The organism is Mycobacterium sp. Soil_C_30, assembly GCF_057656995.1.
The window spans coordinates 1-44,252 of record NZ_JBDGJH010000035.1 but is presented as its reverse complement, the minus strand read 5'-3'; the positions used below and the strand labels follow the sequence as shown (position 1 = coordinate 44,252).

39 protein-coding genes and 1 pseudogene are annotated in these 44,252 nt (G+C 67.8%); 17 read left to right on the top strand and 23 right to left on the bottom strand.

From position 1 onward, the window contains the following. The 8 genes from AC3A6P_RS34840 to AC3A6P_RS34805 form a co-directional block, all read right to left on the bottom strand. Positions 1-1,679 (bottom strand): malate synthase G (locus AC3A6P_RS34840; RefSeq protein ID WP_487697030.1); only part of this gene is annotated, 1,679 nt, incomplete at its 3' end. Positions 1,680-1,704: 25 nt separating this feature from the next. After that, positions 1,705-2,604 (bottom strand): 3-methyladenine DNA glycosylase, encoded by a 900-nt coding sequence (locus AC3A6P_RS34835; RefSeq protein ID WP_487697028.1) that lies wholly within the window; start codon positions 2,602-2,604, stop codon positions 1,705-1,707. Beyond that, a complete protein-coding gene (locus tag AC3A6P_RS34830; RefSeq protein WP_487697026.1) occupies positions 2,597-3,664 on the bottom strand; it encodes a hemolysin family protein in 1,068 nt (355 codons plus the stop codon). The genes AC3A6P_RS34835 and AC3A6P_RS34830 overlap by 8 nt, the downstream gene beginning before the upstream one ends. Continuing rightward, on the bottom strand, positions 3,664-5,025 hold the full coding sequence (locus AC3A6P_RS34825) for a hemolysin family protein (RefSeq protein ID WP_487697024.1): 1,362 nt from the start codon (positions 5,023-5,025) through the stop codon (positions 3,664-3,666). Before AC3A6P_RS34825 ends, AC3A6P_RS34830 begins: the two co-directional genes overlap by 1 nt. A gap of 202 nt (positions 5,026-5,227) precedes the next feature. Continuing rightward, complete coding sequence (locus AC3A6P_RS34820) at positions 5,228-6,664, bottom strand: GuaB1 family IMP dehydrogenase-related protein (protein WP_487697022.1); 1,437 nt, start codon at positions 6,662-6,664, stop codon at positions 5,228-5,230. Between the two features lie 87 nt (positions 6,665-6,751). Beyond that, entirely contained in the window at positions 6,752-8,206 is a 1,455-nt protein-coding gene (gndA, locus tag AC3A6P_RS34815) for an NADP-dependent phosphogluconate dehydrogenase (protein WP_487697020.1), read from the bottom strand. Positions 8,207-8,334: 128 nt separating this feature from the next. Next, positions 8,335-9,282, bottom strand: coding sequence for a M56 family metallopeptidase (locus AC3A6P_RS34810; RefSeq protein WP_487697018.1), 948 nt, complete (start codon positions 9,280-9,282; stop codon positions 8,335-8,337). 14 nt (positions 9,283-9,296) lie between these two features. After that, a complete protein-coding gene (locus tag AC3A6P_RS34805; RefSeq protein WP_487697016.1) occupies positions 9,297-9,713 on the bottom strand; it encodes a BlaI/MecI/CopY family transcriptional regulator in 417 nt (138 codons plus the stop codon). Positions 9,714-9,919: 206 nt separating this feature from the next. On the opposite strand from AC3A6P_RS34805, the gene AC3A6P_RS34800 reads away from it, so the two are divergent. The 8 genes from AC3A6P_RS34800 to AC3A6P_RS34765 all read left to right on the top strand — a co-directional run bounded on the left by AC3A6P_RS34800 (position 9,920) and on the right by AC3A6P_RS34765 (position 15,762). Further along, the gene (locus AC3A6P_RS34800) at positions 9,920-10,729 is read left to right on the top strand and encodes an iron reductase (RefSeq protein ID WP_487697015.1); all 810 of its coding nucleotides are present in this window, start codon (positions 9,920-9,922) and stop codon (positions 10,727-10,729) included. A 153-nt stretch (positions 10,730-10,882) separates the two neighbouring features. Continuing rightward, positions 10,883-11,299 (top strand): PaaI family thioesterase, encoded by a 417-nt coding sequence (locus AC3A6P_RS34795; RefSeq protein WP_487697014.1) that lies wholly within the window; start codon positions 10,883-10,885, stop codon positions 11,297-11,299. Positions 11,300-11,422: 123 nt separating this feature from the next. Continuing rightward, the gene (locus tag AC3A6P_RS34790) at positions 11,423-11,725 is read left to right on the top strand and encodes an urease subunit gamma (RefSeq protein ID WP_487697012.1); all 303 of its coding nucleotides are present in this window, start codon (positions 11,423-11,425) and stop codon (positions 11,723-11,725) included. Between the two features lie 9 nt (positions 11,726-11,734). Continuing rightward, a complete protein-coding gene (locus AC3A6P_RS34785; protein ID WP_487697032.1) occupies positions 11,735-12,046 on the top strand; it encodes an urease subunit beta in 312 nt (103 codons plus the stop codon). Next, positions 12,046-13,767 carry an urease subunit alpha gene (locus tag AC3A6P_RS34780; protein WP_487697011.1) on the top strand — a complete coding sequence of 574 codons (1,722 nt, stop codon included), beginning with the start codon at positions 12,046-12,048 and terminating at the stop codon, positions 13,765-13,767. Before AC3A6P_RS34785 ends, AC3A6P_RS34780 begins: the two co-directional genes overlap by 1 nt. Before the next feature lie 19 nt (positions 13,768-13,786). Next, on the top strand, positions 13,787-14,419 hold the full coding sequence (locus tag AC3A6P_RS34775) for an urease accessory protein UreF (RefSeq protein ID WP_487697010.1): 633 nt from the start codon (positions 13,787-13,789) through the stop codon (positions 14,417-14,419). Between the two features lie 18 nt (positions 14,420-14,437). Beyond that, positions 14,438-15,118 (top strand): urease accessory protein UreG, encoded by a 681-nt coding sequence (gene ureG / locus AC3A6P_RS34770; protein WP_487697008.1) that lies wholly within the window; start codon positions 14,438-14,440, stop codon positions 15,116-15,118. Further along, positions 15,118-15,762, top strand: a complete 645-nt coding sequence (locus AC3A6P_RS34765) for an urease accessory protein UreD (RefSeq protein WP_487697007.1) — start codon at positions 15,118-15,120, stop codon at positions 15,760-15,762. The genes ureG and AC3A6P_RS34765 overlap by 1 nt, the downstream gene beginning before the upstream one ends. Positions 15,763-15,779: 17 nt before the next feature. On the opposite strand, the gene AC3A6P_RS34760 is transcribed toward AC3A6P_RS34765, so the two are convergent. From AC3A6P_RS34760 to AC3A6P_RS34745, 4 genes are all read right to left on the bottom strand, one after another. Then, entirely contained in the window at positions 15,780-17,162 is a 1,383-nt protein-coding gene (locus tag AC3A6P_RS34760) for an NAD(P)/FAD-dependent oxidoreductase (protein ID WP_487697005.1), read from the bottom strand. A gap of 90 nt (positions 17,163-17,252) precedes the next feature. Further along, a complete protein-coding gene (locus AC3A6P_RS34755) occupies positions 17,253-18,170 on the bottom strand; it encodes an LLM class F420-dependent oxidoreductase (protein ID WP_487697004.1) in 918 nt (305 codons plus the stop codon). Positions 18,171-18,180: 10 nt separating this feature from the next. Next, a complete protein-coding gene (locus tag AC3A6P_RS34750; protein WP_487697002.1) occupies positions 18,181-19,113 on the bottom strand; it encodes an LLM class F420-dependent oxidoreductase in 933 nt (310 codons plus the stop codon). A gap of 95 nt (positions 19,114-19,208) precedes the next feature. Beyond that, positions 19,209-19,880 carry an SDR family oxidoreductase gene (locus AC3A6P_RS34745; RefSeq protein WP_487697000.1) on the bottom strand — a complete coding sequence of 224 codons (672 nt, stop codon included), beginning with the start codon at positions 19,878-19,880 and terminating at the stop codon, positions 19,209-19,211. A gap of 287 nt (positions 19,881-20,167) precedes the next feature. On the opposite strand from AC3A6P_RS34745, the gene AC3A6P_RS34740 reads away from it, so the two are divergent. Together AC3A6P_RS34740 and AC3A6P_RS34735 are read left to right on the top strand one after the other, a co-directional pair. After that, positions 20,168-21,220, top strand: a complete 1,053-nt coding sequence (locus tag AC3A6P_RS34740; RefSeq protein ID WP_487696999.1) for an alanine and proline-rich secreted protein Apa — start codon at positions 20,168-20,170, stop codon at positions 21,218-21,220. Positions 21,221-21,334: 114 nt separating this feature from the next. Further along, positions 21,335-21,642, top strand: a pseudogene (locus tag AC3A6P_RS34735) (GlsB/YeaQ/YmgE family stress response membrane protein). On the opposite strand, the gene AC3A6P_RS34730 reads toward AC3A6P_RS34735, so the two are convergent. Further along, positions 21,639-22,634: an Acg family FMN-binding oxidoreductase gene (locus tag AC3A6P_RS34730; protein WP_487696997.1), complete on the bottom strand. Its 996-nt coding sequence runs from the start codon at positions 22,632-22,634 to the stop codon at positions 21,639-21,641. The pseudogene AC3A6P_RS34735 and the gene AC3A6P_RS34730 sit on opposite strands and share 4 nt — an antisense overlap. Positions 22,635-22,719: 85 nt before the next feature. Next, positions 22,720-23,190, bottom strand: a complete 471-nt coding sequence (locus tag AC3A6P_RS34725; RefSeq protein ID WP_487696995.1) for a hypothetical protein — start codon at positions 23,188-23,190, stop codon at positions 22,720-22,722. A gap of 92 nt (positions 23,191-23,282) precedes the next feature. Here AC3A6P_RS34725 and AC3A6P_RS34720 point away from each other — a divergent pair, with 92 nt between their 5' ends. Next, a complete protein-coding gene (locus tag AC3A6P_RS34720) occupies positions 23,283-23,906 on the top strand; it encodes a CGNR zinc finger domain-containing protein (RefSeq protein ID WP_487696993.1) in 624 nt (207 codons plus the stop codon). Here AC3A6P_RS34720 and AC3A6P_RS34715 read toward each other — a convergent pair. Beyond that, positions 23,850-24,614 carry a CPBP family intramembrane glutamic endopeptidase gene (locus tag AC3A6P_RS34715; RefSeq protein ID WP_487696991.1) on the bottom strand — a complete coding sequence of 255 codons (765 nt, stop codon included), beginning with the start codon at positions 24,612-24,614 and terminating at the stop codon, positions 23,850-23,852. The two genes, AC3A6P_RS34720 and AC3A6P_RS34715, sit on opposite strands and share 57 nt — an antisense overlap. A 121-nt stretch (positions 24,615-24,735) precedes the next feature. On the opposite strand from AC3A6P_RS34715, the gene AC3A6P_RS34710 reads away from it, so the two are divergent. The 6 genes from AC3A6P_RS34710 (at position 24,736) to AC3A6P_RS34685 (ending at position 34,306) form a co-directional block, all read left to right on the top strand. After that, positions 24,736-27,192: a phosphoketolase family protein gene (locus AC3A6P_RS34710; protein ID WP_487696990.1), complete on the top strand. Its 2,457-nt coding sequence runs from the start codon at positions 24,736-24,738 to the stop codon at positions 27,190-27,192. Between the two features lie 38 nt (positions 27,193-27,230). After that, positions 27,231-29,579 carry a CoA transferase gene (locus AC3A6P_RS34705; RefSeq protein WP_487696988.1) on the top strand — a complete coding sequence of 783 codons (2,349 nt, stop codon included), beginning with the start codon at positions 27,231-27,233 and terminating at the stop codon, positions 29,577-29,579. Then, positions 29,576-30,997 (top strand): aldehyde dehydrogenase, encoded by a 1,422-nt coding sequence (locus tag AC3A6P_RS34700; RefSeq protein WP_487696987.1) that lies wholly within the window; start codon positions 29,576-29,578, stop codon positions 30,995-30,997. The genes AC3A6P_RS34705 and AC3A6P_RS34700 overlap by 4 nt, the downstream gene beginning before the upstream one ends. Before the next feature lie 30 nt (positions 30,998-31,027). Further along, on the top strand, positions 31,028-32,491 hold the full coding sequence (locus AC3A6P_RS34695) for an acetyl-CoA acetyltransferase (RefSeq protein ID WP_487696986.1): 1,464 nt from the start codon (positions 31,028-31,030) through the stop codon (positions 32,489-32,491). 29 nt (positions 32,492-32,520) lie between these two features. Then, complete coding sequence (locus tag AC3A6P_RS34690; RefSeq protein WP_487696984.1) at positions 32,521-32,943, top strand: nitroreductase family deazaflavin-dependent oxidoreductase; 423 nt, start codon at positions 32,521-32,523, stop codon at positions 32,941-32,943. Positions 32,944-33,007: 64 nt separating this feature from the next. Continuing rightward, entirely contained in the window at positions 33,008-34,306 is a 1,299-nt protein-coding gene (locus AC3A6P_RS34685) for a dicarboxylate/amino acid:cation symporter (RefSeq protein ID WP_487696983.1), read from the top strand. Between the two features lie 24 nt (positions 34,307-34,330). Here AC3A6P_RS34685 and AC3A6P_RS34680 read toward each other — a convergent pair whose 3' ends face one another. From AC3A6P_RS34680 to AC3A6P_RS34645, 8 genes are all read right to left on the bottom strand, one after another. After that, complete coding sequence (locus AC3A6P_RS34680) at positions 34,331-36,250, bottom strand: HNH endonuclease signature motif containing protein (RefSeq protein ID WP_487696981.1); 1,920 nt, start codon at positions 36,248-36,250, stop codon at positions 34,331-34,333. A gap of 113 nt (positions 36,251-36,363) precedes the next feature. Further along, a complete protein-coding gene (locus AC3A6P_RS34675) occupies positions 36,364-39,492 on the bottom strand; it encodes a helicase HerA domain-containing protein (protein ID WP_487696980.1) in 3,129 nt (1,042 codons plus the stop codon). Continuing rightward, positions 39,492-40,148 carry a hypothetical protein gene (locus AC3A6P_RS34670; protein ID WP_487696978.1) on the bottom strand — a complete coding sequence of 219 codons (657 nt, stop codon included), beginning with the start codon at positions 40,146-40,148 and terminating at the stop codon, positions 39,492-39,494. The genes AC3A6P_RS34675 and AC3A6P_RS34670 overlap by 1 nt, the downstream gene beginning before the upstream one ends. Further along, positions 40,129-41,163 (bottom strand): endonuclease domain-containing protein, encoded by a 1,035-nt coding sequence (locus AC3A6P_RS34665; protein ID WP_487696976.1) that lies wholly within the window; start codon positions 41,161-41,163, stop codon positions 40,129-40,131. The genes AC3A6P_RS34670 and AC3A6P_RS34665 overlap by 20 nt, the downstream gene beginning before the upstream one ends. Positions 41,164-41,207: 44 nt before the next feature. Next, a complete protein-coding gene (locus tag AC3A6P_RS34660) occupies positions 41,208-42,422 on the bottom strand; it encodes an NAD(P)/FAD-dependent oxidoreductase (protein ID WP_487696974.1) in 1,215 nt (404 codons plus the stop codon). 38 nt (positions 42,423-42,460) lie between these two features. Then, the gene (locus tag AC3A6P_RS34655) at positions 42,461-43,186 is read right to left on the bottom strand and encodes a DUF72 domain-containing protein (RefSeq protein WP_487696973.1); all 726 of its coding nucleotides are present in this window, start codon (positions 43,184-43,186) and stop codon (positions 42,461-42,463) included. Further along, complete coding sequence (locus tag AC3A6P_RS34650; protein WP_487696971.1) at positions 43,183-43,794, bottom strand: HhH-GDP family DNA glycosylase; 612 nt, start codon at positions 43,792-43,794, stop codon at positions 43,183-43,185. The genes AC3A6P_RS34655 and AC3A6P_RS34650 overlap by 4 nt, the downstream gene beginning before the upstream one ends. Positions 43,795-43,830: 36 nt before the next feature. Further along, positions 43,831-44,163 carry a TfoX/Sxy family protein gene (locus AC3A6P_RS34645; protein ID WP_487696969.1) on the bottom strand — a complete coding sequence of 111 codons (333 nt, stop codon included), beginning with the start codon at positions 44,161-44,163 and terminating at the stop codon, positions 43,831-43,833. Between the last annotated feature and the right edge of the window lie 89 nt (positions 44,164-44,252).

Here is a 44,252-nt window from a genome sequence, read left to right as displayed (position 1 = left end):
TAGTGCAGGGCGTGCAGGGTGGCCGCGGTGGGGGAGGGCACCCAGGCCGTGGTCGCACCGGACTTGGGCTGGCCGATCTTCTGCTCGAGCATGTCGGCCATCAGATCCGGCATGGCCCACATGCCTTTGCCGATTTGGGCTTTGCCGGACAGGCCGGCGGCCAGGCCGGTGTCGACGTTGGCGTCTTCGTAGGCTTTGATCCAGGGCTGGGCCTTCATGGTGCCTTTGCGGACCATGGGGCCGGCTTCCATGGAGGTGTGGATTTCGTCGCCGGTGCGGTCGAGGAAGCCGGTGTTGATGAACACCACGCGGTCGGCGGCGGCTTTGATGCAGGCTTTGAGGTTGGCGCTGGTGCGGCGTTCTTCGTCCATGATGCCGACCTTGAGGGTGCCTTGGGGCAGGTTGAGGACGTCTTCGACGCGGGAGAACAGTTCGCAGGTGAACGCCACTTCGTCGGGGCCGTGCATTTTGGGTTTGACGATGTAGATCGAGCCGGTGCGGGAGTTGAGCAGGGGGCCGTTGGCTTCGGTGTTCTTCAGGCCGTGGATGGCAATCAAGCTGGTGAGCAGCGCATCCAGAATGCCTTCGGGGACCTCGAGGTCTTCGTCGGCGCTGCCGCGGAAGGTGATGGCGTCGTTGGTCATCAGGTGGCCGACGTTGCGGACGAACAGCAGGCTGCGCCCGGGCAGGGTGAGTTCTTCGCCGTCGGGTCGGGTGTAGACCCGGTCCTGGTTGAGCACGCGGGTGAAGGTGGTGCCGGCTTTGGTGACGTCTTCGGCCAGGTCGCCGCGGTTGAGGCCCAGCCAGTTGCGGTAGCCGAGCACCTTGTCCTCGGCGTCGACGGCGGCGACCGAGTCTTCGAAGTCCATGATGGTGGTGACCGCCGATTCCAGCACCACGTCTTTGATGCCGGCGGTGTCGGTGGCACCGATGGGGGAGTCGGCGTCGATGAGGATTTCGATGTGCAGTCCATGATTGACCAGCAACACCGAGGTCGGCGCATCGGGTTCGCCCAGATACCCGGCGAACTGGTCGGCGGTGATGAGCTCGGTGTCGAGATCGTCACCCAACGCGACCACCAGTTTGCCGTCCTCGACGGTCAGTGCGGTGGCTTCGGTCCAGGATCCGGCGTCCAGTGGGGTGGTGTCGTCGAGGAACTTGCGGGCGTAGGCGATGACCTTGTCGCCGCGCACCTTGTTGTAGGAGGTTCCCTTTTCGGCGCCGTCGTCTTCGGGGATCACGTCGGTGCCGTAGAGGGCGTCATACAGGGAACCCCAGCGGGCGTTGGAGGCGTTCAGGGCGAAGCGGGCGTTGAGCACCGGCACCACCAGCTGCGGGCCGGCGGTGGAGGTGATCTCCGGGTCCACCCCCGAGGTGGTGATGGTGAAATCGTCGGGAACCGGTAGCAGATAACCGATTTCACGCAGGAAGGCCTGGTAGGCCGCCGCGTCGTGGGGCTCCAGGACATGGTGGCGATGCCATTCGTCGATCTGGGCCTGCAGTTCATCGCGGCGGGCCAACAACTCCGCGTTGCGCGGGGCCAGGTCGGTGACCACCTTGTCGGCCCCGGCCCAGAAACTGTCCGGATCCAGATCAGTGCCCGGCAACGCCTCGTTGTTCACGAAGTCATGCAGCACCTTGGCGACCCGCAAGTTACCCACGGTCACACGCTCAGTCATTGGTCCTCCTCGGCCGGCAATCGAATCATCCTACCCGTCGGTAACCGGCGGCTTGGTCAGTTATGGCCATCAACAGCAGGTCACAGCGTTCTCGCAATGCAGAGCGCAGAGCGGCCGCGCGTAGCGACAGCTCACGCTGGCAACGCACATACTCGGCGCGGCCCGTCGCGTCCTCGATCCGAATCGGTGCGAAACCGTACTCGGTCAGGTCATACGGGCTGGCCCGCATGTCCAGCTCACGGGCGTCGGCGGCCAGATCAAGACAATCCAGCAGCAAAGTCGACTCGATGAGCGGGCCGAGTTTGCCTGCGAACTTGTACAGGTCCATCCCCGCGTGCAAACAGCCAGGTTGTTCCCGGTCCACTTGCGTTTCCCGGCGGAGTGCGACGGTGTTGCGAGGCGCGGCGGCGTCGGTGAAGAAGCGGAACGCGTCGTAGTGAGTGCACCGCAGCGGCATCGATTCCACCACGGCATCGGTGCCCGCCGCGCCGAGCCGCAACGGAACCGCGCCGTGGCGGACCTCGGAACTGCGGTACACCATGGCCCATTCGTGCAACCCGAAACAGTTCCACTGGGCCGGGCGTGCCTCGGTCGCGGACAGCAGGTCGGCGATGAACTGCACCGTATCCTGACGGCCCTGCAGGTAATCGGTTCCGACGGTCACCCCACAGGGGTGTTGGACGTATCCGGTGCGGCCCAGATACTCCGTGCCCTGGGTCAGGATCAGGCCGTACCCGGGGTGCCAGCGCACCAACTGCCGGGGCCGCAAGCTGTAGTAGGTGAACAGGAAATCCCACACCGGATGCGGCACGCCGGCCGCAGCCCGGCGCCGATGTGGGGCCAGGAACGCCTCGGCCCGGTCGCGGTGCGCCGCGGCGCGTGCCCGCCAAGCCGATTCGGGGAGCACCTCGACCTGGTCAGACACGGTGCGTCCCGTCGCGCACGGTGCCCACCAAGTCCTCCACCAGGTCCTCGAGCGCCACCATCGCCACCACCGGTACCGTCGGCCCGCCCTCGCCCTGGGTGACCAACGCCAAGTGGCTGTTGCTGCGCCGTAGCCGCGACAGCGCGTCGGGCAGGGGCAACCGCTCGGGGACGTGAGGCAGCGGCCGGATCACCGACAGATCGACCACGGCGTCGGGATCATCGCCCAGGGCCAGGACGTCCTTGATGTGCAGGTAGCCGATGTAGATCCCGTCGACCCCGGTGACCGGGAACCGGGAGTAGCCGGTTTCGACCAGGGCTTGCTCCACCGCCGCGATGGTGGGGCCGGAGCCGGCGGCTGCCACGGGCACGGCGCGGATCTCCGGCAGGCGCACCGCAACATCGGAGACGACCCGGTTGCGGATCTGCAGGGCCCGGGTCAGCCGGGTGTGCTCTTCCGGGTCCAACAGGCCTTCGGATACCGATTCGGCGATCATCTCCGAAAGCTCGACGGTGGACACGGTGACATCGAGTTCGTCCCTGGGTTCCACCCGCACCGCGCGCAGCGTGATGTTGGCGCACCAGTTGTAGAACGCGATGAACGGCTTGGCCGCCCGCACGTACACCAGGTACGCCGGAATGAGCAGCATGGCCGTGGATTCCGGCCCGGCGATCGCGATGTTCTTCGGCACCATCTCGCCCAGCAGCACGTGCAGCGTCACCACGACCGCGAGCGCGATGATGAACGACACGGTGTGCAGCACCGCATCGGGAATGCCCAGCAGTCCGAACGGACCCTCCAGCAGGTGCGCCACCGCCGGCTCACCGACGCGGCCCAACAGGATCGAGCAGATCGTGATGCCCAGCTGCGCACCTGCCAGCATCAAGGACAATTGCTCGCCGGCCCGGATCACCGTCACGGCGCTCTTCTTGCCCTGTTCGGCCAGTGCCTCGAGCCGGTCGCGGCGGGCGGAGATCAGGGCGAATTCCGAACCCACGAAGAAGGCGTTGGCGCCGAGCAGCACCACGGTGAGCAGCACGCCGAATATGTCGCTACCCATCAGTGGTCCTCGTCCTCGTCGTCCCGCGGATCCAGCTGGGTGAGCTCGAGCTGGTCGATGCGTCGGCCGTCCATGGCCACGACGGTGGCTTGCCAGCGCACCGGCTCGTCGAGCGGAGTGTCGGGGTCGAATGCCCGCAGCTCCACCGATTCGCCGTTCTCGGGGATGTGGCCGAGTTCCTGCAGCACCAGGCCGCCGATGGTGTCGTATTCGCCTTCGGGAGCCCGGTAGCCGGTGGCCGAGGCCACTTCGTCGATACGCAGCAGGCCGGAGACCTGCCACCCGCCGCCGGCCTTGACCACGTCGGGTGTGGCGTCGTCGTGCTCGTCTCGCACATCGCCGACGATCTCTTCGATCAGATCTTCGACTGTGACCATGCCCGCGGTGCCGCCGTATTCGTCGACCACCAGCGCGGTCTGCAGGCCGTTGCCGCGGATCTGGGCGAACACCGCGTCGCCGTCGAGGGTGGACGGCACCACGGCCACCGGCTGGACCAGCGTGGAGAGCTTGGTGGTGTCCCGCTGCTCCCGCGGGATCTCGAAGACCTGCTTGATGTGGACGATGCCGACGGTCTCGTCGAGGTCGCCGTCGATGATGGGGAAGCGGGAGTAGCCGCTCTCGGCGGCCGTGGCCACCAGGTCGGCGACGGTGTCTTCGGCCTCCAGCGCGACGATCTTCTGGCGCGGTGTCATCAGTTCCTCGGCGGTGAGCTCGCCGAACTGCAGCGACCGGTCCACGAGCGTGGCGGTGACCGCGTCGAGGGAGCCGCTACGGGCGGAGTTGCGCACCAGCGCCACCAACTCCTGGGGCGAGCGCGCCGAGGCCAGCTCGTCGGCGGGTTCGATGCCCATCCGGCGCAGGATCCAGTTGGCGCTGCCGTTGGTGGCGATGATGGCCGGCTTCAGCAGCATGGAGAACACCAGCTGCGGGCCCGCCGCTGCGCGCGCGGTCGGAAGGGGCCGCGCCACAGCCAGGTTCTTCGGTACCAGCTCGCCGAACACCATCGAGATCGAGGTGGCGATCAGCAGCGACAACCCCAACGCCACGCCGCCGATACTGCCCTCGGGCAGGCCGACAGCTTCCAGACCGGGTGCGATCAGCCGAGCCACCACCGGCTCGGCGAGGTAACCCGTGGCCAGTGTGGTGATCGAGATCCCCAATTGGGCACCGGACAGCTGGAACGACAGGGTGCGGTGCGCGCGCTGGACGAACTTGTCGCGCCGGTGACCGCTGCGGGCGTTGGCCTCGACCGTGCTGCGTTCCAGCGCGGTGAGGGAGAATTCCGCCGCGACGAACAGTGCGGTGCCTGCGGTGAGCACCAGGATCGCGAGCAGGGACAAGACGGTGAACCACCCGCTCATGGGCGCGTCACCGCCGTAGGTGAGCCGGGCCTGATGCCCGGCTGACTAGAGGATGGCTCGGCGTCCTGCGCCTCGGGGTCTTGCATGACGACCGCTGGCGCGGCATCACTGGGTGCCTGGGGCACTGAGTCTCTTTCTTTCGGCCCTGATTTCATCATGGCGGGATTACCCACTCAGGGATCACATATTAACGGCAGACTGCTCACCAGCCAGCGGGCAACGGATGTCCTTCCGCGAAACCCGCCGCCGACTGCACTCCCAGCACCGCCTTCTCGTACAACTCCGGCACGGTGGCCGCACCGACGTAGGTGCAGGTGCTGCGCACTCCCGAGGTGATGTGGTCCAGCAGGTCCTCGACGCCGCCGCGCTGCGGGTCCACTGCCATCCGGGAGGTGGAGATCCCTTCCTCGAACAGCGCTTTGCGGGCGCGGTCGAAGGCACCGTCGGCAGCGGTCCTGGCGGCGACGGCGCGTTTGGACGCCATGCCGTAGCTCTCCTTGTACGGACGGTCGTCACGGTCGCGCAGCAGGTCGCCGGGGGACTCGTACGTGCCCGCGAACCACGAGCCGATCATCACGTTGGAGGCACCCGCCGCCAGCGCCAGTGCCACGTCGCGGGGGTGCCGCACACCGCCGTCAGCCCATACATGGCCGCCGAGTTCCCTTGCCGCCGTAGCGCATTCGAGTACCGCGGAGAACTGAGGACGCCCCACGCCGGTCATCATCCGGGTGGTGCACATGGCACCGGGCCCGACACCGACCTTCACGATGGTGGCGCCTGCGTTCAGCAGGTCGCGGGTGCCGGCGGCGGAGACCACGTTGCCCGCTGCCAGCGGCAGGCCCAGATCCAGCTTCGCCACCGCGGTGATGGCGTCGATCATCTTCTGCTGGTGGCCGTGCGCGGTGTCGACCACCAGGACGTCGGCACCGGCTTCGGCCAGTGCGGTGGCCTTCGCCGACACGTCACCGTTGATGCCGACCGCCGCGGCGATGCGCAACCGGCCTGCGCTGTCGACCGCCGGCGTATAGATCCCCGCGCGGATGGCGCCGGTGCGGGTCAGTACACCGGCCAGGGTGCCGTCGGCGTTGGTCAGCACCGCCACAGCGATCGGAGCGTGCTCCAACAGATCGAACACCTTGCGTGGATCGGTGCCCACCGGCGCGGTGACGAAGTCTGCTGCCGCCACGTCGCGGACCCGGGCGAAGCGGTCGACGCCGACGCACGCCGACTCGGTTACCAGGCCGACGGGGCGGCCTTCTTCGACGACGACCGCCGCGCCGTGGGCTCGTTTGTGGATCAGCGCGACGGCATCCGACACCGAATCCTCGGGTGCCAGCATCACCGGGGTGTCGGCGATCAGGTCACGGCTCTTGACGAAGTCGACGGACTCCTTGACCGCCGAGATCGGCAGATCCTGGGGTAACACCACGATGCCGCCGCGGCGCGCCACCGTTTCGGCCATCCGGCGGCCCGCGACCGCAGTCATGTTCGCGACCACCACCGGAATCGTGGTGCCGGTGCCGTCCGCGGTGGACAGGTCGACGTCGAACCGCGACGCGACCTCACTGCGGTTGGGCACGACGAACACGTCGTCGTAGGTCAGGTCATACGGGGGCTTGTGGCCTTCGAGAAACTGCACGTACCTCAGGGTACTTCGTGCCGAGCAGCCACAAGTCCGAGCGCCGCGGGCCCGCAAGCTCGACTTCGTGACTGCTCGCGGCGGAAATCAGGCCTCGACCTCGCTGCGGTCACCGCTCCACAGCGTATGGAATCGCTTGGTGTGGTCGGTGTCGATCCGGCCGTAGGTGTGGGCGCCGAAGAAGTCGCGCAGACCCTGGGTCAGGGCGGCGGGCAGCCGCTCGGTGCGCAGGCCGTCGTAGTAGGACAGCGCCGAGCTGAAACCGGGGATCGGGATGCCCAACTCGGTGGCCTTGACCACCACCCGGCGCCAGCTGTCGATCGCGGCCTCGATGGCATCGCGGAAATACGGGTCGACGATCAGCGTGGGCAGATCGGGATCGTTGTCGAACGCGTCCTTGATCCGGTTGAGGAACTTGGCCCGGATGATGCAGCCGCCGCGCCAGATGGTGGCCATGTCGCCGGGGGTGATGCCCCAGTTGTACTCGTTGGAGCCGGCCTGGATCTGGTTGAAGCCCTGGGCGTAGGCGATGATCTTCGACGCGTACAGCGCCTGCCGGATGTCCTCGGTGAATTGTGCTGCGTCAGTGGGCTTTTCGCCCAGATCGCCCGATGCCAGGCCCGTGGTTGCCTTGCGCTGGGCCACCGAACCGGACAGGGCGCGGGCGAACACCGCCTCGGCGATACCGGTGACGGGCACCCCGAGGTCGAGGGCAGACTTCACCGTCCAGCGTCCGGTGCCCTTCTGCTCGGCCTCGTCGAGGATCAGGTCCACCAGCGGTTTGCCGGTCTTGGCGTCGGTCTGGCGCAGCACCTGGGCGGTGATCTCCACCAGGAAGCTGTCCAGGTCGCCCTTGTTCCACTCTTCGAACACGTCGGCGATCTCGGGTGCGGACTTGCCCAGCCCGTCGCGCAGCAGCTGGTAGGCCTCGCCGATGAGCTGCATATCGGAGTATTCGATGCCGTTGTGCACCATCTTGACGAAGTGGCCGGCGCCGTCGGGGCCGATGTGGGTGCAGCACGGCACCCCGTCGACGTGGGCAGAGATCTCCTCGAGCAGCGGGCCCAGCGACTCGTAGGACTCCTTCGGGCCGCCGGGCATGATCGACGGGCCGTTCAGCGCGCCTTCCTCACCGCCGGAGATGCCGGCGCCGACGAAGTGCAGGCCACGCTCGCGGATGGCCTTCTCCCGCCGGATCGTGTCCGTGTAGAGGGCGTTGCCGCCATCGATGATGATGTCGCCTTCTTCCATGGCGTCGGCGAGCTCGTTGATCACGGCGTCGGTGGGCTCACCGGCCTTGACCATGATGATGACGCGGCGCGGCTTCTCCAGCGCATCCAGGAATTCCTCGATGGTCTCGCTGCGGACGAAGTTGCCGTCGGAACCGTGCTCGGCCAGCAGCGCGTCCGTCTTGGCGATCGACCGGTTGTGCAGGGCGACGGTGTAGCCGTGCCGGGCGAAGTTACGGGCCAGGTTGGAGCCCATCACGGCCAGACCGGTGACGCCGATCTGAGCGGTACCGGTGGTGGAAGAGTCGGTCATGGGGGCCCTTTCGGTTCTGATTCCGGCACAGCATCGAGCTCAAGTCTGGATCGAGGAAGAGCCTAGTCGTACCCACCCGTCCCCGGCCGTGCGTCCCCGGCTCCTTCGTCGCCGCCTCGGCGACCGGCCTAGCCGGAGAAGAGGCGCTGCAGCTCGTGCAGCCACGGCACCGCGACGGCGATGGTGGGCACCACCAGGATCGCGACCGCGCTCAGGTATGCCGCGGCGGCCAGTGGTGCGCTGTTGGGGCGTCCCGCCAACCGCCGCACCCGGATGACGGTGGTGGGCCCGCCGGCGGCGAGCGCCCCCTTCGGTGCGCGGCCCGCGGCACACGCGACGAGCGCCCGGGCCAGGGGAGTGGGACCGGCGGCGCGTACGGCGGCATCGTCGGCGAGCAGCTCGATCAGCAGGCGCACGGCGTCGAGGGCGCTGCGGCTGCGGACGAACCGCGGGAATGCCACGTACACCGCGATGAAGGCTTCGAGGACCAGGTCATGGCGGGCTCGCAGATGCGCACGCTCATGGGTCAGGATCGCGGTCACCTCGTCGTCGGCGAGGGCGCTCAAGGCCCCCTCGCTGACCACGACGCGTCCGCGCACGCCGGGCAGGCAGTAGGCCAGCGGCTGCTGGACGTCGAGGATCCGCAGCTCGCTGGCTCGGGTACAGGCCTGTGCGGCGGCGCGCTCGTGGCTGACGCCGAGGATGTCGACGAGTGTGCGGTGGTAGGAGCGGCGCCGACGGGTCGAGATGAACACCTGCGCACCGGCCACCATCAGGCGGGCGCCGATCAGCAGCGTCAGTCCGAAGACGGTGATCGATCCCAGCCACAGCGGCCAGCCGAGCTGGTCGATCTCACCGAGCAAGGTGGTGGGACGCCCGTCGGGGCCGGGCACGAAAAGCCGGCTGGCGATCGCGATTCCGGCGCTGAAAGCGGACAGGACGGCCGCGACGGCGATGGACTGCCACAGCACCACGGCGGCCCGCGGCGCGCGCAGTGGCCAGGTGGCCCGCGCCAGCAGGGCCGGTACGGGACCGACCAGCAGCAGCGCGAGAACAGAGAAGGCCAGCGCGGACACGCTGACAGTATCCGTCAGTCGGTGACGACGTCGCCAGCCGAGGTGGTCACACCGTGTTTTGCTTCCAACTCGGCGAGCGCGCGGCGCAACGCTTCCGCCTCGTCCGCACCCACCCGTTCCACGAAATGCACCAGTGCCGCCTGGCGGCTACCGGTATCGGCGGCCTGATCCAACGCGTCGACCATCAGGCCGGCCACCAGTTCGTCGCGGCCGTGCATGGGGGCGTATCGATGGGCGCGGTCGTCGCGGTGCTGCACCACGAGGTGCTTCTTGGCCAGCCGCTGCAGAACCGTCATCACCGTCGTATACGCCAGATCGCGGCGCTCTGAGAGCGCCTCGTGCACCTGGCGCACGGTTTGGGGTTCCGGCGCCGACCACAGACGGTCCATCACCGCCTGTTCGAGTTCTCCTAAACGAGCCACCTTGGCCATGTTCCGTTCTTCTCTGAAAACGATGTCGACAGACTACTCGCGTTTACTACCGGCCGTCGTATCTACCGCCGTCCTCTGTAACCAATGCCACCCGCCGATAGTTCCGCTGCCGGCGGCTGTGAAAGCAGTCACAAGCAGTCACAGGTATTCCCCCGTAGCTCTCATGCTTTTATGGTTAGGCTTACCTAAGCATACTAGGAGGTGCCATGACTGCCCTGATCGACGATCCGCTCATCGCGGGTATGACGATCCGCCGGGTTCTGCCGCTGCACGAATCGAGTCGACGGCTGCGGGTGCTCTATCCGGAGTGTCCTCGGGTGTATGGCGTGGCGGTCATGGGCGACGTGTCCAAACGCAGGTGGTGGCCGCTCACGGCCGCCTTGACCGGCGACCGTCTCGAGGTCATGTTCGCCGCGGCCGCCGAGGAGATGGACAGCAGGACCGCGGCGGCCCAGCAGTTGGCGGCCACGCTGGCGCACGCCGTCATCGGCCGGGTGGTGGCGCTGGTGGTGCTCGAAGGCCGCGCCTGGGACACCGGGCTGGAAAACCTCTGGGTGCACGTCGACTCCGAGGGCGCCATCGATTGGCTCGGCGTGGTCGATCCGACGGTGCGTGTGCTGCCCGACGATCCGTGTGCGCGCCACGGCCGGCCCGCCGAAGGTGTGGTGGAGCTGCCCAGCGAAGCGGCGCTGGCGACTTGGATCGCCCACCGCTGCCACCGGTCGTTGTCTCCGCTGTTCGCCAAACTCCACGACATCAGCGGTGGGGCGGTGAGCATCGAGTCCATGTGGCACACCGTCGGTACGGCCATCGTGGTTGCGGCCACACAGGTGCCGATGCTCGCCGGCTACAGCGAGGTGGTCGGGATGCGTCGTGGCCAGGCGGTGCTCGACGCGCTGGTCGGCTTCGGCCTGCCGGTGCGCGGCCAGACCCGCCCGCGGCTGCGGGCCGGTCATTTTTCTCGTCCGATTCGCAACGAAGGTCTTGCGAAATTAGGGCAGCCTTGCCTATATTGAATGAGTCGAGGCTAACGGACCGAGCCGGAGTCCTGAGGGCTGCAGAGACCCCCGGTCCACTCGAGAGGCGAGCCCCGCGCATCATGCGCGGGGCTCGCCGTCTTTCTGGGCACAGGTGCTGAGGCGCCCCCGATCCCCGTGTAAACAGAAGGGGTGCAAGCAACTCCGTCGGGCCTGCCCGACTTCACCGCGCCTTTCGACACCGAACTCGGTCTGGTCTTCACCGAGATCAGCCCGGACGGTGCCAAGGCCGAGCTGGAAGTCAAACCGTCCTTGCTCCAGCCCGTGGGCATCGTGCACGGCGGTGTGTACTGCTCGATCATCGAGAGCATGGCCAGCGTCTCGGCCTACGTCTGGCTGTCCGCGCACGGCGGCGGCAACGTCGTCGGCGTCAACAACAACACCGACTTCTTGCGCGCCATCTCCTCGGGCAAGGTCTACGGCGTCTCCGAGCCGCTGCACCGCGGTCGTCGTCAGCAGCTCTGGCTGGTCACCGTCAACGACGAGAAGGACCGCACCATCGCTCGCGGTCAGGTGCGCTTGCAGAACCTCGAGGCCGAAACCGACTGAGCTTGCCAGCGCAGCTCGTTCCTCGCTGCGCATCGGCGCTCGAACGGTGCGATGGTTCGGCTTCTCAGCGCAGCTCGTTCCTCGCTGCGCATCGGCGCTCGAACAATGGCAGGATCCATCCTCATGCGTTTGACCCCGCATGAACAGGACCGGCTACTCATCTCGTACGCGGCGGAGCTCGCCCGTCGGCGGCAAGCCCGCGGCTTGAAGCTCAACCATCCCGAGGCCGTCGCGCTCATCACCGACCACCTTCTCGAAGGTGCCAGAGATGGCCGCACGGTCGCCGAGCTGATGAGCAGCGGCCGGGAAGTATTGACCCGCGATGACGTGATGGAGGGAGTCCCCGAGATGCTCTACGACGTCCAGGTGGAAGCCACGTTCCCCGACGGCACCAAGCTCGTCACCGTCCACCACCCGATCTCGTAGAGCATGGCTGTGATCCCCGGCGAGATCCTGTTCGGCGACGGCGACATCGAACTCAACGCCGGTGCCGCGCGCCTCGAACTCGAAGTCCTCAACACCGGCGACCGCCCGGTCCAGGTAGGCAGCCATGTGCATCTGCCGCAGGCCAACTCCGCCCTGTCGTTCGACCGGGCCGCCGCGCACGGCTACCGGTTCGACATCCCGGCGGGCACCGCGGTGCGCTTCGAACCCGGTGTCGCCCAGACCGTGACGCTGGTGCCGCTCGGCGGCACGCGTGAGGTGCACGGCCTGTCGCTCACCCCTCCCGGAAAGCTTGATGCCTGATGGCGAACCTGTCCAGGTCCCGGTACGCCGCCCTGTTCGGTCCCACCACCGGCGACCGTGTCCGCCTGGCCGACACCGACCTGCTCATCGAGATCACCGAGGACCGCAGCGGCGGGCCGGGATTGGCCGGTGACGAAGCCGTCTTCGGCGGCGGCAAGGTGCTGCGCGAATCGATGGGGCAGTCGCGGGCGACCCGCGCCGACGGCGCCCCCGACACCGTCATCACCGGCGCGATCATCATCGACTACTGGGGAATCATCAAGGCCGACATCGGCATTCGTGACGGGCGCATCGTCGCGATCGGCAAGGCCGGCAATCCCGACGTCATGTCCGGGGTCCACCCCGACCTGGTGGTGGGCCCGTCGACGGAGATCATCGCCGGCAACGGCCGCATCGTCACCGCGGGCGCCATCGACTGCCACGTTCATCTCATCTGCCCGCAGATCATGGAAGAGGCACTCGGCGGCGGCATCACCACCATCGTCGCCGGCGGCACCGGCCCGGCCGAGGGCAGCAAGGCCACCACCGTCACGCCGGGCTCGTGGCATCTGGCCCGGATGCTCGAGGCCCTCGATCACTGGCCGCTGAACATCGCGCTGCTCGGCAAGGGCAACACCGTCAGCCACGAGGCCATGTGGGAGCAACTGCGCGGCGGCGCGGCGGGCTTCAAGCTGCACGAGGACTGGGGCACCACCCCGGCGGCCATCGACGCCTGCCTGACGGTGGCCGACGCGGCCGGGGTGCAGGCCAACATCCACACCGACACCCTCAACGAGATGGCGTTCGTGGAGGACACGCTCGCGGCGATCAAAGGCCGGTCCATCCACGCCTATCACACCGAAGGTGCCGGTGGCGGGCACGCGCCGGACATCATCACCGTCGCCTCCCACCCGAACGTGCTGCCCAGCTCCACCAACCCGACCCGGCCGCACACCGTCAACACCCTCGACGAGCACCTCGACATGCTGATGGTCTGCCATCACCTCAACCCGAGCGTGCCCGAGGACCTGGCGTTCGCCGAGAGCCGCATCCGGCCGTCGACCATCGCCGCCGAGGACCTGCTGCACGACATCGGCGCCATCTCGATGATCGGCTCCGACGCCCAGGCCATGGGCCGTATCGGCGAGGTGGTACTGCGCACCTGGCAGACCGCGCACGTGATGAAGAAGCGCCGCGGTTTCCTCGACGGCGACGCGGGAGCCGACAACAACCGGGTACAGCGTTACGTCGCCAAGTACACGATCTGCCCGGCGGTCGCGCACGGTATGGACGCCGAGATCGGCTCGGTCGAGGTGGGCAAGCTCGCCGACCTGGTGCTGTGGGAGCCGGCCTTCTTCGGGGTGCGCCCGCACGCGGTGCTCAAGGGCGGCATGATCGCCTGGGCCGCGATGGGTGATGCCAACGCCTCCATCCCGACGCCGCAGCCGGTACTGCCGCGCCCGATGTTCGGTGCGGCACCGACTGCAGCGGCCGCCACATCGGTGCACTTCGTGGCCCCGCAAGCCATCGAGGACGGCCTGGCCGACCGGCTGGACATCAAGCGCCGACTGGTTGCGGTGGGCAATGTTCGCAAGGTCGGCAAGGCGGACATGCCGCTCAACGACGCCACGCCGAGGATCGAGGTGGACCCCGACACCTTCACCGTCCGCATCGACGGCCAGGTGTGGGAAGAGCAGCCGGCAGCGGAATTGCCGATGGCTCAGCGTTACTTCCTGTTCTAGAAGCGGAGTCCAGTCCAGAGTGATCACCACCCTGCTCAACCTCGCCGACTCCCGCCTTCCCACCGGCGGGCACGTGCATTCCGGCGGTATGGAGGAGGCTGTCACCAGTGGCCTTGTCACCGATCTGGCGACGCTGGAAGCGTTCCTGCGCCGGCGCATCCGCACCAACGGTCTGGTGACGGCCTCGGTGGCGGTGGCCGTGCAGACCGCCGCGATCAGCATCGGATCGGCCGACCTGGAGACCGATGCGCGCACACCGGCACCGTCGGCCAGGGCGTCGTCCCGGGCCCAGGGGCGGGGTCTGTTGCGCCTCGCGCGGCGGATCTGGCCAACGGATGCTGACTGGGCGGTAATGGGCCGGGCCCCACACCTCGGCGTCGTGGCAGGGGTGGTGGGCAGGGTCAGCGCTCTCGATCCGCAACACACCGCCCTGGCCATGGTCTACACGACCATGACCGGCTCGGCGACCGCGGCACAGCGGCTGCTGGCGTTGGACCCCGCCGACGTCGCCGCGGTGACGTTCACCCTGGCCGACGTCTGCGAGCACACCGCGTTGGAAGCCACCGCCGGGCTCGCCGACCTGTCCGACCCCCTGCTCGACGTGCTGGCGCAGCGGCACGCCGAGCGTGACCGGCCGCTCTTTGTATCCTGAAGTACTGAAAGGTCAACAATGCCACCACATTTCATCGACGGTCAGCCGCACGGTCACAACGACCGGCCCAAGCGCGTGCGCCAGCCCGGCGAGCCGCTGCGTATCGGTGTCGGCGGCCCGGTCGGCTCGGGTAAGACCGCTCTGGTGGCCGCGCTGTGCCGCCAGTTGCGCGACGAATTGTCCTTGGCGGTGCTGACGAATGACATCTACACCACCGAGGACGCCGACTTCCTGCGCCGGCATGCTGTGCTGCCCGACGACCGGATCGCCGCGGTGCAGACCGGCGGCTGCCCGCACACGGCGATCCGCGATGACATCACCGCGAATCTGGATGCCATCGACGACCTGATCGCCGCGCACGACGACCTGGATCTGATCCTGGTGGAGTCCGGCGGTGACAATCTGACCGCGACGTTCTCCTCGGGGCTGATCGACGTGCAGATCTTCGTCATCGACGTCGCCGGCGGTGACAAGGTGCCGCGCAAGGGCGGACCGGGCGTCACCTTCTCGGATCTGCTGGTGATCAACAAGACCGACCTGGCACCCATGGTGGGCGCCGACCTCGACGTCATGCGCCGCGATGCGGGTGCGGTCCGGGACCACCGGCCATTCGTGCTGATCAGCCTGACCGATGACCCCGCGGCCTCCGAAGTGCTGGCCTGGGTCCGGGGCCAGCTGAAGGTGGCGCAAGCAGTCTGATGCATTCAGAGGTCGTGATCGTGGCGCAGGCCGGGCGCCTGCCGCGGATCCAGTGCCGGGGCGGGTTGACCGCGCGCAGCACGGTGACCGACACCGTTCATCTGCTCTCGGCGGCTGCCACACCGTTGGGCGGGGACACCATCAGCATCCGCGTGGTGGTCGAGCCGGGGGCACGGTTGTGTCTGCGCAGTGCGGCGGCCACCGTGGCGTTACCGGGGGCGGGGGAGTTGACCTCACGGGCCGCGATGCACTTGGAGGTCGCGGGACACCTGGACCTCGATCTTGAGCCAACGGTCATCGCCGCCGATGCCCGCCACCTCACGTCGATCACGGTGGCCGTCGAGGGGGCCGGCAGTCTGCGACTTCGCGAACGGGTGCAGATCGGCAGAACCCATGAGCGCCAAGGCTTCTGGAGCGGTGCGCTGCGCGCCGATGTGAAGGGTCAGCCCTTGCTGCGCCACCGTGTCGAACTGGGGACCGGCGCCGTCGCCGATGACGCGGTGTCGGCCCCGCGCGCCTGCGTCAGCGAACTGGTCTATCCAGACGACACCGCCGGCGGGATCGGGCCTGCTCGCAACGGAGCGGTGGCACTCGACCTCGCCGGCGGCGGAGTCCTGACGACGTGGCAGGGAGAGCGGCTCTAGCTACCAGGCCGCAACCGCTAACTCGCCTGTTTCTCGTCGTCGACGCTGGCGGCCAGTTCCTCCAGCTGTTCGATGCGGGTTCTGGCGTAGGCCTGCTGTTCGGTGATGGTCAGCTGACCGCGCTGGCGGCTCAGGAACGTCGCCGCCCACGACAACAGCGTGGCGATCTTGGTCTTGAAGCCCACCAGGTAGATCAGGTGCAGACCCAGCCATGCGAGCCAGGCGATGAAGCCGCCGAACTCGAATTTGCCCACCTTGGCGACCGCGTTGTACTTCGACACCGTGGCCATCGAACCCTTGTCGAAGTACTTGAACGGCTCGCGCGGCTTGGGGATGGTGCCGTGCTCGCGCGCCTTGACCTCGTTCTTGACGATCTCGGCGACGTACTTGCCGCCCTGGATGGCACCTTGGGCCATGCCGGGGACGCCGGGCACGAAGGCCATGTCGCCGACGACGAAGACGTTCGGGTGACCGGGGATCGACAGGTCCGGGTTCACCTTCACCCGTCCGGCGCGGTCGATCTCCACGTCGGACTGGTTGGCCAGGTCGCGACCGAGTGGGCTGGCCTGCACACCGGCCGACCACACCTTGGTGGCGGCTTCGATGCGGCGGGTGGTGCCGTCGGGATCCTTCACGGTGATGCCGTTGCGGTCGACGTCGGTGACCATGGCGTTCAGCTGGATCTCGACGCCCATCTTCTCCAGTCGCTCCTTGGCCTTGAGGCCGAGCTTCTCGCCCATCGGGGGCAGCACCGCCGGGGCGGCGTCCAGCAGGATCACATGCGCTTCGGTGGGATCGATGTGCCGGAAGCTGCCCTTGAGCGTCTGGTCGGCGAGTTCTTGGATCTGGCCGGCCATCTCCACGCCGGTGGGACCGGCACCCACGACCACGAACGTCAGCAGTTTCGCGCGGCGCACGGGGTCGCTGGAGCGCTCGGCCTGCTCGAACGCCCCGAGAATGCGTCCGCGCAATTCCAAGGCGTCGTCGATGGTCTTCATGCCGGGCGCCCACTCGGCGAAGTGGTCGTTACCGAAGTAGGACTGTCCCGCACCGGCGGCCACGATCAGGGTGTCGTAGGGCGTGCGGTAGGTGTGGCCCAGCAGCAGGGAGTCGACGGTCTTGTTCGCCAGGTCGATATGGGTGACCTCGCCGAGCACCACCTGGGCGTTGTGCTGCTTGCGCAGGATCAGCCGGGTGGGCGGGGCGATTTCTCCTTCGGAGATGATGCCTGTGGCGACTTGGTAGAGCAGCGGCTGGAACAGGTGATGCGTCGTCTTCGCGATGAGCTTGATGTCGACATCAGCGTGCTTCAACTTCTGCGCAGCGTTCAATCCGCCGAAGCCGGATCCGATGATGACAACTTTGTGCTTATCGGTCGCGGTGGCTCCGGGATGGCTCATTTTGGGCTCCTCCAATGGCTACACACAGAACAACGTCTACGGTAGTCGTACCCATTTCGGTCGTCTTCGTGAGATGCCACACCGGTTTTTTCAGGGTGTGACTAGCGGTTTCAACGCTTCGCCGGCAGCAGTGATGGCACCAGGAGTGTAGTACGGCATGTTGATGATGATGCCGTCGATCCCGGCGTCGAGGACCTTGGTCTTGATCTGCTCGGCCACCGACTCCGCGCTACCGACCACCATCCGCTGACTCATCTCGGCCGGCGCCATGTCGGGGGTGGCCTTGTCGTCCACCAACGCGGTGATCAGCATGCTGGTCTCCAGCGTCGCGGGATCCCGGTCGATCTCCTCGCAGCGCTTCTCGACCACGGCCAGTTTGCCCGCCAGTTCGTCGAAGCCCGCGATGACGTTGAGGTGGTCGAAGTGCCGTACCGCCAGCGGGATGGTCTTCTTCTCGCCGCTGCCGCCGATCATCAGCGGGATGTGGTCGCGGTAACGGGGCTCGGCCATCGCTTCCCGGGTCTGGTAGTACGTACCGTTCACTGTGGGCCGTTCGCCGGCGAGCATCGGCAGGATGATCTGCAAGGCCTCGTCGAGCTTGTTGAACCGGTCGGTGAAGGTGCCGAACTCGAATCCGAGCTGATCGTGTTCGAGCTCGAACCAGCCGGTGCCGATGCCCAGGATCGCCCGGCCGGCACTGATCACGTCGAGCGTGGTGATGGCCTTGGCCAGGAGCGTCGGATTGCGGTAGGTGTTGCCGGTGACGAGCGTGCCCAGTTGGACGCGTTCGGTGGCGACGGCCAGGGCACCCAAGGCCGTGTACGCCTCCAGCATGGGCTGATCGGGGTCGCCGAGCATCGGCAGCTGATAGAAGTGATCCATCACGAACACCGAGTCGAAACCTGCGGCCTCGGCTTCCTGCGCTTGCGCGATGACGGTGGGAAACAGCTGCTCGACGCCGGTGCCGTAGGAGAAATTCGGGATCTGGAACCCGAGTTTGATCGTCACTGTCTCGACCCTAGCGACCGGCGAGGAGGGGCGTCAGCAACTCGGCCACCGCAGTGATGCCGCCGGGTTGGTATCCGTTGATACTCGTGACGGGGGACAGGATCACCCCGTCGACGCCCGCGTCCAACACCTTGGTCTTGAGCTGGTCGACGATCTGCTCAGGCGAGCCGAACACCGCCTGCTGCCGGAAATCCTCGGGAATCGAATCGGCGGTGACGTTCTCGTCGATGATCGCGACGGCGAGCATGCTGGTTTCCAGGGTGGCGGGATCGCGGTCGATCTTCTCGCAGTTCTCCTTGACGACCTGGACCTTGCGGGGCAGTTCGTCGAAGCCGGCGATGATGTTGAGGTGGTCGAAGTGCTTGGCCGCCAACGGAATTGTCTTCTTCTCGCCGCTGCCGCCGATCATCAGCGGAATGTGGTCGCGGTAGCGCGGCTCGGCCATCGCTTCCTGGGTGCGGTAGTACTTGCCGGTGACGGTGGGTCGCTCGCCGGCCAGCATCGGCAGGATGATCTGCAATGCCTCGCCCAGCTTGTTGAACCGATCGGTGAAGGTGCCGAACTCGTAGCCCAGCGAGTCGTGTTCGAGCTCGAACCAGCCGGTGCCGATGCCGAGAATCGCCCGGCCGGCGCTCACGACGTCGAGGGTGGTGATGGCCTTGGCCAGCAGCGTCGGGTTGCGGTAAGTGTTGCCGGTGACCAGCGTGCCGAGCTGGACCTTCTCGGTGGCCGAGGCTAGTGCGCCGAGTGCGGTGTAGGCCTCCAGCATGGGCTGGTCGGGGGTACCGAGACCGGGTAGCTGATAGAAGTGGTCCATCAGGAACACGGAGTCGAACCCCGCCGATTCCGCTTCCCTCGCCTGCGCGATGACGGTGGGAAACAGCTGTTCGACGCCGGTGCCATAGGAGAAGTTCGGGATCTGCAGACCGAGTTTGATAGTCACAGTCTGGACCCTAACCACGCCTAAGCGGGGCGGGAACCCCGTTTCGCTCGACGCGAACGGGGGAATAATCGAGCCGGGGAGAGGGCCCGGGGGTTTCAGCCGAAGTGCGCCAGCTGTCCCGCGCTCACGTGCAGGGTCTGTCCGGTGATGTGGCGAGCACCCGAGGTGGTGAGGAACAGCGCCAGCCGGGTGATCTCCGCCGCCGTCGACGGCGCGGCGATCGACAGGCCGTTGTATCCGGGCTGAGAACCCTGGCCGGCTGCCACCACATTGATGGTGATGCCGCGGGTGCCGTACACCGTCGCCTGATCGGCGGTCCAAGCCGACAGCGCGGCCTTGATCGCGGACTGGGCGCTACCGTCGCGCGGGCTCTCCGGTACGACGCTCACGACGGAACCGCCGGCACGCAGGTGGTCGCCGATGCTCTGCAGCGTCAGCGCTGCCGACAGCACCGTGGTGTCGAGGGCGTTGTGCCACGCCGCGGACTGCTGAGTCAGCGAGTAGGTGCGCGGATCGCCGTCCTGCCAGCGCGGCGCCGGCACGTGGATGATGCTGTCGAGATGCTGCGGGAACGCCGAACGCGCCTCGGCGAGGCTGGCCGGGTCGGAGTTGTCGCAGACGATCGCATCGATGTCGAGCTCCTTGGCGGCGACTTCGAGCTCGTCGCGCCGCGCACCCGAGATCACAACTCGGTGCCCCTCGTCGCGGAAGCCCTCCGCGATGGTGCGTCCAAGCTCGGTATCGCCACCGGTAACCAGCACCTCCATGGCTTGACCTCCTAGTCGTTCGCCGTTGAACCACGCGTGGAGCCGCGTCGATCGAGCGCCAATGTTACTGGACAGTAGCTATGCCGGGAAACTCGACGCGGGCACGATGGTGAAACAATTTCAGCGCGGCGTGCGACACAGAGGTCAGGCGGTGTCCGACCGGGTGCCGCTGGCGTCTCGAGCAACGGTCGGCACTTGAAATCGCCGGCCCCGCAGAGGCGCGGACACACCCACACAGTGCGCAGGCCACGCTTGCGTCACGCGAGTAACACGGTAGGTTCTTCGCCATGGATGAGCCGGAGCAGAATCTGAAACGGCGCAGGTGGGGGTCGCTGACGACTGCCGCGGTATCGGGGGCCAGTGCGCTCGCCCTGGTACTGCCCGCAGCGGTCGGTCACGCCGAGCCGCTGCCCCCGCCCCCGCCAGCGCCCACGACGGTCGCCCCGCCGCCCGCCGATCCCAATGCGCCGCCGCCACCGCCGGCCGATCCGAACGTCCCGCCGCCGCCCCCGGTCGATCCGAATGCGCCGCCGCCGCCCCCGGTCGATCCGAATGCGCCGCCTCCGGCCCCGGCGGATCCCAATGCACCGCCGGTGGACCCCAATGCCCCTGCGCCCGCGCCGGCCCCCGAACCCGGCCGCGTCGACAACCCGGTCGGCGGCTTCAGCTATGTGCTGCCGCCGGGCTGGGCCGAAGGTGACGCGACCCGGCTCAACTACGGGTCTGCGCTGCTGGTCAAGCAGACACCCGCGGCCAACCCCGGCGAAGCTCCCGCAGCGGCCACCGACACCAGCATCCTGCTCGGCCGGCTGGATCTGAAGTTGTTCGCCGGTGCCGAACCCGACAACGCCAAGGCCGCCACCCGGCTCGCCTCGGACATGGGCGAGTTCTTCATGCCCTTCGCGGGCACCCGGGTCAACCAGGAGACCGTCCCGCTCGACGCCAACGGGCTGCCCGGCTCCGCGTCGTACTACGAGGTGAACTTCACCGACGAGGCCAAGCCCAACGGGCAGATCTGGGCCGGCGTCGTCGGGTCGCAGGCGGTCAACGCTCCGCGTGGGCAGCGCAACGAACGCTGGTTCGTGGTGTGGCTGGGCACGGAGAACGATCCGGTGGACAAGGGCGCCGCGGTGGCGTTGGCCAACTCGATCCGGCCGTGGAGCCCACCGCCGCCGCCGCCGGCCCCGCCACCACCAGACCCGAACGCTCCGCCGCCTCCGGTGGATCCCAACGCTCCGCCGCCGGATCCCAATGCGCCGCCGCCAGTGCCGCGCAACCAGGTGGGCGTGCCCGTCCCGGTCACCACTCCGGTGCCCGAGATGACGCCGCCGCCGGCCTGATCCGGTAGATCCGACCAGCAGCCCCGGCCCAACCGGTCGGGGCTGCTTGGTTTCGGTTGTCGAACATCGAGCATCGGTAGGTCTAATCGTGATTGTTGGGGGCATACCGGAGCGATGGACACAACGCTTGTTGCTCAATCAACGGAGATCCTGGCCCGGTCAACCACGCTGACCAGCGTCGGCTGGATCGGCTACATCATCATCGGCGCCATCGCGGGGTGGATCGCCGGCAAGATCGTCAAAGGCGGCGGCTCCGGCATCCTGATGAACATCGTCATCGGCATCATCGGCGCGCTGATCGGCGGCTCCTGCTCAGCTTCTTCCTCGACACCGCCTCCGGCGGGTGGTGGTTCACGCTGTTCACCGCGGTACTCGGCGCGGTGATCCTGCTGTGGATCGTGAGCAGGGTGCGCAGAACCTAACCCGACACCGACACCGGGGTTTCGTCGAGTTGCTCGATCACCTCCGCCAGGGGCCGGCGCGGGGTGGCGGGCAGTGGGTCGGCGTTCAACGGCGCCCACCCGACGCGCAACAGCATCTGAGGGAACCCGTCGCCGCCGAGCACCATCGCCCGCACCGCCTCCCGGGTGGCGTCGATCTCCAGTGGCTCGGTCAACGGGCAGCTCGACAGGCCCAGCGCGGTGGCGGTCAAGAGCACCACGCCCGTCGCTTCGCCGGCCCGCAGTACCGCCAACGGGTCATCGGTGGCGGTACCCAGCGCCAGCAGCACACCCGCGTCGTCTCTGGCCTGAGCCCCGCGAGGCTGGGGCAGCGCCGGGTTGGCGAACACCCGGGCGGGCAGGTCGCTGTGCGAGGTGGCCGGGGTGTTGCGCGCCGGTACCCCCGCGACGGCGCCGTAGCGCCCGCTCCACCGGGACAGTTCCACCAGATACTCGTCGTCTTCGGCGTGCCGGTGCATCGCGTCGGCCAGGACGCCGCTGAGCCGGTTCGGGAACGCGACGCGACGCAGGACGACGCCGCTGCGTGCCGCGCGGGACGCCATGAGCGCCACGTCGCCGCCGGGCACCGGCCATGAGCTGTACCAGCGCCGGTCGGTCCGTCTGCGCGGAATCGCGGCGGCCAGGGCGATCTCCTGTTCGCTGCCGCCGTGTCCGCAGATCTCGATGCTTGCCAGGTGATGTGGCTCGGCGGGGTTGGGCAGCCGGTGTACGTGGGTCTGCCATCCGAGGGCGGCCAGTGCCACGGTGAAGTGTTGCAACGCAATCCCGCAACTGAGCAGCAGATCGCGGCGGGCAGGGTCGGTGTGGGGCAGATGCCGGGTGGGATCTGCGTAGAGCTGCACCGACTGATCGCCCACCCGCCACAGCCAGGGTTGCGAGTTGTGGATCGAAGGGGCTCGCACCGCCAGCGCCACCGCGGCGCGGATGGTCTCGTTGTCAGGCAGGGTGTCCATGACACTCACTGTGGCACCGCTCACCGCCGGGGTACCGGCGAAAAGGGCCTCGATCGCGTGCCATTGGTCCCTTCTTGCGAGCCGCCTACAGTGCGGCGAGCACACCCCGCAGCTCGGCGCTCAGGCTGCCGCGGCCGGGGCGGTACAGCGGTCCGCGGCCGTCGCTGAGCAGCAGCCGCAACCGGGCCATACCGCGTGCCCGTACGGGTGCCGGCGCATGCAGCCGCAGCGCCACCTGCTCGATCAACGCGGCGTTACCGGCCACGGCGTCGCGGTCCACGGGAACCGCGGACGTCAGCCCTGCGGCGGGCCGCAGCGCCGAGCGCAGCGACCGGGCGAGGTGTTCGCGTTCCTCGAATGACGTGATGCGCGCGGCGTGACAGGCGAGTGTGGAGCCCGCTGCCGCGGCGACGTGGTGTTCGATCGCCACGTCCAGTCGGTGTGCGAACAGCCGGGCTCTGACGCGGGTCCGGCGGGAGAACTCGCCGGACCTGGAGATCGGGCGACCCTCGGGATGTCGTAACAGCATGTCCATGGCGGCTCGGTTGTGCGCCATCGTCAGCTCCCTTCGTGACTGTCAAAAAACCTATACCGGTCACGCATGACTAGTCAACAGGTTTTGCTGGTCATCAGGAGTAGGGTGGGTTCATGGTCGCGACCGATCCTTTCGGCGACGTGGAAGCCAAGCCCGCGCCGGGTGCGCTGGGACACATCCAGGCGCTGATCAACACCAGGGATCTCGAGACCGGCGCCGACCTGCTGGCCGAACCCGCGTCCGCGCGGCGCTGGCTGAGCGAGAACCAGTTGGCCGGCCACCCCGCGACTCCCGAGGAAATCGAAGCCGTCGTCGCCGTACGCGAGGCCCTGCGGGCGCTGGCGGTCCGCAACGCCGGTGGCCCGGAACCCGCGGTCGAAACGCTGCGTGGCCTGGCCGACGTCGCCGCGCACACCGCAGCCCGCGCCGTGGTGGATGCGGAGGGAACGGTGCGGCTGGAGCCGGCTGCCGATACGGTGCACGGCCGGTTGCTGGGCATGGTGCTCACGGTGCGCGACGCGCAAGCCGACGGCACCTGGGCCAAGCTCAAGGCATGTGCGAATCCCGACTGCCAGTGGGCGTTCTACGACCGGTCCCGCAACCATGGCGGTACCTGGTGTGACATGGCCGGGTGCGGAAACAAGCTGAAGAACCGCGACTTCCGGGCCAGGCGCCGCCGATCAGGTGGAGGCGTGCCAGACCAGAGCGGCGGCCAGCGCACCCATGCCGTTGAGTGACCAGTGCAGTGCGATGGGCGCGATCAGGCTGCCACTGCGGCGGCGCAGCCAGGTGAAGACGAAACCCGCGACCCCGGTGGCCACCACTGCCAGCACCACCCCGGCGATCATGCCGACGATGCCGCCGCCGAAGATCCGGGTGAAGCCGACGTTGCTGCTGGTCAGGCCCAGCGAGGTCGAGATGTGCCACAACCCGAACAGCAGTGACCCGGCGGCCGCGACGCCGCGAAACCCCCAGGCCCGGTTCAACGCGCCGTGCAGGACACCGCGGAACGCGAGCTCTTCGGGAATGACGGTCTGCAGCGGGATGATGATCATCGACGCCAGCAGCGCACCCGACAGCGTGGCGTAGTTGTCGTTCATGAACATCGGCCGGGTCCAGGGCAGCAGCGCGCCGACCGCGATCACCGACAGCACCAGGCCCACCGCCGCGGCGGCATAACCGGCGCCGGAGCGCCAGTGCTCGCGGCCAAGGCCGAGCTCCGACCAGCACAACCCGCGAGCGCGCACCAGGATCAGCAGAGCGATCGCGGCCGCAGGAACGGTGGCGATACTGGCCCACGGGGTGGTGAAGTGGGCGATCAGATTGGTCACCGCCAGAACGATGACCACGATCGCGATGTCGGCATAGATCCGGAAATGGTGGATGGCCGACAGCTGCGCCAGCAGCGGGTGCGGACGCGCGTCCACCGCGCTGACATCAGACATAACCCGCGCAGTCTACCTGCGCCGGCTGTTCGTCTCCTGAGATGAACAGCTGGTGCACACCTGCGCGCGGTACCGGGTACGCGCAAGGATGGAAGCCGAAAATGTCGGGAGGAGAATTCGCATGACCGCATGGCGTTCTGCCGAGGTACAACCGATCAACGACCAGACGCTTTCCCAACTGGACGGGTGGTGGCGCGCGGCCAACTACCTGTCGGTGGGGCAGATCTACCTGCTGGACAACCCGCTGTTGCGCACGCCTCTGGTGCGCGACGACGTCAAGCCCCGACTGCTGGGGCACTGGGGCACCACCCCGGGACTCAATTTTCTCTATGCCCATCTGAACCGCGTCATCAAGGAGCGAGACCAGTCGACCCTGTATGTCACCGGTCCCGGGCACGGCGGCCCGGGCCTGGTGGCCAACGCTTATCTGGACGGCACCTATTCGGAGGTGTACTCCGACATCACCCCCGACACCGAAGGGTTGCGCCGGCTGTTTCGCCAGTTCTCGTTCCCCGGCGGTATCCCGTCGCATGTCGCACCCGAGACGCCGGGCTCCATCCACGAGGGCGGTGAGCTGGGTTATGCGCTGTCGCACGCCTACGGCGCCGCGTTCGACAACCCGGACCTGCTGGTGGCCGCGGTCATCGGCGACGGCGAAGCCGAGACCGGTGCGCTGGCAACCAGCTGGCATTCCAACAAGTTCGTCAACCCCACCCACGACGGGGTGGTGCTGCCGATTCTGCATCTCAACGGCTACAAGATCGCCAATCCGACTGTGCTGGCGCGGATTCCGGAAGACGAGCTGCGCGCCCTGCTGGTGGGGTACGGCCACGATCCGCATTTCTTCGAGGTGGCAGACGATGCCACCGACCATGCCGATGCGCACCGGCGTTTCGCCGAGCTGCTCGACACCGTGCTCAACGACATCGCTCAGATCAAGGCCGCCGCGTCCGAGGGCAGCGAGGAGCGGTCGCGGTGGCCGATGATCGTCTTCCGCACCCCGAAGGGATGGACGGGCCCGGATTACATCGACGGCAAGAAGACCACCGGTTCGTGGCGGGCGCACCAGGTGCCGCTGTCCAGTGCCCGCGACACCCCGGAGCACCTCCAGGTTCTCGCCGACTGGTTGGGTTCCTACCGGGCCGAGGAACTGTTCGACGCCGACGGCCGGCTCGAGCCTTCGATCGCGGCGCTGGCCCCTGCCGGGCCGCTGCGGATGAGCGACAACCCCCACGCCAACGGCGGTGTGCTGCTGAAGGATCTGCGCCTGCCCGACTTCCGCAAGTACGGCGTCGACGTGCCGGTGCCCGGTGCGACGGTCGCCGAGGCCACCAAGGTGCTCGGGCAGTGGCTCACCGACGTGGTGCGGCTGAACCCGGAGAACTTCCGCATCTTCGGGCCGGACGAGACGGCGTCGAACCGGCTGCAGGCGGTGTACGACGCCACCGACAAGCAGTGGAATGCAGGGTTTTTCGGGCCCGAGGTCGACGAGCACCTGGCCCGGGCGGGGCGGGTGATGGAGATGCTGTCCGAACACCAGTGCCAGGGGTGGCTGGAGGGCTATCTGCTGACCGGGCGGCACGGGCTGTTCAATTGTTACGAGGCGTTCATCCACATCATCGATTCGATGATGAACCAGCACGCCAAGTGGCTGAAGGTCACCAATCACATTCCGTGGCGCCGGCCCATCGCGAGCCTGAATTACCTTCTGTCCAGCCATGTCTGGCGCCAGGATCACAACGGTTTCAGCCACCAGGACCCCGGGTTCATCGATCACGTGGTGAACAAGAAGGCCGCGGTGGTGCGGGTCTATCTGCCGCCGGACGCCAACACGCTGCTGTCCACCTACGACCACTGCCTGCGGTCGCGCCAGTACGTCAACGTGGTGGTGGCCGGCAAACAGCCGCACCCGAACTTCCTCACCATGGAACAGGCCATCGCGCATTGCACCCGCGGTCTCGGCATCTGGGAGTGGGCCGGTACCGAGGAGCTGGGCACCGATCCCGATGTGGTGATCGCGACCGCGGGTGACGTGCCCACCCTGGAGGGGTTGGCGGCGGTGGATCTGCTCAAGCAGCATCTGCCGGAGCTGAAGATCCGGTTCGTCAATGTCGTGGATCTGATGCGACTACAGGATGACACCGAGCACCCGCACGGTTTGTCGAGCCGCCAGTTCGACGCGATCTTCACCGCGGACAAGCCGGTGATCTTCGCCTACCACGGCTATCCGTGGTTGATCCATCGCTTGACCTATCGCCGTACCGGCCACAGCAACCTGCATGTGCGCGGCTACAAGGAGGAGGGCACCACCACCACGCCGTTCGACATGGTGATGCTCAACGACCTCGACCGCTACCACCTGGTCATCGATGTCATCGACCGTGTGCCGTTCCTGGGGTCCACGTGCGCGACGCTGCGCCAGGACATGGTCGACAAGCGCATCGCCGCCCGTGAATACACCCGCGAGCACGGTGACGACATCCCCGAGGTGCGCGACTGGTTGTGGCCGCAGGCGCGCGACGCCGAACTCGGGGCGGCGCCGGGAGCCGGGTCCGACACCGGGGGCGACAACGACTAGTTGTTGGGCCCGGCGTCGCTTTGGGACATACTGTGACGATGCCCACTGTCGACAGGTGTCAACTTCTTGCTTCGGTGCGAGTGCTCGACCTGGCAACCGGCGGCGCGGACATCGTGACGCGACTGCTGGCCGACCTCGGTGCCGACGTGCTGAAGGTGGAACCGCCCGGCGGGTCGCCCGGCCGGGGGGCTCTGCCGCGGCTGGGTGACACCAGCATCGCGTTCGCGCTGCACAACGCCAACAAACGCAGCGTCATCCTGGATCCCGGCAGCGACGACGATCGTCGTCGGCTCCTGGAACTGGTGGCCGGCGCCGACATCCTCGTCGACTCCGGCAACGCCGCGGCCTACGGGACCGGTGGCGCGGACCTGGCAGCGCAGTTCCCGCAGTTGGTCGCGATGACGGTGACCGACTTCGGAACCGAGGGGCCCCGGGCGTCGTGGCGCGCCACCGACGCTGTGCTGTATGCACTGTCGTCGGCGCTGTCGCGGTCCGGCCCCGCTACGGGAACCCCGGTCTTGCCGCCCGACGGTATCGCGACGGCGACGGCGGCTGTTCAGGCCGCCTGGGCGGTCCTGGTCGCCCACTATCACCGGTTGCGGTGTGGGAAAGGCGATTTCATCGACTTCTCTCGGCTCGACGCCGTGGTCACCGCCCTCGATCCGCCGTTCGGCTCGCACGGTCAGGCGGCGGCCGGGATGCGCCGCGGCGAGCGGTGGCGGGGCCGCCCGCGAAACCAGGACGCCTACCCGATCATCGCGTGCAAAGACGGTTATGTCCGGTTGGTGGTGATGGCACCCCGGCAGTGGCGGGGGCTGCGCGCCTGGATGGGCGAGCCCGCGGCCTACCAAGACCCCAAGTACGACGTCATCGCCGAACGTTTTGCGGTGTGGGACCAGATCGGCGCCCTGCTGGCCCATCAGTTCGCCGGCCAGACCATGGCCGAGTTGGTGGCCGCCGGACAGTCCTTCGGGGTCCCCATCGCCGAGGTGCTCGACCCTGCCGATGCGCTGAGCTCCGTTCATTTCAGGGAGGTGGGCGCCTCGACGGTGGCCGAGTTGGCACCGGGGGTCTCGGCCACGGTGCCGGTCGGTTATTACACCGTCGGGGGTGTCCACGCGGGGTTCCGGACGGCGGCGCCGGTCGCCGGAGCCGACGAGGCCGGGTGGGAGGCGCCGCGCACCGAGCCCGACGCCGCGCCCCGTTCCGGTGGACTGCCGTTCGAAGGGCTGCGCATCGTCGATCTCGGCATCATCGTCGCAGGCGGCGAACTGAGCCGACTGTTCGCCGACCTCGGCGCCGAGGTGATCAAGGTGGAAAGCGCCGCCTATCCCGACGGTCTGCGCCAGGCCAGGCCCGGTGACCGGATGAGCGAGTCGTTCGCGTGGACACACCGCAACAAGCTCGGCCTGGGGTTGGAGTTGCGCAGTGCGGCCGGTGCCGACGTCTTCACCCGGCTGGTCGCCGGCGCCGACGCGGTTTTTGCCAACTTCAAACCAGGAACCCTGACCGCCCTTGGCTTTTCCTACGACAAGCTGCAGCAGATCAAGCCCGATATCGTGCTGGCCGAGAGCAGTGCCTACGGCGACACCGGGCCGTGGAGTGTCCGCATGGGATACGGGCCGCTGGTGCGCGCCGGCACCGGCGTCACCCGTCTGTGGACCGCCCCGCCCGACGACGGGGACGACGACGGTTCCGGCAGGCATCGATTCTTCGACGCCACCACCGTGTTCCCGGATCACGTCGTCGGCCGTATCTCGGCCATCGGTGCGCTGGCCGCGTTGATCCACCGTGACCGCACCGGTGCCGGCGCCCGGATCCACGTGTCGCAGGCCGAAGCGTGTGTCGGCCAACTGGATACCGTGTTCGTCGCCGAGGCGGCCACGGCGGCCGGCGTCGACGGGCTGCAACCCGACACCGCCGTCCACGGTGTCCACCCGTGCGCGGGCGAGGACGAATGGTGCGTGGTCTCGCTGCGCAGCGACGACGATCGCCGGGCCGTCGCCGCGGTGATCGGCGACGCTGAACTCGCCGACTGGACCGCCCAGCGGTCGCCGCGGGAAGCGGCCGAGGCCTTGCAGGCAGTGGGGGTGGCCGCTGCGCCGATGCTGCGCCGACTGGATCTGCTCGAGGATCCACAACTGCTCGCGCGCAACGTCTTTGCGCCCATGCGCCATCCGCTGTTCGAGCTGTCGCTGCCCAGTGAGACCGGGCCTGCCCCGTACCGCGGCATTCCGCAGGTGCCGACGCGGCCGGCTCCGTTACCCGGCCAGGACACCCTCGAGATCTGCCAGAAGATACTCGGCTTCGACGATCACGCCGTACAGCGGTTGATCGACGACGGCGTGTTGTTCAGTACCGACCCACCCGAGGAGGAAACCCGATGACGGCGCAGGTGTACATCGACGGCTCATTCCGCGCGACCGGCACACAACCGGTTCTCGAAGCCGCCACCGGCGAGCACCTGGGCGACGGGGCCAGCGCGAGCACCGCCGATATCGACGCCGCGGTCGCGGCTGCCCGGCGCGCCCTGCCGGCCTGGCAGGCGACCCCGGCCAAGGAACGCGCGGAGCTGCTGAAGGCCTTCGGCGCGGCGTTGATGGCCCGGGGAGCGGCCACCACCGAGCTGGTGAGCCGCGAGAACGGGATGCCCATCCGGCTGTCCCGCGGCGCCAACGGGATGTTCCCGGCGGTGCTGCTCGACTATTACGCGGCGATGATCGTGGAGACGCCCGACGAGGAGATCCGCCCCAGCGCGATCGGGAACACCATCGTCCGGCGCGAACCCGTCGGCGTCGTCGGCGCCATCACTCCGTGGAACTACCCGCAGGCGCTGGCCGCCATGAAGATCGCGCCCGGGCTGGCCGCGGGCTGCACCATGGTGCTCAAGGCTTCGCCCGAGACTGCCTTGGATGCGCTGGTTTTCGCAGAGGCCGCCGATGAGGCGGGCCTCCCGGCCGGCATTCTGAACATCGTGCCCGGCGACGCGACCGCGGGTGCGCACCTGGTCAGCCATCCCGGTGTGGACAAGGTGGCGTTCACCGGTTCGACGGCGGCCGGGCGGGCCATCGGCGAGATCTGCGGCCGGCTGATGCGGCCGGTGACGCTGGAGCTGGGCGGCAAATCGGCGGCCATCATCCTCGACGACGCCGATCTGGACGCCACCATCAAGGGGTTGCGTACGGCGTCGTTCGTGAACAACGGCCAGACGTGCCACCTGAGTTCACGCATCCTGGCGCCGCGGTCCCGCTACGACGAGGTGGTGGAGGCCATGGCCGCCCTGGCGCAGGGCCTGACGGTGGGCGACCCGCTGGACAAGGCCACCGACATCGGGCCGCTGGTGAGCCAACGGCAACAACAGCGGGTGCTCGACTACATCGCGGTGGGTCAGGGCAGCGGAGCGAAACTCGTTGCGGGCGGCTCGGTTCCGAAGGATCAACCGCGGGGCTGGTTCGTGGAGCCGACGGTGTTCGCCGGGGTGGACAACTCCGATCGGCTGGCCCAGGAGGAGGTGTTCGGGCCCGTGCTGGCGGTGATCCCTTACGACGGTGACGCCGACGCAGTGGCACTGGCCAACGACAGTGAGTACGGATTGGCGGGCACGGTGTGGTCCACCGACCTCGAGCGGGCCACCGAGGTGGCGCGCGGTGTGCGTACCGGGACCATCGGGGTCAACGACTACCAGCTCGACATCGCCGCTCCTTTCGGCGGTGTGAAAGCCAGCGGGTTGGGCAAGGAGCTCGGGCCGGAGGGGTTGGCGGCATATCAGGTCGTGAAATCGATTTACCGCCGCGTGCCTGCTTGACACCTGTCAAGGGATGGTAGGTTGCCTGCCATGTCACTGGATCCCAAGACTCCTGTGCTGGTCGGGTATGGCCAGGTCAATCAGCATGACGGGGCAGCCGAGGTGCTCGATCCCGTCGGCTTGATGGCCGCCGCCGCACGGCAGGCCGTCGATGAGCGTGTGCTGGCCGCCGTCGACGCCATCCGGGTGGTCAACCTGCTGTCGTGGCGCTACCGCGACCCGGGCCTGCTGCTCGGCGAGCTGATCGGTGCCGACAGACCCGCGACGGTGTACACCGGCATCGGCGGCAATGTGCCGCAGTCACTGGTGAACCAGGCCTGCCTGGACATCCTCGCCGGCCGCAACGATGTGGTGCTGCTGGCCGGGGCCGAGACCTGGCGGAGCCGCAAACGGTTCAAGGCCAACGGCGTCCGCCCGGACTGGCCCGTACAGGACGAGTCGGTACCGGTGCCGCCTGGCGGCGAAGACCCGATGGAGATGGCGGGGGAGTCGCAGCAGCGCATCGGACTGGGGCTGCCGTCGGATGTCTACCCGATGTTCGAGGAAGCCGTGCGCGTCGCAGGCGGTGAGACCTCGGATGCACACCGCCGCCGGATCGGCGAGCTGTGGGCCCGGTTCAACGTTGTGGCGCAGACGAATCCGCACGCCTGGAGCAACGCCGCCTACACTGCCGACGACATCTGGCAGCCCGGCCCGGACAACCGGATGATCAGCTGGCCCTACACCAAGCTGATGAACTCCAACAACATGGTCGACCAGGGCGCGGTACTGGTGCTGACCTCGGTGGAACGCGCCACAGCGCTCCAGATCCCGCGCGAGCGTTGGGTTTTCCCGTGGGCGGGCACCGACTCCCATGACACCTACTCGATCACCGAGCGCTACGAGTACCACCGCTCGCCGGCCATCCGCATCGGGGCGCGCCGCGCTCTGGAACTGGCTCGGACGACGCTGGACGACATCGCCTACGTGGACGTGTATTCGTGCTTCCCGTCGGCGGTCCAGGTCGCCGCGTCCGAGATCGGCCTCGGCCTCGACGATGCCTCCCGGCCGTTGACGGTCACTGGCGGGCTGACCTTCGCCGGCGGACCGTGGAACAACTACGTCATGCACTCGATCGCCACCATGGCCGAGAAGCTGGTCGCCGACCCGGGCAAGCGCGGACTGATCACCGCCAACGGCGGGTACCTCACCAAGCACAGCTTCGGGGTGTACAGCACCGAGCCGCCGGCAGGCGAATTCAGTTGGGAGGACGTGCAATCGACCGTCGACCGGGAACCGACGCGGGAGGCGTTGGTGTCCTGGGAGGGTATCGGGACGGTGGAGACGTGGACCGCCCCCTTCGGGCGAGACGGCGAACCCGAGAAGCTGTTCCTCGCGGTGCGTACCCCCGACGACGCCCGCACCATGGCCGTGGTCCCGGAACCCGAGTCCATCGAGGACATCGCGGGTGTCAAGGTGACGGTTCGCGCGGACGGAACTGCCACGCTGGAATAAGCGGAGTTCCGGCGGTGCTGGACGTGGTCATGGACAAAGCTGACTTCGACGCGATGAACAACCCGGTGATCGAGGAGTTCCGGGCCACGGGTGGCTCCGCGGGCGGGATCTTCGAGGGCAAACCCTTGGTGCTGGTGCACCACTTCGGCGCCAAGTCCGGCACCGAGCGCATCGCTCCACTGGTGGCACTGCTGGAGGACGACCGCGTCTACGTCTTCGCCAGCAAAGGCGGCGCCGACACCCACCCGGACTGGTACCGCAATCTGGTGGCCCATCCCGAGATCACCGTCGAGTTGGGTACCGAGACCTATGCGGCGACCGCGCGCGTCCTCGAAGGCGCCGAACGCGACGACGTGTACGCGCGGCAGGTCGCCGTGGAACCGCAGTTCGGCGAGTACCAGCGCAAGACCGAGCGCGTCATCCCCGTGATCGAACTCGTCAGGGCCGGCTGACGGGGTAACCCGCGCGAAATCCCGTCGGCACGTCGCCGTAGCGCCGTCGGCTTAGCGTCGGTGGATGAAGACTCTGCGACACCCGGCCCTGCAGATCGGCATCGCGGCCATCGCGGGAATCCTCTTCGGCCTGATCGTGGGCGAGTGGGCGGCCAATCTCAAGTTCGTCGGCGACATGTTCATCCGCCTCATCCAGATGGCCATCGTGCCCCTGGTGATGGCGTCGGTGATCGTGGCGACAGGCTCGATGACGGGCACCGGAACCGGCCGCACCGCGTTGCGGACCTTCAAGTGGATGATCGGATTCTCGGTGGTCGCGGCACTGTTGGCCTGGGCGCTCAGCATGCTGATCCAGCCTGGCGCCGGCATGGTGTTCACCGAGGAACTCGACCCCGGTCTCGAAGAATCGGCGGGTGAGGCCCTGGGCTGGCAGGAGACGCTGCTGAACTTCGTCTCCACCAACATCTTCGACGCGATGTCCACCGCGACGATGGTGCCGATCATCGTCTTCTCGCTGCTGTTCGGACTCGCGCTGCGCACCCAGATCACCAAGACCGGCGACACCCGGGTGCTCAGCTTCATCGACCAGATCCAGCAGATCGTGCTCACCATGATCCGGCTGGTCATGTACGTCGCCCCCGTCGGGGTGTTCTGTCTGCTGGCCGCACTGGCCGGTGACGTCGGGTTCTCGGTGGTCACCACCGCGCTGAAGTACCTGGGCACGACCTTGCTGGGCGTCCTGATCCTGTTCGCGCTGTTTGTCGTGGTGGTCGCGATGCGCACTCGGCTGAGCCCATGGAAACTGCCCGCCAAGCTCGCCGAGCAGACCGCGATCGCCGTCACCACCACCAGCTCGGCCGTCACGTTTCCGACGGTGCTGCGCAACACCGTCGAGAAGGTGGGGGTCAGCCAGAAGGTCGCCAACTTCACGCTGTCGGTGGGGCTGACCATGGGTTCCTACGGCGCGGTGCTCAACTACATGATCGTGGTCATGTTCCTGGCCCAGGCCGGTGGCATCGAGCTGACCTTGGGCCAGATCGTCCTCGGCATGGGTCTGGCGATCCTGCTGAACATGGGCACCATCACGGTGCCGGGTGGTTTCCCGGTGGTCGCGATGTTCCTGGCCACCTCACTGGATCTGCCGTTCGAAGCGGTCGGTCTGTTGATCGCCGTGGACTGGTTCGCCGGTATCTTCCGCACGTTCCTCAACGTCAACGGCGATACGTTCGTCGCGATGCTGGTCGCCAACGCCGACGACGAACTCGACCGCGACGTCTACAACGGTCGGAAAACCGTTGTGGCCGAGGAATTCAACGCCGCCGAGTACACCGACGCCATGGCCAGGGCGGACGCGGCGGACTAGTTCGGAGTGCCGACGTCCGGTAATTCAGAAGGGCGGCGGGTCGTTGGGGTCGGCGGTTTCGGTGTGTTCCCCGAAGAACAGCCGATATCCCCAATTATCCTTGGGCGCGGCGGCGCCTGAGGTGGGAGCGCCCCCGTTGGCGCGGTAGGCAGCGTTGAGTGCGCGCTCTGCGGCGATGCGGTAGGCGCGGTCTTTGGCTTTACTGCGTTGTCGTTTCGGCATCTTCACCGACTTGTCGGCGGCCGCCTTCTTTCTTGGACTGCCTCGCTGCACGGGTGCGGAGGTGGTGTTCGCGCGCGGGAACAGGATCCGACTCAGCGGGATGCTGGTGTAGGTGTGACCGGTGGGTGTGGTAATAAGTACTGTGCCATCAGGGTTTTGGACTTCGGACCAGCCGTCGCGGAACGTCTTCATCAGGTGATGGTGCCGGCAGTAGCCCTTCTCGTTGGAGGGGTGGGTGGGCCCGCCATCATCCCAGGGGATGGTGTGGTCGAGGTCGGCGTCGTGGATGGGGCGGTCGCAGCCCGGAACTCGGCAGGTCAGGTCGCGGGCTTGGACGAAGTCGCGGTCGCTGTCGCGGAGGCGGTAGCTCTGGGTCGGCTCGACCGACGGGGCTTTGATGGGCCGAACGTCGGCGCCGGCGGCGATCAGCGCGGCGATGAGCGCATTGGGCACCACGCCGTAGCCAGGGATGAACCCCGGCGCCCGGCCGGTCGTGGGAACTGTTGCCGCAGCGGTTGTCTCGTCGGCCGCACCGGCCTCGGGCTCGGGCTCGTCGCCCGCCGAGGGTTCAGGTTCTGCGGCGGCCGGAGCCGCGCAGTGCCGCGACGCCGACGAGTCCGGCTGCTGGCCGGAGTCGGGCTGCACCGATTCCTTGCGCGGTGTCGCAGGCTCAGCCTCGGCGCGCTGCTGGGTATCAATGTCGTTCTGTGCGTCCGCGATCGGCTCGGTGGACAAATCAGCGACCTCGGACTCCGCGACGGGCTCGGGTCCAGCCGTCGCTCCCACCTCGGACTCGACCTTGCTGCGCTTGGCGGGGTACTTGATGGTGACGTTATCGGGGCCGGTGGGGAACACACCGTCACCGTGGAGCAACGGATCGGGCTGCGCCTCGGCGAGGTCGGCGTCGCCGTAGATGTGCACCACGAAGTGCGACGCCACCCCGTCATCGGCGGCCGCGCTGCAGGTGTCGGACCCGCACAGGCATTTCAGGTGGCGGGCACCGGCGTGCAGGGCTTCGGCGGCATCGGCCATCCGCTGATCCAACGTCCGAGGATCCTCGGCACACACGGCCTTGGCCATGCTGCGTAGTGTCCCCATCAGCAGGGCCCCACCCGGTTTGGTCAACCGCATCCTGATGGTCATGACCCCGGCCTTGTCATCGGTGTGCTCCACCGACACCCCACGCCCCCGCACAGTGTTACGCACCCGCCGCACCGCATCAGGGTCGAGCCGTTCCACCCACACATCCACGGCAGCCTTCAACTTGTAGTACGACAGGCCGCTCCACCCGCACAGGGCGGCGGCTTCGGCGCAGGCGTCATCGAGTTGGGCCAGAACATCCGCATCGACCACCAGCAGGGTGCGCTCCACGACGGTGGTCATCACCTTCGCTGAGATCTCCCCGCGCAGGAACATCGCGGCGAGCTTGGGGAACCGTTCCCGCATCGCCGCTCCGACACGCAGATCTCCATACGCCCGGCCCGTCGAGACGCCGAACGCGATGCCGATCTGGGCGACCACGTCGTCTTCGGCGTCGATGGCGCACAAACTGTCGTCGTCTTCGTCGGCCAGGAACACCGTGGCCCATTCGGCCATCGCCGCCATCCGCTGGGCTGCCGAGGCGGCTTCCACCCGAGCCCAGCCCACCGCGGCATCGACGAGCGGGGCGGCATCACTGCCACCTCGCAACTCGTCGATCAGCATGGGTAACTCGGGGAACATGACACGACCATACCGAGAGGCACTGACAAAAAACCGCGTCAAATGCCAAGCGACGGAATCGTTTTACCCCGCAAGTAGTTGTCGCACGGTTGTCGCACCCAGGCGGGCAGAAGTCAACCGCCCTGAGCCAGCTTCAGCACTTCCTCCGTCGCCGGCGGGCTCTGCGGGTGGAACGACAGGCACCACGGCGCACGGATGCGGTGGAACGCCTGGCCTTCTCCCGCCAGGTAGAAGTTGCCCGCCCGCAGCCGGCTGATGTCGGGAACCAGACCACCTTTGACCCGGGCCAACTCATTGGCGTAGGTGATCTGGGTCGCCGAGTTCAGCAGGCCGTACACCTGGGTGGCGGCGTTGCCGGGGATGTAGTTGTGCAGCCCCTTCGGGGACTGGGTGGCATACACCAGGCCCAGCCCGTACTTACGTGCCTGCGACGACAACGCCAGCGTGCTGCGCAGGCTGATGGTCGAACGGCCCGAGGGGGCGAAGTTCTGCGCCTCGTCCATCACCAGCAACCCGCCCAGCGGCCGGTCGCCGGCCGGGTTGCGCTTGATCCACGCGAACAGTGCCATCTGCAACTGGTTGACGAAACCCTCACGCTGTTGTTCGGAGGTCAAGCCGATCATGCTGATCACCGACACCCGGGCGCGGTACCCGTCCGACGGGGTGAGCAAAACCCCGGGATCGGCGGCTTCCCCCTGGCCGCCGAACATCGGGTCGTTGATCATTGCCGCCTGCAGGTTCTGTCCGATGTCGGCGGCGAGTTCACGCGCTCTGGCCATGGTGCTGGCCTCGTCGGGAAGATCGGAGAGCAGGTCGATGAACCCGGGCAGGGTGGTGGGTCCCTGCGAGCCGTAGTGGATCAGCGCCTCGCGCAGCACCGCCCGAAGCCGGCCCGCCTTCGACGAGTTGCCCAGGATCAACGCCCGCGGTTCCAGCGCGGCGACGGCGGAATCCACCGCTTGGGTGAACTCGTCACGGTCGTCACGCACGCTGGCGAAGTCCGGAAGCGGCTGAAACGTCAACGGCCGCCCCGCCTCTCGGTTAGGGGTCCACACCACCACCTCGGTGTTCTGCAGGTAATCGGCGGCGCGGGCATCGTCGGCGGGATCCCAGCCCGGCGGCTGTTGCGGCCAGGGGCTGCCCAGCCGGGACAGGTCGTTGTTGGGGTCCAGCACGATGGCCGACACGCCGCGCAGTGCGCACTCTTCGACGATGCGCCGGAGCAACACCGTCTTGCCTGAGCCTGACCCTGCGAAAACCGCGGTGTGCTTGCGTAATCCGATGAGCTCGACATCCTGGCGTTCGCCGGTGACCACATCGACACCGAACGGTATCGCCGTCTCGTTGCGCGGCTGGTCCTGCGCTGCGGCCGGCTCCGCCGGGTGATCGGCGGGTTCGATCACCTCGGTGGCCTGTTCGCCGGCCGTGTCACCCAGGGCATCGCGCAGCAGCCCGATCCCGTGCGCCGGTTTGCGTGTGGTCAGCCAGGTCTGGAGGTGATGAGCGTCTTCGCGAATCAGGTCGCGTAGGGCGATCATGGTGCGCAGATCGTCGTCGGTCAGCGGCAGCGTCTGCCCGCCCGCGGCTTCGAATGCCTGGATCAGCTCGGCGGTCTTCTTCCCGCTCGGCCATGGGGTGTTGCGCAGCAGGAAGAGTCTGCGTCGGTCGGTGGTGGAGTTGAAGCCCGCTGCGTCGCTTGCACTTCGGATGCGGTTCAACGCCGCCACCGCATTGGATGCGGCGATCGCCCGGAATGCCCAGTGTTGCTCGTCATCGGTGTCGGCGTCCAGGCTCTGCCGCAACCGGGCATGCAACGTGACCTTGGTGCCCGGCGGGGGATCGACGCGGAAATCGGCGCCGGACTCACCCGCTTCCATGATCCACGACCGCAGCGCCGCATCCAGCAACTCCGGGATGGTGGTGTCCTCACCCTCGGGGTCGAAGGCCACTCCTGCGACGGCCTGGCGGCGGTAGGCCAGATAACGGGCGTCCAACGCCGACAACTCGTCGGTATCGGTGCCGACGGCCGGTGCGGGTTGCTCGGTGGGAGCCGGTTGCGCCGCAGAATCGGTTGTCAGAGAGGTCAATTCGATGACGGTATTGGTGGCCAGGCAGTGCCGCACATGGCTGTCGGCGCGTTTGAGCAGTTGCCGGGGGGTGTAGTCGGGTGCGTCGGCGAACGCCTCGGCAGTGATGGGCCAACTCGGGTACGGCGGAGTGAACCCGACGGTCGCGTAGGCCGCGGCGAACCGGCGTTCCAGGATGGCGCGGCCGAGCTCCGGCGTCGGCAGACCCTGCAGCGGTGAGGTCACCCGGAACCGATCGGCGACGGTCGAGGTGGCCCGCACCCGGATCGACTCCCACGCGGCGGGCAGGCAGGCCACCACCGCGACCGTGCGCCGCATGGTCTGGCGCACCGACATCAACCCGTGGGCGACGTGTTCGAGATCGCGGTTGTCGGTCTGCTCGGTGGACGATTCGGTGCGTTGCGGCGACTGGGCCAGCAGGGTGTCGATCTGGTCGACGGCCAGCACGATCGGCCCGGCCAGCGCTACCACGCGGGCGATATCGCGGACCGCCTCCTGGGCGGTAGCAGTCGGCGCGGGCAGTCCCCACTTGGACCGGCCGTCGGGTTCGTCGTTGGAGCTCAGGTACGCCTGGCCGATGTCCTGCTCGCCGAAATCGAGCGAACCCAGCAGCACCAGGGAGCGCAGGGTGTGGCGGCACTGTCGCACGGTCTCGCGGTGCACCTTGAACAACCCGGTGACAAAACGCTCGAGGATGTCGGGGTTCAGTTCGTCGTCACCGACGATGGCCCGCCGGTCGGCGCGGGAGACGTGCGCGATGGACGCCAGCTCCCACAGCACGTCCTTGAGCTGGGTTTCCAACCGCACGCCGGGCCGGCCGAGGCTCTCCAGGATGCCGGCCCGCGCCGACTGCCAGAAGCTGGTGGCATCCAGCAGTTCGACGATGAAGAAGTACCCGCCGGCCGACTGCACCCGCTCGCGAACCTGTCCCAGCATGTGGGTCTTGCCGGACCCGGCCTGACCCCGCAGCACCACACCGAGCGGGCTGCCGTCGGGCTGATGTACGGCGTCGGAGAACGCGTCGATGACCTCGCCCAACGGGCCCTCGTTGAGGCCGGTGACGTGCAGGCCGGCTTGGGGGCGCCACAGCTCGTCGGTGGTGGGTGCCCAGGTCAGCCGCAGTGAGGAAAGGGCGTCGCGTTGTCCGGTGTCCATCACGCCTCGATCGCGATCAGATGCTTGTGCTGGTCACCGATGACGACAGCGGCTTGCCAATCGTGCTCGTCGAGCACCTTCTGATTCTCTTCGGGAATCAGGTGTACGCCGGGTTTGCGATACATCCGTCTCAGTGTGTCATCGAGATCGTGGTGCGCCACATCTGGGAGCTCGGCGCGCAGGCGCGCCAGCGCCACCCAGTCGCCGGGCTGACCTGCCAGCCGGCCGTAGACGTCGTGCACCAGCTGTTCGTCGGAGGGCGTGGGCACCGTCGGCGTGTCGGGTTCGGGCCGCACCTCGACGACGGCAGCGGTGAACACCTCCGCCGGCGGCACGTCCGCTGACGTGAGATAGCGCTTCAGGCCCCGCAGCACCGTGTACAACGCCCGGGCCGCACCGGTGGCACCGCGGGGTGCGTCGGCGCCGATGATGTCCCGGCAGATGACCCAGCCGGCGTCGGTGAGCTCATGGACGTAGGAGCGGCCCACCAGAGCGCTCTCGATCAGGCCCTTCCGGTTCAACTCTTCCCGGCGGTCTTTCCGCAGTTCCGGTCCCAGCCGGGTCAGCTCGGGATTGGGCACCGGACGCGCCTCGGCCATCAACACCAACAGAACCGCCTGGTCGGTTCCGGTCAGCTCATCGAGCCCGATCTTCACGCGGGATCCCTTCGTCGCGTCGTCTGGCCACCAGCAGCCCCTCGATCATGGCAAGCACCCGTGACAGGTCGTCGGTGACCTCGTCGTTGGTGAACCGCAGGACGGCGTAGCCGCCGACGGTCAGCGCGTTGTCCCGACGGCGGTCGTCGGCGTACTTCAGCATCCCGCGGTGGTCGGGCCCATCGAGTTCCACCACCACCCGCTCGGTCGGCCACATCAGATCCACGCGGATCGGAGGGGTCAGCGGATGAGGTTGATACACATGGTTCCACGCGCGGCTGTGTGCCCACCGGTGCTGGGCCAGCGTGGCTTCGAAATGCAGCTCGATGGCGCTGCCGGGGTGTGGGCGTCCGCTCAGCGGCGGGAAGATCACCGCCGGTGTGGCGGGCCGGGTCAGCCGGTCCAGGCCGGCCGGTACGTCAAGGGTGACGACGGGGAAGCGTCCGGCGTCGACGAGGCCCGAAACGAGCATCCAGACTCCGAATCCGCGGCCGACCAGCCACTGCGCCGCGGCGCCCCTGGCGTGTCGTGTGCCGGCGTCCACCGGGTCCGCCGTCCACCACGCCAGCACCGTATCGCCGCGGCAATAGGCGGTGTGCAGAATGGCGGCCAGGCCGCGGGCCCGAGTCTCGGGATCGTGGCGCGCCGCCACCGGCTGCCCGAGTAGCGCCGCCTCTGCTACGTCGGCCAGGTAGGGGCCGAAATGGGAAGTGGTCGCGGCAGTTTCGTGGGCGAGACGGCGGATGGTGCGGCGGGCGAAGTCGCTGCGATCGACTATCCCATCGGCTGATGGCAGCCAGGCCCGGAGTTGGGCACGTGCCACCGCTTCGACCCGGTCCAGCACATCGTCGACCATTGCGGCAGCGTCGGCGTCCGTGCCCGGCGGCAATTGCAGCGTGATGATCACCGGCGCCGCGTCGGGCAGCGGATCACTGGCGATCACGAACTGTTCCACGGTGGGACCGTCCACGCAGACCACCCGGTCGGCCGGCAGGCCGGACAGCGACAACCGCACGCAGGCACCCTCCCACCGTGGACACCTGACAACGTACCGGCTGCCTAGACCAGTTCGCCGACCTTCACGCCGGGGTCGGCCAGTGCGTCGACGTCCACGGCACGCCGGGCCCGCACCACCGCTTTGATGTCGTCGAGGCCCTCCCAGACGTTGACGTTCATGCCGGCCAGCACGCGGTTGTCCGCGGCCAGCCAGAAGGCGGTGAATTCGCCGTCGTCGACATCCCCGCGGAACACCACCCGCTGGTAGCCGGGCGAATGTCCGACGTACTCCATCCCGAGGTCGTATTGATCGGTGAAGAAGTAGGGCAGCTCGTCATAACTGGCCTGCCGTCCCAGCATGCTCGCCGCGGCCACCGCCGGTTGCTTGAGCGCGTTGGCCCAGTGCTCGGTGCGGATCCGGGTGCCGAACACCAGGTTCTCGGCGGCCGCGATGTCCCCGACGGCATAGATGTCGGCGTCACTGGTCCGCATGGTCGCGTCGACGGCCACACCGCCGTCGGCCAGCGCCAGGCCGGCCCGTTCGGCCAGTTCCACGTTCGGAGCGGCTCCGACGGCGACCAGCACCGCGTCGGCGGAAATCTCGGTACCGTCGGCCAAAGTCAGGCCCGACGCGGCGATCGAGGCCACCTCGGTATTCAGCCGTAGGTCCACGCCGTGGGCGCGGTGCAGGTCGGCGAACACCTGCGCGGCCTCCGGTCCCAGTGCGTTCAGCAGCGGCAGGGCCGCCGACTCCACCACGGTGACCTCCACGCCCCGTTCGCGGGCGTTGGCCGCCACTTCCAGGCCGATCCAACCCGCGCCGACGACGGCCAGTGTGCTGCCGTCGCGCAACACCGCATCGAGGTTCTGTGCATCCTCGACGGTCCGCAGGTAGTGCACCCCGACGGAATCGGCACCGGGAATCGGCGGTGTGCGTGGCCGGGATCCGGTGGCCAGCAACAACTTGTCGTACCGCACCGTGTCGTCGTCGGGCAGTGTCACGGTGTGTGCGTCCGGGTCGATCGCGGTGACGGTGGTGCCCAGCCGCAGGTCGACATCGTGGTCGCGGTACCAGGCGGACGGGTCGACGGTGAAGTCGGTGAGGGTTTTCTTGCCCGCCAGGAAATCCTTGGACAACGGCGGGCGTTCGTAGGGCAGATGCTCCTCGGCGGCAAACAAGACGATGTGGCCGTCGAAGTCATTCTCGCGCAGCGCTTCTGCGGCTTTGGCGCCGGCGAGTCCGCCGCCGACGATGACAAATGTCTGTGATCGGGACATGGTGACTCCGTTCCGGGTCCGAGGGTACTCGGCGGAACTCAGCTGGTGAGCAGTTCGCGCAATCGCAAGGCATTTCGTACGGCGTGGCCGTAGCCGTCGTTGTTGAAGTAGACCAGCACATCCCTGCCCTGGTCCTGCCACTGCGTGATGCGATCGCGCCACCACCGCAGGTCGTCCTCGGAGTACGAGCCGGCGTACAGCTTCTCCGGGTCGGGTCCGTGCATCCGCACGTAGACGCGTGAGCTGGTGGCCCGCAGTACACACGGCAACCGCGCGCCGCTGGTCACCACATAGGCGGCGTCGTGGCGCTCCAGCAGGTCGTACACCGCGGGGTCGTCCCAGGACGGATGCCGGAACTCCACGGCGACGGGAATCCAGTCGGGCATCACGGTCAGGAAGTGATCGAGACGCTGATCATCGCGGTCCAGTTCGGGGTGGAGTTGAACCAGCAGCATCTCGCGCCGATCGCCCAGTGCCGTCCAACAGCGTTCGAAACGTTCGACCCATGGCTCGGGGGAGGCCAGCCGACGGAAGTGGGTGAGACCGCGGTGCGCCTTGACCGTCATGGTGAAGCCCTCGGGCAGACGTGCGCGCCACCCGGCGAAGGTGGCGTCCTTGGGCCAGCGGTAGAAGCTGGCATTGAGTTCAACGGTGTCGAAGACCTCGGTGTAGCGGGCCAGGCGACGCGCCGTGGGCAGCTTCGGGGGGTAGAGCACTCCATCCCAGTGGTCGTAGGACCAGCCGGACGTGCCGATGCGGATCAACTGGCCAGCGAGGTCCGCACCAGCGCGGCCGCCAGCTCCGCGGTGTTGCTTGGTGCCAGCCGGCCGAGTTCGGCGGCGTCCGAGGGCAATCCGAGGTCTCTGGCCGTCGCCCGGGCCCGTTCGTCGAAGTACGGGCGCACCCACGGCCACACGGCCTGGACTTCGCGTAGGAAGATGTCGGCGCCGGTGGCGCCGATGCCTTTGAACTCCTGCAGCAGCTTCGACGCCTTCTTCACATCCTGCCCGGCAGCGTCGGCCAGCGTGCGCAGATCATCGCCGTACTCGTCCTGCACCCGCTTCGCCATCTCCGTCAGCCGCGTGGCCGAGCTCTCGTCATAACGGGCGTAACCGGCCCGGCCGAACGCGTCGATCATGGTCCTGCGGTCGGCGTCGCGGACCGCCTCGGCGGTGCGCAGCCCGGCGCCGAACAGCTCGCGCGCGGCCTTGACCGCGATGTCGGCGTCGATCGGTTTGCTGGCCAGCATGCACAGCGCCAGCAGCTGGAACAGTGGCTTCGGAGTGTCTTTCAGGGTGATGCCCGCGTCCTCGGCATAGGTGGTGCCCGCGCGGTCCAGCAACTCCTTCGTGATCTCCTTCGGTGTGGTCATACGGTCGGCGTACCCCGTGCCCGATCCGGGAAACGGTTACTTGGCCGGCAGCGTCTTGGCGTAGTCGACGCCGCGGTTCACCCAACTCTGCAGCTGGCGTTTGGTCTGCACACCCTCAGCGGCCACCCGCAGCCAACCGCGAGTTTCCCGGCCACTCATCACCATCGGCGTCACATGGGCCCGAGTCAGCAGGGTTTCGGTGTCCTGCGGTGGTATTCGCACCATGAGCCCGCCTTTACTGCTGACGGCGACGGCCATGTTGCCGCCCAGCAGGAACGCCAGCCCGCCGAACATCGCCTTCTCCTGCACGCCGCGTTCCGGGCTGAGCAGCTCCCTGACGCGATCGGCCAGATGCTCGTCGTATGCCATCGCTCCACTTTCGGCCGAGCGAGCATTGCTCCTATGTCAAGCGGCGACTGCCTGGAGGGGTTTGTCGTGGGTGTGGTTGAGGTGTTTGT

Excerpts from the sequence above, each read along its gene's own strand:
- AC3A6P_RS34715 (WP_487696991.1), bottom strand. The coding sequence starts at position 24,614 with ATGTCTGATGTCAGCGCGGTGGACGCGCGTCCGCACCCGCTGCTGGCG.
- AC3A6P_RS34675 (WP_487696980.1), bottom strand. The coding sequence starts at position 39,492 with ATGGACACCGGACAACGCGACGCCCTTTCCTCACTGCGGCTGACCTGG.
- AC3A6P_RS34725 (WP_487696995.1), bottom strand. The coding sequence starts at position 23,190 with ATGGCGCACAACCGAGCCGCCATGGACATGCTGTTACGACATCCCGAG.
- AC3A6P_RS34695 (WP_487696986.1), top strand. The coding sequence starts at position 31,028 with ATGTCACTGGATCCCAAGACTCCTGTGCTGGTCGGGTATGGCCAGGTC.
- AC3A6P_RS34710 (WP_487696990.1), top strand. The coding sequence starts at position 24,736 with ATGACCGCATGGCGTTCTGCCGAGGTACAACCGATCAACGACCAGACG.
- AC3A6P_RS34745 (WP_487697000.1), bottom strand. The coding sequence starts at position 19,880 with ATGGAGGTGCTGGTTACCGGTGGCGATACCGAGCTTGGACGCACCATC.
- AC3A6P_RS34765 (WP_487697007.1), top strand. The coding sequence starts at position 15,118 with ATGCATTCAGAGGTCGTGATCGTGGCGCAGGCCGGGCGCCTGCCGCGG.
- AC3A6P_RS34650 (WP_487696971.1), bottom strand. The coding sequence starts at position 43,794 with ATGACCACACCGAAGGAGATCACGAAGGAGTTGCTGGACCGCGCGGGC.
- AC3A6P_RS34800 (WP_487697015.1), top strand. The coding sequence starts at position 9,920 with ATGACTGCCCTGATCGACGATCCGCTCATCGCGGGTATGACGATCCGC.
- AC3A6P_RS34680 (WP_487696981.1), bottom strand. The coding sequence starts at position 36,250 with ATGTTCCCCGAGTTACCCATGCTGATCGACGAGTTGCGAGGTGGCAGT.
- AC3A6P_RS34780 (WP_487697011.1), top strand. The coding sequence starts at position 12,046 with ATGGCGAACCTGTCCAGGTCCCGGTACGCCGCCCTGTTCGGTCCCACC.
- AC3A6P_RS34685 (WP_487696983.1), top strand. The coding sequence starts at position 33,008 with ATGAAGACTCTGCGACACCCGGCCCTGCAGATCGGCATCGCGGCCATC.
- AC3A6P_RS34760 (WP_487697005.1), bottom strand. The coding sequence starts at position 17,162 with ATGAGCCATCCCGGAGCCACCGCGACCGATAAGCACAAAGTTGTCATC.
- ureG (WP_487697008.1), top strand. The coding sequence starts at position 14,438 with ATGCCACCACATTTCATCGACGGTCAGCCGCACGGTCACAACGACCGG.
- AC3A6P_RS34720 (WP_487696993.1), top strand. The coding sequence starts at position 23,283 with ATGGTCGCGACCGATCCTTTCGGCGACGTGGAAGCCAAGCCCGCGCCG.
- AC3A6P_RS34690 (WP_487696984.1), top strand. The coding sequence starts at position 32,521 with ATGGACAAAGCTGACTTCGACGCGATGAACAACCCGGTGATCGAGGAG.
- AC3A6P_RS34790 (WP_487697012.1), top strand. The coding sequence starts at position 11,423 with ATGCGTTTGACCCCGCATGAACAGGACCGGCTACTCATCTCGTACGCG.
- AC3A6P_RS34740 (WP_487696999.1), top strand. The coding sequence starts at position 20,168 with ATGGATGAGCCGGAGCAGAATCTGAAACGGCGCAGGTGGGGGTCGCTG.
- AC3A6P_RS34730 (WP_487696997.1), bottom strand. The coding sequence starts at position 22,634 with ATGGACACCCTGCCTGACAACGAGACCATCCGCGCCGCGGTGGCGCTG.
- AC3A6P_RS34705 (WP_487696988.1), top strand. The coding sequence starts at position 27,231 with ATGCCCACTGTCGACAGGTGTCAACTTCTTGCTTCGGTGCGAGTGCTC.
- AC3A6P_RS34825 (WP_487697024.1), bottom strand. The coding sequence starts at position 5,025 with ATGAGCGGGTGGTTCACCGTCTTGTCCCTGCTCGCGATCCTGGTGCTC.
- AC3A6P_RS34700 (WP_487696987.1), top strand. The coding sequence starts at position 29,576 with ATGACGGCGCAGGTGTACATCGACGGCTCATTCCGCGCGACCGGCACA.
- AC3A6P_RS34645 (WP_487696969.1), bottom strand. The coding sequence starts at position 44,163 with ATGGCATACGACGAGCATCTGGCCGATCGCGTCAGGGAGCTGCTCAGC.
- AC3A6P_RS34805 (WP_487697016.1), bottom strand. The coding sequence starts at position 9,713 with ATGGCCAAGGTGGCTCGTTTAGGAGAACTCGAACAGGCGGTGATGGAC.
- AC3A6P_RS34830 (WP_487697026.1), bottom strand. The coding sequence starts at position 3,664 with ATGGGTAGCGACATATTCGGCGTGCTGCTCACCGTGGTGCTGCTCGGC.
- AC3A6P_RS34660 (WP_487696974.1), bottom strand. The coding sequence starts at position 42,422 with ATGTCCCGATCACAGACATTTGTCATCGTCGGCGGCGGACTCGCCGGC.
- gndA (WP_487697020.1), bottom strand. The coding sequence starts at position 8,206 with ATGACCGACTCTTCCACCACCGGTACCGCTCAGATCGGCGTCACCGGT.